Below are 41,600 nucleotides of genomic sequence, written 5' to 3'. Positions count from 1 at the left end.
GCCGACCATGCGGAGGCCAACCTGGATACGGTCCCGACGGCGCGCCATAGGGTCGGCCCTGGGGCAACCGCCCGGGCGGCGGCGGTGGCTGGCCGGGCCCCGGCGGCCCCGATTGCCATGGGCCCTGCGGGGGCGGGGGCACACTCAAGACACACCTCCAGGTCAACGTCAACTCACGCCTCACAATCGAGGCGGCCTCAACTGCAGCTTTTACTGCGTTGAACTTAATTGCGGCAAGCGCAAACAGCTATGAATTAACCCCGACTGCGGTTAGAGGTCAATCTCCGAGCCTGGCGTCACAGGCCGGCTCGGTGGCGGCGTGACCGGGACAGTCGGACTTCCCGGCTGGCCACCTGCTGCACTGCCGCCAAGCGAGTCGGGAATGGGCTCTAGCCGCTCGCGCTGCGGTCCGGCAGCCTGGTGTTTCGGCTCGGCCGGTTCGCTGGGTTTGTCCTCGGCCTTGTCGTCCTTGTCTTCCGGCTTGTCGGGTTGGAGCTGATCCGGGGGCACGTCGCCCGGCTGCCCATCCTGGCCGTGCTGGCCCATCTGGCCAGAGTGGCCCATCAGGCCCTGCAGGCCTTGCATGCTCTGCATAACGGTCTGCGGAAGCGCTCCGACCATTCCCACCATCTGCATCGGCATCTGCACGGCTTGGCCGGCCATCTCCATCGGCATGCCGAGCATCTGGCCCATCTGACCCATCATTTGGCCCATCGAGTCGCCGCCCGACGCCGGCGCGCCGCCTGCGCAACCGGGCTGGCCCTGGTCGAACTGCTGCTGGTTGATTTTGTTGCCCAGCGCTTCATCGGTCTGCGAGTAGTGCTGGGCGGCTTTGGCGACGTTGGCAGCGTCGCGCTGCGCGTCCGCCTTGAGCTGCTCCAGGGTCATGGGCCGACGACCGGCGCTTCCAGCTTGGGCACGTGCGCGGCAATGGCGGCTGATAGCGGGTCACTTCCCGACACGGTGAAGCCCGGCGGAATCACCGGAATTTCGTCGGCATGGGCGCCCAAATTCGCCGCGGCCTGCGCCAACCGCTCCGGATCTACTTTCAGCGTCTCTTGTGCCATCGCTAAAACCCCCACGCTGTGTGCTCGTAAGAACAAATCATAACCGGTCCGCTAACGCGTCGGGTGCACGAAGTTTGCCGCTGGAGACGATCGATGGCCGGCCGAACCAGCAGTCACCCCCCGACCAGTTCATTGGTGATGCGTTGGAAGCCGTTGTCGGTGTGGTGATCTTGCATGTTGCGGCACTCGCCGAAAAGTCGAATGGAGCCGTGATGGCCCACGGTGCCGCTCTCTCCGATAATGACCATGACCCCGCCCTTCTGAACGGCTGCGCCGAATGGACGCTTACCCGGCGGCGGGCCGGCTGACCAACCGGACTGTTCGGCCATCGTCGTGGCGATCTGCTGGAAATAGGCTTGCCGGTCGACACCGCCGGGCACGGTGAACAACATGTCCACCCGACCGCGGTAGGGCGGATCCCCTTGGTCGTTGCACGATTCCCACTGGAAAGTCCCGGAAAGGTCGGGCAAGTCGTTGACCTTGGCGATCTGTTTGGCCGGGTCGATCACCTGGGCCTTGGCCTGCTCATCGGTCAGCGGCTCGGGAGGTTGGGCCGCGCGGTCGTGCGACGGAAACATCAGCGAACATCCTCCTAGGACAAGAACCACGACCGCGATAAGCGGGGCGACGGCCAGTAACGCCGGTCGTCGCCGAATGCGGCTATCTCTACGATTACTAATAACCATGGTCATCAGTGACAGACGCCCCCGGTCGGTTCCATTCTGGGTCGGTCCACGGCAGATCGATATGCGGCACAGGAACATTGCCGATGCCTGGAACGTGCACCTGGGTCGGTGTGACGGGGTAGGGGGCATCGGCTCGTTGCCCGGCCACCAGTCCCTCGCGTTCCAGGCTATCGCCATGGCCGCTGACGATGTCGGTCATGCTGCGCAGTGATTCGCTGCCCACGTGGTAGTAGTAGGAATGGTCTTCTCTGCGAATGAATTCCGAACCCGGAACTTCAGCGCGAAATCGCGTCGCACCAAACCCCTCATGGGCCGGGTCAGTCTCCAAACCCGCTGCTGCCCCAACAGGATTGCCTAACGCATCGTTGAGCGCATTGGGCACTCCGCCTGCTTCGCCGAGCCAACCGACGAAGTCCGTGGAAGCGTCACCCACGTACACGTGTCCACCATTGAGGTGGAAATCACCAGCGGTGCTCGCAGCATCGGTCCCCGGACAACCCAGTAGCACGGCGTCATTGGCGTGCATGTCGCTTCGGGCGAACGCATCTGCCACGGTGGTCGATCCGTAGGAGTGCCCGATGACGGTGAGGTGCTGCGGCACGCCGCCTTCGTGGGTGACGCCGAGACTGTTGACGTCCCACGCAAGCAAATCTCCGCCGGTTCGGGCGAGGCCTGGGTTCCCTACATTGAGGTCGTTGAAGCTCGATGGGGTGTCGTAGCCCATCCACGCGATGACTGCGGTCGGATGGTTTGGATCGGCCAATGCTGATTGGTCGTAGAGATTGATCGCGTCATTGTGGCCTTCGGAGAGCCAGCCCGACTTAACACTGGCGCCGGTGCCCGGCACGATGACCGCCGTGTTCGGCGACTTGTCCGGGTTTCCAATCGCGATGGCTGCCTTGCCTTTACCGTTGAACGCCAACGGGTCATAGGCCCAGAGCATTGCCGGCCGCAGCTTGGACGTGTCCAGGTGGTTGTCCTTGGCATACTGGCCGATGCCTCTGTAGTCACCGTGATAGTCGTCGAGCCCCATGTCGTGGTAGAGACCGCGCTGCGTATTCTTGGCGTTCTGATACCGGGTAACGTCGTCACCCGAAAGCCCGTAGGCGCCCGGGTTTTTGAGCACTTCATCAGCCGAGACGTGGCGGCTGTTGGCGATGTCCTCGACGCGGTGGATGTCGTCATCCATCACCTGCACATTGACCTGGTCGCGGACTTCGGCGGGAACGCCACCGAGATTGCCCAGCAGTGGCGGATGTTGCGCGATGAGCGCTTGTCGCTGTTCGTCGCTGAGCGAATCCCACCACTTCTTGACGTCCTCGGGGCTGGTGTCCGGCGACGGAATCTGGATGTCTTTGCCCGCCACGTTGACCGGAGGATTAGGGATTGACGAACCACACGCCTGGGCAATCGCTGCCGCGGTGGCTTGATCGACTTCATCGAAGGTCTTCAATAGTTGTTGGAGGACAGTCGTCAGCTTCTCCGCTACCCCGTCCAGGAAACGGCCGACCAGCCACTGATGCGGCGTGACCACCCCATCGTCGCTGACCGAGAAGCCCAACTTCGCCAACGTGTGGACCATCTCCACGATCGCCTTGCGCAGGGCGCTTAATTGCTCTCCACCATTGTTCAGGGCGGATTGCAACTCCTGCAATCTGAGATGAAACCGCTCCTGTTTGCCCAGTTTGCGCAAACCCTCAGCCAGCGCGGCGGTGGCGGCCTCGCCCTGCCAGGACTGCTGCAGGTACGCCAAGTCCTCGCGCTCGCCGGCCATGATGGTTTCCAAGGTGGTGATCTTGCCCGAAATCTGTTCGGCGGCGTCGACGAGCTTCTCGGGGTGCGACCCCTCCACCGTCGAGACCGAAACACCCATGCAGCCAAGCCTTTCGAATGGCAGATTTCAAAACGGTACCACCGGAATAAGTGATGTCAGTGCATTAACTTTGCGGCAGCAGAGAATTACGCGACGAGCCCAAGCAGGGCGACTTACTTGCCGAATTTGACGTTGTGAATCGCTTCGCCCGCCATATGGTCCGTGTTGCGGTATTCGGCCGCGGCGGTTTTCAGGCTCCCCCCGTATTGCTCGGTTTCCGTCGCCAACGCCGCGGTCTGAGCGGCGATGGCCGTCTGCGCTTTTTGACAGGCACCCGCGGTAGCCAATTCAGATCCAACCCCCGCCGCATCGCCAAGGGGAGCGCCAGCGTCGAGTCCGGCCACTTCGCCGCCCGCGTGGCTGAAAGTGCTGCCGACTTTCCCGACCGCGTCCGCGTCGACGGTCAGTTCTTGCCCACCGCTCACTGGTCGAATCCCGCTGTGGGAGGCTCTGTTTGAGTCGCGACCTTCACCATCAGTGTCAGCCCCGAATATTGCGGATCAGGTCGTAGACGCTAGCGATCCACAGCAGTAACGGGATGAGGGTGGCGATAGCCGCGCCATCGGCCAATTCGAGAAGCCGCTTGGTCACCGGCGAGACACGACGGCCACTCCCGGTCGCGCCGATCGCGATCACGGCGACGACGGCGCCGGCGAGGTAGATGCTCAACGCCAGCCACGCGCTAGCCGGATACCACAGGCTCACCTTGACCATCACACCCGTCGGGATGGCGACGACGGCGGACAGCAGCGCCCAGGCACACCAGCGTTCGGCGTACAGCCGCGACCGGAACCCGCAGATCACCGTAACCAACGCGGCGGCAACGATGCTGTGGATGAAGAAGTGTCCGCGAACCACCACTGCGATGGCGCCGACGGCTAGCACCAGGGTGCCGGCAGAAAGAAAACCGATCAGCAACTGCCGGGCCAGCCGGCTGCGTTCGGTCAACCGCGCCGCCGAATCGGGCACCGAGGCCAGGATCGCCTGCCAGGTCGCCGACTCTTCGTCGACGTCTTCGGGAGCCTCGACGGCGTCGAGCAGCTCCTCGTTGCCGACGGTCTCACCGGGCGCAGGAATCGGCGGCAACGCGATCCGCGCGACCGCGACCGTCAGCTTGGCCGCATTGGTCACGACAAACAGCCCGACACCAATCGCACCGGCAGGTACCCAGTACTGCCAGCCATAGCCGTAGGCAATCGCCGCCGCCATGACCGCGATCGCCGAAACGGTAATAAATGAAGCCAATTCGGCGCGCCGTCGCGGGCCGCCCCGCGTCGCCAGTGTCAGCAGCAGGATGGCCACCGCGCTGGCCGCCAGTTGCGGCGCGCCCAACGAGTCGCTACCGCGCGGCAACGGGATCGCGAGCGCAACGGCTGCCGCCACTATCGGGTAGGCCGCGACCAGCAGGCTCTCCGACATCTTCACATTCCGGTACCGGCTTCTGGCCACGACACTGCCGCCCAGCAGACCGATCGCCAGAACACCCAGCGCCGGTGCCCACCACAGGAGATGCCCGGTGTTACTCCAGGCCATCGCCGTCGCCACGGCCAGCACCAGTGCCACGACCGGAATAGCAACCACCACAAAGCGATTCAGCGCCCGTCGATCGAACTGTGGTGATTCGTCGAGCACCGCGATGGCGTCGATGACATCTTCGACCAGCGGTCGATACCGCTCCGTGCGGCTGACCGAAACCAGCGTCAACAACGACCCGTCGACGACTCCGGCGTCGTCGAGTGACTTGTCGAGTTTCAGCGGCGGAGCACCCGGACGCGCGAACGCCCAGACGCCGCCGGCGGAGAAATCGAAGCCGGCCAGGACATCAGCCGGCGTGTCTTCCAGCAGATCGGTCAGCACCGAAACGGTCTCGTCGATATAGGCCTCTATCGGTGTCGACGAGGGCAGCACCAAGTCGGTCATCCGCTTGCCGGTAAGAATCGTCACGCGGGTGGTCGCCGGTCTGCTCGGCGTCGTTCCCGAGGTTGCCGATGCTGCGGCGGCGGGGGCGCTCAATGCCGTTCGAGTCGGTCGAAGTCGTCGGACAGTGCTGCGGCCAACTCGAGGATCCTGCGCTGGAAAGTAGAACCCAGCAGATCGAGTTGGATCTCGGTTCCGGCCGCGACGTGCTTATCCCAGGGCAGTACGAGGACTCGGCCGGGCTGCAGATGGCGTTCGAACTGCTGCACCAGATCATCGACATCCAGGTTCGGCTTGCCCGGCACCACATGGTTGATCACCACACACGCGCGGGATAGCAGGTCCTGATAGCCGTTTTGGCGCAGCCAGTCCATGGCGATCGCCGCCTGCCGCGCGCCGTCGATTGATGCGCTCGCCACGATCACGATGCCGGAAACCGACGACAGCACAGCTTTGGCCGACGAATCGAACAATCCGGGCCCGCAGTCGGCCAGTACCAGGTTGTAGTACCTCGACACGATGTCGGTGGCGCCCTGCCAGTCGTCGTCGTTGAACGCGCGGCGGGCCACGCTGTACTCCTCGGAAGAGAGCACTTCGAGGTTCGCGGCATTCATGCTGGTGTGCGCGCGGATGTCGTTGTATCGCGACAGCGACTTGTCGGCCAGCAGATCCGCGATGCTGGCCGCCGATTGACGCCCGGCACGATCGGCGAGGTTCCCGGCACCCGGATCGGCATCGATGGCCAGAATTCGGTCGCCTCGCACCTTGGCCAACGCCGAGCCCAAAGCGACTGTCACGGCGGTCTTTCCGACGCCGCCCTTCAAGCCCAAGATTCCGATCTGGTACGAGTCGCGGGCGTTGCGCCGGACCCGCATCTGCAGGTCCAATTCGTAAAGTTCGTCGGGAGACAGTCCGAGGTTCATCCTCGTCAGCAGATACAGCCAATGACGCCAGCCGTGTTGGGAAGGCATCTTGACCGCAGACTTGACGCCGACGTGCGACAACGCGTCGATAGCGCGGTGATTGCCGATTGTCGCCGCGGAAGTCTGCGGCTGGCTCGGCGGCGGTGGGGCGGCGCGCCAGCCACCTGCCTCTTGTTGTGACTCGGCGAAATGTTGGCTCGGCGCCGGGGCTGGTTGCATCGGCGGCGGCTGGGGCGGTGGCGTTCGCGGTCGTTCGTACTGCGCGCCGGTAGTGCCGGTGTTCGGCGTGGGCGCCGCGGTGCTGCCATTCGGTGCTGGCGGCGCGGGCATATCTGAGCGCGGCGGCGCCGGTTGCTGCGCGGCCTGTGCTTGCCACGACGGCGGCGGCTGCGGCGGCTGCGGCCCGCCGATAGGCATCGGCGGGGTGGGAGCATCGTGGGATGCTGATGGGCTCGCCGGCATCGGAGGCGGCTGGAACCGTCGAACGGCCTCCAGATCTACCTGCGCCGTTGTGTCCCCGGGCTCGTCCTCGGGGGCGTTGAAGAGCCGGTCATAGTCGGCCGACATGAGCACCTCTCAAGACTTCGTCGGTTGCGGCGGGACACGAGGTGGGCGAGCTCAACAACTCATACTCGCCCCCTCGTGCGCGCCGGGCTAGAAAAATCTAGCCGTGTTGGCGGCCTCGGTTTGACCCATTGTCGCACCGGCCTCGTGAATCGCCTGCGCCAGGTTCTGCAAGGCCAGGTTCAGTTCGTTCGCCGTTTGGTCCCACCGCATCATGAGCGTGTTGTAGGCGCCTTGGGCGTCGCCTTGCCACGCTCCGGCCAGCCTCGCAAGCGAGCCCTTGCCCTCGTCGAGCAGACCGGCCTGGATACCAACCGCGCCGTGAATAGCGGTCGCGTGGCCCTCGATGCCGGCGAAGTTGTAAGTGATTGGTTGTCCCATGTGATACTCCGTTTCTCTCGAGTCGGGGTCAGAAGTTCATGGCAGCGGCAACGCCGGCGGCCTGATCCTCGTCCGTGCTGGTGTAGTGGATGTTCGACTGGTGCAGGTTCTCAGTGACGTCGTCGAGTTCTTTCACCTGCGCGAGGGCAGCCTCGTTGTAACGGGCGAGTGCCGCCTGAGCAGCAGTGCCGGCACTACCCTGCAACTGCGGCATCAATTCTTGTGCTGTCCCCTCGACCCGGGCCATCACACCCTTGATCTCTCCTGCGATCCGCTCGAAGTTGCCGGCCTCTGTGGCGAGGACAGCCGGATCGGCTTCCATTGGTGCACCCATGCTGATCTCTTTCTTTTCCTGTTGTCCTCGCCACAGGGCGAGTCTTCCGGCCCCAATAGCCGGGAAGTCTTTGGTGGACGACTACCAGTCGTCGCCGTCGTCTTCGCCCAGGTCCTGGGTGAGCGGCGAGGGCGCCTTCAGCCCGCCCTTGGTGCCGCCGGATTTTCCGCGCTGCCCGGTCGGGCCCATCGCGCCCGCGCCGCCGCTGCCGGCACCGACCGGCGCCGTTCCGCCAGTGGCCGATGTTCCCGCGGCCGCACCGACGGGTTCGACGGCGGCCGGCGACACCGGGCCGGCCTTGTCGATCAGACTGGCCATCAGGGGCGTGCGCGGCGCCGAGCCTCCCATGCCGGGCAGTGATGCCGCCCGCACCAGACCCGCGCCGGTGCTGGCCCCCGACCCGCCGGCCAGCGGATGGTTCGAAAACGGACTGGTCCCCATCAGGCCAAGTTGCTGCATACCGTGGTCGCCGGATCCCATGCCGCTGCCGAATTGGCTGACCATCGACGTCACCTGCTGCAGTGGTTGGGTCAGCTGCTGCATCGGACTCTGGAGCATCTGCGGTATTTGGCCGGCCTGCGACCCGATCTGGGTGACCATCTGCATGCCCGACTGCATGAACTGCTGCGGACCATGGGTCAGCTCGTTCTGCTCGGACGGGCGCGCGTTCTGCGCGTGACTGGCCTGGCCCTCCCCCAGTGTCGCGGCTTGGCTGCCCGCGCCCACTGCCTCGCCCGCCTTCAAACCGACCGATTCGGCCAGGCCCTGCGCGGTCGCCCGGGCGAACACCGCGTCGCGGTAGACGGCGCCCGGCGCATTCGCGGCCAACTGGCCCAGAGCCGCGCCCGCCGCTACCTCGGCGACACCCGGGATGACAACCGGCTTCGCCGGCAAAACCGGCTCGAACATCACATTCGTGGTGGTCTCCGCCAGGTACGCGTACATCGTAGCGGCAGCCAGATCCCACATTCGGACGTAGTCCGCCTCGTTGAACGCAATCGGCACGGTGTTGACGCCGAGGAAGTTGGTGGCGTTCAGAACAAAGTTGGTGATGTGGTTTTCCGCGATCTCGGGCAGCTGCGGGGTGGTTGTCGCCGCGGCGGTGTACGACGCAGCCTGTGCCGCTGCCTGCATGGCACGCTTCTGTGCCTGCAACGCCAGCGTCTGAAGCCAAGCCACCATCGGCATCGTCGCGGCCACCGCGCGTTCGCTGGCCATGCCGGACCACGCCCCACTGAGCGCAGACATGCTCGCGGCCAGCTCCAGAGCTTGAGTCTCCAGAGAGATCGCCCATGCCTCCCAGCCTGCGGCGGCCTGCAGCATCGGCTCTGCGCCGGCTCCGGCCTGCAGCCGGAAGGTATTGATCTCCGGCAGCAGCGCGGCAAAATCGATGCCTAACGGCGGCAACCCAACCATGGCGTACTAACTCTGGTCTCGAAGTGACTGCTTCGGCCGACGCTCTAAATCAGCGTGCCCGCGGCACCCTCGTCGACCGCGGCATAGATTGCGGCGGCCTCCGCGTAGGCTGCGCCGGCGCGCGCGAGCTCTTCCTGCGCGAAGCTGTTCAGAGCGCATGTCTGCACGCCCTCTGACGCGAATGCCAGCGCGGCCTGTGCCGAGACTTCGTCGATTCCGGCCGGCATCAGACTCGTCACCGCCGCCGAAGCTGTGGTGCCAGCGGCCAGTCCGCGGGTGCCATTCGCGACAACCTGCGTACCGATCGCGGCGATGGCCGGGTCGACTGCTAAGGGTTGCATTTCAAATCTCTCCTCACCTTGTAGCGGACATCCACATTCACCGTTATGGACGACCGCGCACCATTTCAGGCTGGGATTTGACACCCCTCGCGCATCAGCACGTCCTACGGCGTTGAAGTTGTCGAATCGATCCTAACCGCCGTTAGAGGGTGGTGCAGACACTTCTTCTGGAGGGTCGATATAGACCGCTTGGATGACTTCTTTAGCGTCCGGCGCCACCAGAAACGCCTGGCCAGGAGGTCTTTTTTTGACTTTAATCTCGCTGGACGGGAACTCTTGTTTGTCACCGGAGAGAAATAGGGTGGGCGATCCCGACCCGTATGCAACACCGACAAACCTGTCCATGGTCGCTCGGGCAGCCTGGCTCATTTGACACGTGACAATTACGTGCAGCCCAATATCCGCCGCCGCAGGTAATAGCGGTCCCAGCGGCGTCATCGGCGGGACTCCACCGGCAGCTGCCACGATCATGTGCCAATCGTCGACCAACAGCACGATGTCAGGTCCGCTCCACCACGACCGCGCACGCAACTGTGCGGCAGTCAAGTCGACGGGCGGCAATCGCTTTCGCAGATTGATCGCCATCGCTTTGATGTTCTCGTCCAGTGATGCGGCGTTGCGGTTGATGGCCCCCGCGTCGAGCAGATGGGAATCCGGTACCGCGTCCAGCAGTCCGGAGCGGTAGTCGGCCACCATGAAACGCACCTGATCAGGACTGTTGCGGGCACAGATGGCCTGCGCAACGGCGTGAGCGATACGCGTCTTACCCGACTTCGCAGCGCCAAAGATCAGCAAGTGCGGGGTGACCTGCATGTTGTTGTAGGCCACCGAAAGGTCTGCCTCGCGCAAGCCGAGCGGAATCATCCACCGGGCGCGGTAATCCGCCTCTGGCCCCGGCGGGTTCGGATCCAGTTGGTGCAGATGGATACGTTCGGGCAGCACCCTGACCTCGGGCGCCTGTTCGGTGTGAAGGGGAGCGATTTGCTGCACTGCCGCCGACATCGCTTCGACCAGGTTGTCGGCGCTGTGCACACCGTCGATCCGGGGAACGCCGATCATCAGGTGGTGCTTTTCCATCGAGATCGCCCGGCCGGGACGGTTGGCCGGGATCTCGCGGGTTATGCGGTCGATCTGGGTTTCGTTGGTGTCGCCGAGTCGGAACTCCACCTTGGTGCCGAGATAGTCGCGCACCCGGGCCTTCAGTTCAGTCCAACGTGGCGTGGAGATCACGGTGTGGATGCCGAAGGCCAACCCCTGACCGGCCAGGTCTTGCACTATTGGTTCGAGGTCGGGAAATTCCCCGACGAACGCCGGCCACCCGTCGATGACCAGAAACACGTCGCCGAAGGGATCGGATGCGGCGGGATGATTCGGGTCGTCGCGCATCTGCCGATACGCCGCGATCGAGCCCACCCGATACTGCTTGAAGATGTTTTCCCGTTGGCGCAGCACGGCTTTCATTTCGGCAACCATGCGGTTGACCCGGTCCGGCTCGGATCGGGTCGCCACCCCGCCGACATGCGGCAAGTCTTCGAGGTAAATCAGCCCACCGCCACCGAGATCGATGCAATAGAACTGCACGTGGCGCGGCGAGTGGGTGGCCGCAGCCGACAAGATCATTGTTTGCAGAAATGTCGACTTGCCTGTCTGCGGGGCGCCGCCAACGGCGATGTTGCCGCTCGCTGCGGAAACGTCGATGCCCCACACTTCCTGACGATGCCGGCGCGGCTCGTCCATGACCCCCAGGCCGAATCGCAGCGGTTGCCGGATGTCACGCTCGACGAGCTCATTGACCGGGGTCGGATCCATCAACGGCGGCAACCACATTCGATACGCGATAGCTTCACCGGTGCCAAGCTGATCCAGCACCACCTCACGCAGTACCCGCGGTTCTTGTTCGATGCTCATGACGTCACCCCCGGGTCGAAGATCGGCGCCGCGGTGAACCGGTGGATGCGCACATCTCGCCTGCGCTGCGGGACGCCAGGCGCTTCACCGTTTACTTCCCCGTCAACGTCCATGGCGGGAACGTAGGGCGTACCGGTGTAGACGCTCTTGAATTTGACCGGGTCTTCCATACCGACCCGCAGGAACCCGACACCGCTTTCCTTGTTGGTAATGTATTGCGCTTCGGGCGTTCCGATCACCTGCTTGGATTCCGCCGAACTAGTGGTGCGCAACGCGATGCGGTAAGTCAGGTTGGGCTCCAGTTTGTCGATGCGCGCGCCACCGGTGTTCAGCGACTGGGTCGCCAACAACAAGTGCACCCGCAACGAGCGGCCGACACGACAGATCCGGTCGAACAAAGCGATGAAGTCCGGGTGGTTGGCCAGCAGCTCGGCGAACTCGTCGACCACGACGAAAAGTGTTGGCAGGGGTCGTAAGTCAGCTCCGCGCTCCCGGTGTTTCTCGTACTCAGCCACACCGGATAACGCGCCGGCAGCGCCCACCTGCATACCGGCCTGGCGCAGTATCGACTGCCGCCGGTCGAGTTCGCCGGTCAACACCTCACCCATGCGGCTGACAAGCTCAGCCTCTTCCTCCATGTTGGTGACAACCGCGGCAGTGTGCGGCAGTCGTTCCATACCCAGGAAGGTGGAACCACCCTTGAAGTCGGTGAGCAGCAGGTTGACCTGGTCCGGATGATGCGTAGCGGCCAGCGACAGGATGAGGGTGCGCAAGAACTCCGACTTGCCCGATCCGGTAGTGCCGATGAGCATGCCATGCGGTCCAGCCCCGAATTCCGCACCCTCTTTGATGTCCAGGCACATGACGTCGCCGGTCCTGAGCTCATGACCGAACGGGATTCGCAGTCGGTCCTGGTCGGTGTCGGCGAACATCCGCCAACGGTTCGGCAGCACCTCTTCGACGCCCTGGGCACCGACCAACTGGTGCCACTCGGTCGACACCTTCTTCTGGACTCGAGTGGTCTTGTCGATGATGGTCCCGGTGATGGACCACCCGGCCAGCTTTCGGGCGAGACGAGTGGCTTGTGCCGGGGACATCCGGTCGGTCACCGACGTCACCTGCCGGAATGTCTGGTTAGGAAGGCGGTCGTCCGCGGTGCCATCCTTGTCGACCCGAATTCGGTACGCCGACCGGTGATTACCCAACGTGATGACCGTGACGCCGGCACGGCCGTCCATCGGGAAGCCCGCCGTGCCTCCAGTCAAATCGATGACCACGACGTAGGGTCCGCCGGGACCCGCATCCGGTGTGTGCGGGCCGCGGGCGGTCAAATCGCTGAGACCGTCTGGCCGGGTGAAGATCAGCCGAGTCGTCCCGGCGGCGTCGGTGTCGGTCTGGTGCTGGAGATGCGGGAGCCATTTCACCCAGGACCACTCTGGGTCCTCAGGGTCCTCGGTGAGCACCCGCATCTGCAACAGGTCCGGTGGATGGAATACGGCCAAGTGGCAGATCATCGCTCTCAGCAACCCGGCCGCGCCCTCGGGATCACCGCCGATCGCGATGGTGGGAAAGGTGCGCAGCTGAACCAGTTTCGGGCAATCGTGGACAAGTCCGTGAGTGCGCAGGAACTTCAACACCCACATGTGGCTTACGGGTTCGAGGTGCGGCTGGGGCGCCGCGTCGGGCCCCGCCAGCTCACCGCCGAGTGCAGGTTTCAGCAGCCGGTCCACCGCCGGCTCGGAACCGAGTCCGATGCGGGTCGCCGCGTAGAAGTCGGCATTAGCCGGCCGAGACCACTGCCGGTGCGTGCCGACAAGCGACAGTAGATCGTCGGGATGTGGTGCGTGGTAACCGAAGAACGTGACCTGTGCGCTGGCCGATGAGGTCACGCGGGTTCGTAGACCGGCCAGGTAGCGCAGATATTCCCTCCGGTCGGCGTTGATTTCAGGAACCTTCTTGCCGCCCGGACCACCGCCGGCCATGAACCCCACCGTCGTCATGATCATCATCAACGGCATCATCAACATGTACGGTGAAAGCTGCCGGACGCCGGTGAAGACCATGATCGCGATCATGCCCAGCATGCCGCCGCCCATCACGTACGGCAGCATCTTCTGGATGCCCGAGGCCGGAATCTCAATGCCGAGGTCTTCCGGTGGCGTGACAGTGATTTCGCCGGGCGTCAGGCGTGGTCCTCGCTTGACGGTCGGGGTGAACTTCTTGGTCGTCATCAGCCGCCTCGGGTTTCGATTTTCCGGGGTTTCGGATCCGGGGGCAGGGTGTCGTGCTCCAGGAGTGCGGCCTGCTTGGACAGCACCGGCCCGTCTACCAGCAACCGCACGACAGCCCACGGCGCGTTCTTGGGCGACGTCAAGCCCAGATACTTGGCCGTTTCTTCGTCCGGCAACCCATACCGCACACCCTGTGGATCGATGTAGTACAACGCCTCACCGTGCTTCGGGTCGGGAGACTGGAGACGCACATACTTTCCGCCGTCTGTGAAAACTGTTGTGGTTCCCTCGATCTGCTTGATGCCGGTGCGCATCGCCGTGGGTGAAATCGGCAAGTGGCGGCCGGTGAGCACAGCAGTTTTGGCGGACTGGTCGCCGGGCTCACGCTCCCACGACCAGCACAGCACGGGCGCCTCCTGCCGAGGCAGAATCTTCAACGGTTCATCCGGCAGAGGCGAGCCGTACACCCGCTCTGGAATCCTCGCGACCAGGCTCGACTCGATCGACGGGGGCGCGATCAGCCCATAGGAATTGGTTGCGCGTAAGGCCGCTGACGTGGTCGCGTTCACGCGGGCGACACCGTCGGGCAGCACCACGAACTTCTGCGGACCCGTCTCGCTCTGGGTTTGAAACACTGACCCGATCACTAGATTCTCCGGCAGCCCAAGAGAATTCGGCGCGCCCGCGGCGGGGATCGGTGGCACCTGCCAGGGTCCGGCGTCGGGAATCGCGTTGTACACACCTTCCGACATCGGGGTCGCCCTCGCGGTGACGGGTATCCCTACCGCCGAGGCGACCGCGCGGTCGGTCAGATCGATGACGTGGCGACCGGCTTTGCTCACCACCCATTCCCTGCCTTGATAGGAGGCGATCAGCGCCTGATTGGGCCGCACCGGACCTATCGACGCATCGGTAACCAAAGGCATGGCTATCACTGAAGTCTGGACGGCGGGAGCAACACTCTCCGGGTTGGCGACGGTGTCACACAGCGTCCAGTCCGACGAAGCATCTGACGTCACCGGGGTGGCGTACGGGGCGCCCGGGATGCCGATGCGCTGGCCCTTGGGCATCTTGTCCAGCTCGCTGGACTTCACCGCGTGCGGGTTGCCCGAGCTTCCCAGCACCAGGCGCGCCGAGGTCAGGTTGTAGACGGGGTGCAGCTCTCCGGTTCCCGACATCACCACATAGAGCTGGTTGGTGGTGCGGTCAACGAGCAGACTGTCCCCGCTTTGCCGGCCAAGCGGCTTGAAATACGCCAGCAGTCCGGCACCGACCCCGATCAACACCGCGATCACGATGCCGAGCCCCACCGCCCGGCTGTAGAACTGCAGCGGATCGTCGAACATGCGGGTGTCTCGCCGCACGATGGCGTGCTCTACGCGCCGCAGCAAGAACCGCCAACCGCTGACCTGAACCTTGGTGGTGAGCCGAAATCCCGCCATCTGTCACTCGCCGATGTTGAGCCGTCGGTGCACCGAGCTGATCGCCTCCGCCATATCCTGGCCGTTGACTTCACGCAGCCGGTCCACGTCCAGGGTTTCGAAGTCGACTGCCTGCGTCAGGCGCATATCCCGGTACTGCTCACCGGACTCCACGAGTTGGCGCGCGTAGCGACCGTTGCCGGCGACGTCGAGCGCCGGCTTGTCGCCGACTGTGCGCTGACTGAGCAGTTTCGCCGCCTCCAGCAGATGGTCGGCGGCATCGGTGCTCAACGCCGAATCATTTGCGCTGGCAATCACTTTCGCGATGTCGAGGATCTCTTCGGGCGAATAAGAGTCGAACTCGATCCGGGTCGCAAAGCGCGACCGCAACCCATCGTTGGCTTCCAGCAGCCGGTCGATGTCGGAACTGTAGCCCGCGATGATCACCACGAGCCGGTCGCGGTCATTTTCCATCCGGGCCAGCAGGGTGTCCAAAGCCTCGGTTCCGAATGGATCAGCGCGCCCGTCGCGTTCCTGAACCAGGGTGTAGGCCTCGTCGATGAACAGCACACCGCCGACGGCACGGTCGATGGTCCTGGCGGTCTTGACTGCGGACTGTCCCTCGTATTCGGCGACGAAATCCTTGCGGGAGGCCTCGACGAGTTTTGGTTCAGTGATGACACCCAGCCCGGCCAGGATGTTGGCCACCACGCGGGCGATGGTCGTCTTGCCGGTGCCGGGGGGTCCAGCGAAGATCATGTGCTTGCTGGCCTGCGCGACCTTCATGCCGCGAGCCGCGCGCACCTTAGCCATCTGGGTGGCGGCGCGGTACCTCTCGATCTGCTCTTTGACCCGGCCCAGTCCGATCTGGCGGTCCAGTTCGGCTTGGGCTTCGGAGAGCAGCTTCTCCTGGCCCGACGTGTCGGCGACAACGCTGGAGGGATCCCAGGGGTCTTTGCGAGCCGCGATCTTTTCGGTGCTGGTCGGCACCAACCGGTAGGACGGATCTTTCAGCGCCGCAGCGACTTTGGGCTCGGGGTAGTTTGCCTGCAGCCACTCCAGCAGTGGCGTCGCCGATTCTTCATTGCCTTGTCCGCGCCGAATCATCGCCAGATGCCAGGCGATCACTCGCCCGCATGCTTGCCCCGCCGGCGAGTCGTGCATCTCGGTCAGCCGACGCTCAGCTTCGCTGAACAGCCCCAGGTTCGCGGAGGCGACTCCGTGGGCGACCCCGGCGGCAGCAGCCAAGAACTTGTCCGTCCAATGCGGAGCGCCCCTGACCTCGTCGATCACATCGGTCCAGCGTTCGGCCGCGCCATAGACGACTGCCTTGGCCCACGACACCAGGTACTCGGCACCGCTGGACGGCGTGGCTTCCAATGCCTCCATGGCATCCGCATAGTTGCCGGCTGCGGCTTCACTCGCGGCGAAGCCCAGCGTGATCGCCAGCGGCGAATTGATCGGATAGGTGATGTCGCCGTACAGGCCGCCGATCGGGATCCTGGCGTTGAGGGTGGTCATCGAAGTCTCACCTGCGCCCGCCAACCGGCCAAAGTTCATGCGCGAGTACCACGCCCGGAACAACGTCACCCGATCCGTATCGCCGCACCGGATGCGACCGATCCACGCATCGCAGGCCGACTCGTCATAGCTGGTGATCTCAGTGAACAGTTCCAGGGACCGCGCCGGCGACATGGGCAGCATGTTGACAGCGCTGGCGAACAGGTTGGCCAACTGCTCAGTCATGATCGCTCGCGTATCGAGTCGCAAAAACCTGTGCTGCGGCTGCGGTCGCCTCTTCCGGCGAGGGCAGCCGCAATTCGCGTGCCAGGAAATCGCGCGTAGTCGCGTTGTCTTGCCCGAGTTCACGCATGGCCTCAGAGATGGACTCGTACTGGGCGGACCGGGCCTTCTGCCGGGCCAGATCTGCGATGACGAGTATCTCGTCAGCCAGATGTGCTTCGGTCATGTTGGTCACTTTCGCCGTCAGTTCAATCCCCTGGATGTGTCCATCCATAAACGCCGACACTGTCACCGTCCCCGCTGGGTTGGTCACTGTGAACAGCGGCGATTGAAGCTCTTCCTCTTCCACGCCAGGGGCAGCGATCGCATCCCAATCCCCGCCCGCATCCGTCGTCTCATCACTCGGCAGATAATCGTCGAACACGCCGAGCACGGACTCCTCACCGTCGTCATAACCAACGGAGAAGTCCAATGCGGCTAGATCGTCGCGATCGTCGTCGCCGTCTAGTGGGTATGGCGGAGTGCCATCCACCGTGTGTCCTTCCTGATTCTTACTACGAGTACTCGGCCGGGGTGGGCTCGAACCAGCTTCCCGACGGCAGGAATTCGACCAAACCGTCGAGGGCCCGCTGCAGATTTTCCGGTGTTCCGGGAAGAAAGCTGCCGTACAGCTCGCCGTTGACCCGCCGAGGAAGCGATACCACCCTGCCCTGCCGTGAGTCCGCGACTCCGGCGGCCAAGTCGGTTTGCGTCGACGTGCCGCCGGGGTGGCGTTCGCCGGCCGTAATCTCCACCCAGCTGGTCGGGTTGGCGATGATCTCTGCATAGACGCGCGCCGAAGCGGGCGCGACGCCGTACTGCGCGATCTGGCTTGCGGTCGTGCACTCGGCCAACTTGCTTGCGACTCCGGTGAGCGGTTCGACATCGGCGGCCGACGCGGGTCCCAACACGGTGGTCACCATCCCGGCCAAGCCGATCTGCGGAGCCACCAGCTGCAATACCAGCATGTCGCCGTCACGGGCTGCGACGACATGGCGTTCTCCCTTGCGGCACAGGACGAAACGCACCATCGTGCCGTCGTTGACGTCGCGGCGCCACCACCGCGCTTCCAGTGTGCGGTCCGCCCTGCTAAGGGTGTCGACCATGGCCGCGACACTGGGATGCGGCGCACCATAGATGTCCAGCACCCCTTGATCGGTGAGGTCGCGCCGCACTTGATCCCAGACGAGCTCGCGCAGTTCCAGTTGGGGGATGTTGGGTCGGATGGCGAGCGACACCGGAAAGTCCACGAGGCCGAGCCGGTCGGCAATCACCAACATGCCGTCGATGGTCACCTCGACGCCGACGACGTCGCCGACGTCGCCGGAGGTGCGGTCCGTGGCATAGGGACTGGTCATCGTCTTCCTCGTTTACATCTGCCGGTCGACATCGACTGAGAACAACGCGCCACGATTCGCTGCCGTCACGCGCTGTTCGCCGCCCATCGGCAACTCCTATCTGGCTGGCAACGTCGTTCTAAACCTACTGCGTTGTGGCTGCGTCCACGCGCTGGATGGTAGAGATGCAGCTGCGCGGCCACACTTCCGCCCGTAGCGCCCGCCGGCGCGCTCACCCGGTCTGAAATCACCGATGTCGCAGGTCGACCAGCGCTACATATCGACCCACAGCCGAAATTTTAGTGCCACCGTGACAGGCTGCCGCGCACAATTTCCGGCGACCGATCAGCACTCCCAGCGACGGTCAGCGCCAACTGATCTGGTCGACCAGCGATGCGATCGCAGCTGCAGTCGCGTTGGGCAGCGCTTCTTCCCGCTCCGCGGCGACGATCATGTCCTCCGCCACCCCCGCCGCCTGCGCGGTCTCTGTTATCGACAGGTTGGCGCGGCGCCGCGCGGCATACAACCGTTGCCCCAGCGTGGCGGCGGGCGCCGTCGCGCCCAGCATCATCAGCTGGTCGTAGTGATGGCGCACTGTGCTGAGCGCTTTGATCAACGGCGGCGTAACCCGGCCGATCTGAGTGGCGCGGACGGCGACCGCCTCAACGCGACGCAGGTCCGCCAGGATCGGCGCCGCTGCGCGGGTGAAGTCTGGATGCTCGACCGGTGGGAGGGCGGCGATAGCGAGGTTGCAGCTGTCCACGGCCGCAATCACCGCATGTGCGATCAACGGCACCTGGTCGTCGCCAGAGAGGACTTCGGTGACTTCTTCACCGGGAACCGACCCGCCCTCTCGGATCCGGGCGATAGCACCGGGCGGCCAGCGCAATACCTCTTCGAGCTTGGCCCTGGTCCGCTCGCGCGGCCAGCTACGGCCCTTTTCGAAAGCGATGAGCGCTCCGGCATTAATGACCCCGTCGGCGGCGAGGCTGCGCTGACTGATGTCGAGTTCGCGGCGGCGAGCCGCGGCCGCCGCGCCCGCACGGACCACCCCTGGGTCAAGGTCGTCGATCCGCCAGGTACCGGTGACGTCGAGGTCCTCGCCCTCATTCGACCGCTGCTGGTCGATGCCCTTTGACGGCACCACAACTTCGAATACCAGCGCCTTGCCATCGCTGGCGCCGCCCAGACGGACTGTCGTCCGATCCGCGATCGTTACCGACCTTGTCGGCAGTCCGTCAACGAACATCCCGCTGGAGCCGTTGTCGACTACCCGCCACTGGCCGTCGGTTGACTCCACTTTCAAGGAGACCCGCCGGTCATCGATCTGCACACTGTCCTGAGGACTACTCCCAATCGTCACGACGCCGCGCCCGGGTCCGATCGCATGAGACTTGTCGCCGTCGTGAACGATCAACAGAGCTGGCTCGACAGTCGACTCGACGTTGGTCATCTCCGGCGATTCCTTGGATTGAGTTGGCAGTGGCGTTGGCTCGACCGCCAGCCTGATCTTAACCGTTGCGGGCTAGCGTCCGCTATGGCTTAGCTACGTTTCTTGGTCACATCGGAACGTTAGCGCCAGTCGGCCCTGGCCCTTTAACTGTGTCGGTGCTACAGCCCGGCGGATGGGAAAGCGTCGCAAACAGCAGCGCTTCCGCTGCACCCAGACCACTGGTTGCCCGGCGTATCCAGCGCGGCAATCGACCCCGCCTGCGTCCCTCGGGCCAGCGCTGTGACCTGGGCTGATCGCACGTCGGCCCGCGACCGAGCTGCTAGCTGGCCAACCCTCACTCGGTGGTGCTGGACCCGCGCATGCCTGCGTGACGGTCCTGGTCGGTTCTGTAAAGCAGAGCACCAGCTGCAGCATCCGATGTAGCGCTTTCTGTTGCATCGCTACGGTTTATGCTATACGCTTCCGAATCAGCAGCCGCGAGACTGCGGCACTTACCGGAGGAACCAGACACATGACCGCAACCGCTCTCTACGAGCTTCCGCTGGGCGCATGCACACAGGACCCCGAGCGTTGGACAACGGCTGCCGATGATGAGGCCAAGACAATTTGCCGCGGCTGCCCGCGTCGGTGGCAGTGCGCCCGAGAAGCCTGCGAACTGCCTGGCATAGAAGGACTCTGGGCAGGAGTCGTAGTTCCGGAAACCGGCCGCGCGCGGACCTTCGCGCTGCGCCAACTGCGCTCCCTTGCCGAGCGCAACGGTTACCCCGTGCGAGAGCGGCGAGTCGCGCCGGTTCCCGCGTAACCCAGGCTGGCGCCGCCGCTGCAGGTTCGAGGGGTGGCTGCGGGGCGCCCAACATAACCGACCCCTGCGGATCGTCGTATCCGCAGGGGTCGGGCTATTTATCGAGTCGGTTGGAAAAAGGGCGTGCCCTTAGCCCGCGCCCTGGCCGGCAGTTCCAGAAGTTCCCTGGCTACCGGCCGGTGTCGCCTGGCTGGCGCCAGGAGTTGGGTTCGCCGGGGCTCCACCGGTCGCGTCTGGGTTACCGCCGGTGGCAGGTGCCTCGGGGGCGCCTCCCGTAGCAGGTGTTCCCTGGCTACCCGGGGCCTGACCGGCCGCCGGCGCTTCAGGACTACCGGCCGGCGCGGGCGCCTCAGGGCTGCCGGCTGTGCCGGGCGCCGCCGGGGTGCCTGCCGTACCAGGCGCCGCCGGGGTACCTGCCGTACCCGGAGCCGCTGGGGTACCTGCCGTACCAGGCGCCGCCGGACTGCCTGCCGGTGTCGCCGCGCCACCAGTGGCCGGGGGCGTCCCTTGACTTCCGGTAGGGATCGGTGTGCCTTGACTACCGCTGGCGGGGGGCGTCGACGGGTTGCCGGCGGGGGCCGCTCCGGTATTGCCAGACTGAGCAGGCGAGGTCGAACTACCGGCAGCCGAAGTGGTGCCGCCACCCATCCGGCCCTGCGGTTGCGACTGCACCCACGAAGCTAACTCCCGGCCACCACCGTCTGTGTACACCACCGAATTCGGGCTGTCCCCGGTGACGTCGAAATAGATTTTGCCGCTGGTCTTCTGCCCCTGTGCAAGCCCGGCGGGATTGACGCCCTGCGGCGTCGCAGCCTGATACAAGACTCGGTAGGTCTGACCACTTGCCGAATGGGCGTTGAAGTTCGAGACGACGGGCGTCGCTCCGCCCTGAATGGCTTCATCCGTGGCCGTGGCTTCCCACAACGTACCGTTCACCGGAAAAGAAATGGCATCCGAGCTTGGCTTAAGGTCGCTGACGGTCCAGCCCTGAATGTTCGTGCCATTCACGACTTTTGCCTGGCTACCCAGGCTTTGGGTGTTTGCGACATCCGCGGCTTCATCTGCAGAGGCAATCGATGCGCCGGCGATGCCGAAGGCACCTGCGGCGGCAATGGCTGCTGCTGCAATTGCGGTGGTGGTAATGATCTTCAAGGCGGTTCACTCCCCTATCGTCTTCGTCGTCTTTAGCGGCAGTGCTGCGACGGATTGCTAGACAAGCACTGGCACATTATGCCCATTCTCTGGAGCCTAGGTGTCGCCCGCGCAAATTAACACCCCTGTGTTCTACCACCCGGTCCGTAGTACTGCACCGCGATTGCATTCGCCTACCGCATTCGGCCAAGGGCCGTGACAAGTGTCAGGAATGGGATGTCCACCACGAATACAGCTGTTCGAGAGTCGGCCCCTGTGGCTCCGTCTGCACGACGCTGACGAGCAACGCATCGTCATTGGTCCACACCACCGAAGGTAAGCCTTGGTGCGTCCCACACAACAACATGCCGCTGGGTTGGTCGGGGGTGGCGTTCCGGTGCCAGGGCCCCGGGGATTGGATTCGCCCGGGGCAGTCCACGGGGGCGGACGTCCGGACGATTCTGTCAAAAGCGGCGCGGACCGCTGCTTTATTGGGAAACAGTGCGTACGTTGCCGACGGTGGCCCGTCGGGGTCGGCGTTCGGGCCACACGCAGCCTTGGCAAAGGCGCCCTTCGGCGGAGGGATCGGGTTACAGCTACCGGGTGCGTAGCCCGGGGGCAACAGGCTGAATAGCTGGGCTTGGGTCTCGGCCGCAGGCGGTGTGGACACCGGCGGCGTCGACGCGGTCGGCGGCGAGGACGTCCGTTCGGCGGCGGGTGGCGGGGGCGGAGCAGCCCCTGACGGCAGCAGCAGCCAGATGACCAGGCCGGCGATGGCCACGACGACCGCCACGGCCATGACACCGACGCGCCGCCTGGGCTTCCGTTTACGGGGCATGGGCCGGCGCGGGGACACGCCCGGCGGTGGTGCGCCGAAGTGTCCGGGCCAGCCGCCGCTTCCATGCGGTGGGAAAGGGGGTGCGTTCCGCGGGCCGTCGCCGGCAGGATGCGCGGGACCTGCATGGCCCCCGCCGCCACCCCAGCCGGGACCACCGGATGGCGGTGGTGGTGTGTGTCGCAGCGGCTCAGAGCCGCCGGGGTGGTGATACGGCGGGCCGGCCGAAGGCGGCGGCGTCGGAGACGGTGTGCGTCCGGGCGGTGGGGTTGGAGAAGGTACCGGTCCAGGCGCTGGCGTGGGAGTAGGAGCACTGGCGGGCGGGTGCAAGCGCTGCGTGGGCAGGGTGGCTTGCTCAGTTTGCTGTGTCGGCAACGTGGCTTCTTCGCTGCGCTCGACGATGTCACCGGCACGGTCTTGATCCCGTGCACTCAGTGCGTCATTGGCTGCCTGCGCCAACTCGCCGGCACTCGTGTAGCGGTCCTTGGGGTCTTTGGCCATTCCACGCGCAATCACCTCGTCAAAGGCGTTCGGAATCCCTGGCCGCAGTTGGCTGGGGTGCGGGATCGGTTCCATCAAATGCGCGGTGATGAGCATTCCGGCACTGTCGGCGCGATACGGCGGCGAGCCGGTCAGGCACTCGTGCAGCACACAGGCCAACGCATACACGTCGACGCTGTGGGTCACCTCGGCGTTGGTAAAGCGTTCCGGCGCAGCGTATTTCCAAGTTCCCACCGCGCTGCCCGCCTGGGTCAATTTTTCGTCGGTGGTGGCGCTGGCAATTCCGAAGTCGACGAGGTACGCGAAATCGTCGCGGGTGATCAAGATGTTTTCCGGCTTAATATCGCGGTGTATCACCCCGGCCGCATGGGCCGCGTCCAATGCAGAAGCGGCCTGGCGCACAATGGCGACCGCCCGTGGCGGCGTCAATGCGCCCGACTCGTGCAACACTGCGGACAAGTCGGTGCCTTGTATCAGGCGCATGTCTAAATAGAGGAGTCCGTCGATTTCGCCATAGTCGTGTACCGGCACCACATGTGGCTCCTGCAAGCGGCCCGCGGTGCGTGCTTCTCGCTGCAAGCGCTCACGGAACACGGGGTCCTGGCACAGTGCCGGCGACAGCAGCTTCAACGCCACTACCCGCTCTTTTACCGTGTCCTCGGCCTCGTAGACCTCGCCCATGCCGCCGCGGCCCAGCAGCCGCTTGAGGTAATAGCGCCCAAACTGTGACCCCACGCGCGAACCGTGCGCGGCGTCGCTCATCGCCGACTCCTTAAGCCAACCCGCGACCCCGCCGGCAGCGGCGAGGCAATCATCCGGCAAACCCACCGACTGCGCCGCCAGGGTGCGTCAACTATGACGGTAATTCCTCGCCACTTTGGTCACACGGTAACCGTAGCAGCCGTTCTTAGGTGGCCAGTCATGCTTGGTTAGCACGATAAGTGCAGGCGAGTCGGAGCGGAAATCGGTGCGTGCGACGACCCGATCTTGGCGTTACGTCAGCTCGTTGCGGTGGCGGCCCAACTCTAGGTCGGGTTCCCCGTCACGGCTCGCCTGACGCCCGGCGTCGACTCGGCGCAGTCTGACGTCCGTGGGTTCCTCGAGCTGTCTGCTGCGCCACCGATTCCGGATTTCCTGCGTCGCGTGCTTGATCCGGTCGATCTCGCTGCGGACATCGTCGGGCCTGGTCTCCTGACTCGCTACCTGGAAGTAGGTCAGCACGCAGCGCAGCAACTCGAGCTTCTGCTTTTCGCGCTTGGCCAGGTCGTGCGTCGTCATCAGATCGATCCGCTGCACCGGGGGTAGCGTGCCCCAATCCAGGACAATCTTCGTTTCGATCGGCTTGCGTCGCCGCGCTTTGAATTTGCGCCACCGCCCGCTCGGCGCCGGACTGTCGTAGTAGGTGGCAGTACCGGCGAAGCGCGAAGCTATCGCGCCGCCCAATTGATGCCGGTCGAGTGCGGAATCCCAGACGGTGCGCCATTCCTGGCCTGGCGCCAGCTCAGGCAGTTCCTCTGGCAGGTGGAGTTCGGTGATGTCGACCATGCCCTCGTATGCGTTTTCATACTCGGCCACGGTGGGCGGGTTGCCGAATTGGAACTGGACGTCGTATGCCGTTCGCTGACCGAAATTTCGGACTACCAACTCCACCAGATGCCAGTCAGCCGCATGGGGCTCCATGAACATGGTGACTTGCGGGCGGTTGTCCTCGAAGCTCAACCTCCGCAGACGAGACAAGTGGTATCGCACATAGATCAGCGCAACGAGCGCGATAGCGGCCATCACCCAGAGAGCCAGGCCCAGCCACGCGGTGGCCCCGAAGTCAGTCAGGTCATGCCATCGGTCGTTAACCCACCCCACCGAAACCACCTTCCGCCGACATGCCCGCTCGGCCCCAGCCCTGCTCGCTGGACGTATCGCCACAAGTACGGTGCCGGCTGCCGACACGCTGCATCATAAGTGACTTCTGCGCACGAGTTAAATTCGCATCTGCGCCGCAGATTTGGCGGTTTTAGCAAAAGAACTGCAGCTGGCACCACCCTTTCGGTTTCAACGTTTGTCGTACCCCTTGTCGGGTGCACGCAATTGCCAATTGATGCCCTGCCGGCCTGACTCGCCACACCTGGATTCGGGCGGCGAATTCTTCGATGGTGTCCCTGGGGAATGAGGCAGGCTAAGCGTGATGAGCAGACACGACGAGCCCGGCGAGGGCGAGGAGACGGTGCCCCGACCCGCAGGCCCGCGCCCACCGCAACCCGCTGGCGACGAGGGCGAATCAACGGCGTTCATCTCGCGGCATCCAGGTGGCGCAGGCCTCCAGGCGCCGGGTGGCTGGCCCGTACCGCCGTCGCCGATGCCCCCACCTTCTCCCCCAGGACCGCCGATGGCGGCCGGCTGGCAGGGCGGCGCCCCGGTGCCGCCCCCGCCTGCACATTGGGGCAGTCTCCAAATGCCGCCGGGCGGCCCCCCGCCCTGGTATCCGCCCCCCATGCCGTCAGTGGGCGCAGCTGGGTCGGCGCGACGACGAACGGATGTGCGGTGGTGGATCGTCGGGGCCGCGGCTGCTGTCGCGGCTGTCCTCGTTACCGCGGTGGTGGTGACCCGTAACGGCGATGGTTCCAGGTCTCCGGCTACTCACGCACCGTCTTCCTCGCGACCGAGCGCCGCGGGGACGGCGCCGCCGAGGCTGCCGGCCCGGCCCTCGCCTTCGAAGCCCCCGCCGCCGCCCGCCGCTCCGGTTGACGTGGCGGCGTTGCCGGGTCTGCTGTCCTCGCCGGAGGAGATCGGCCAATTGGTCGACAACGTCACGATGGAGCCCAGCGCGGTCGATAAGGCACCGGCCTCGGGACTGTCAGTGACACCGGCCCACTGCGCCGGCGCGGTGGCGCCGGTGACCGAGGCGACCTACTCAGGGTCGGGGTACTCGGGGTTAGCGGGGCAAGCGCTAAATGCGACGACAGCCCGCGTGATCCAGGGCGTCGTCTCATTCGTCGATGCGGATTTCGCGAAGTTCTTCTACGACACCCAACTCACGCAGTGGCGGGGCTGCCAGGACACCGACGTCACGGTGGCCTACTCCGGTGGTGACAAGACCGATCAGGTGCATCTTGGCGCGGTCACCGAATCAGCGGGCATGGCCAACGTCTTGATTGTTCCGTCGGTAGCAACCACGAATCGCCAGTGTCAGCGCGCTTTGACCGTCCGCAACAATGTGATCGTCGACGTTCGGGTCTGCTCACCGAATCTTGACGACGCCGGAGTGGCGCTGGCCCGCAGCATCGCCCAGCGCGTCCCGGGATAGCGCCGATAGATTCCTTAACTGCTGCTGAGGGTGGGGACGAACTTGGCGTCGAGGTACTGGGTCGCCAGATAACCGCCGGGGTCGGCCAGGGCCGCGACCGTGTCGGGGTCGTCGGCAATGACCATTCTTCCTCGGTAGGCAGCCAATTCGCGGGGTAGTCCGGCGGCTCCCCCGCCGCCGGCAGCGCTGTCCGTGCGCACCACGACCAAGTAGTCGGTGTTGATCAGGTAGAGCTTGGTGGGGTCGGTTACGGGCCGCTCCGAATTGGTGTCATTGGATTGGCGGCGCAGTGTGTCGCTGTAACGCAATCCCAGTGAGTCCAGGTAGTCGGCGGCATTGGACGGAGTGATCGTTTGGGTGACGCCGAAGTTTGAAATATTCACGATTGACACGGTTTTCCCGACCAGATTCGCATGCTGGTTTTTCAAATCGGTCTGTTGGGCGCTGACACTATTGATGAGCTTTGTCGCCTGCTCGTCGTGGCCGAGGATGCGGCCTACCCATTGCAGTTGGGTCTGCCAGTTCCACAGTTGATCATCTTGCGGTCGCGTGATCGTCGGAGCTATGGCGCTCAATCGTTGATAGGTGGCATCGTCAATGTTGCCGGTGGCGATGACGACATCGGGTTTGGCGGACTTGATCGCGTTGGTGTCGACGAAGCCCAGCACCGGCGGTGAACCGGTGATCTTGTCCTGTTCCCAGGATGGCAGCGACCCATTGGGTGTGACGATAGCTACGGGTTGCTCCCCCAACGCCAGTACGGCATCGGCATCGCCAAACCCAACGGCGGCAACGGCTTTGGGTTGCTTACTGATTTCGGTGGTGCCGTGCGCGTGGGTGAAGGTCTGTGCCTGGTAGGCGGGTTTGGAGGCGGCGCGCGGCCACAGCATCACCGCGGCCACCGCGATAACGGCAATCAACGCAGTCAGCGCCGCCGGGAAAGCGAGCCGGCGCAGCCCGTCTCGGCCTTTGCCTCGTCGGGGTGGATGGCCGATCGAGGGGCCGCCAGGTGGCAGCGGGGGGCCAGGAGGCAGGTGGGCGGGCCCACGGGCGGCCGGACCTTGGGGACCGCTGAAGAAGCCGGTGGGGTAACTCGCCTCGTGATGAAATGCCGGTGGCGGCGGCGATGCGGGACGTGGCTGCGGCTGAGTCGGGCCGGTTCGCGAGGTGGTCGGCCAAGGCTGGGTGGATCGCGGGATAACGGCGGTGCTGTCTTCAAGTGCCCGGGCCGCCGCCTCGGCAACCTCGCTGGCTTTTTGGTACCGAGCCGCGGGCTCTTTGGCCATCGCTTTGGCGATGACATCATCGAGGGCAGCGGGCAACTCTGGGATGAGATCAGTGACCTTCGGCGGCGGCTCGGAAAGGTGCGCGGCTGCCATTGCGGCTAGCCCCCCGGAGCGGCCCGCGTAAGGGTTTTTGTTGGTGAGTAGTCGGAACAGGCTGCAGCCCAACGAGTAGATGTCAGCGCGGTGGTCAATGTCCATGCCGGTCAATGCTTCTGGCGAGGCGTAGGCGATCGACGCCATCACCATTCCGGTGGCGGTGAGGTGGGCTGACTCGTCGAAGGCCCGCGCGATGCCGAAGTCGGCGAGGAAGATGCGTTCATCGTCGGGGGCGAGTAGGAAGTTGGCCGGTTTGACGTCGCGGTGGATGATGCCGCGGCGGTGCGCGTAGTCGAGGGCCTTCGCGACTTCCGCGATGATGTGGATTGCCCGCCTGGGTGTCATGGCGCCGGCACGTAATTCCCGGTCGGCGTCGGTACCCGCCACGTATTGCATGGAGATCCACAACTGGCCGGCGTCGGTTTCACCGCGGGAGTAGACCGTGACGATGTTGGGATGATCGAGGGTGGCGGCCAAATCTGCTTCGCGGAGAAATCGTGCGCGAAATTGCGGGTCGCGAGAGTACTCAAGGCTAAGAACTTTTAGGGCATCGCTGCGCGGCAGGACCAAGTTAGCGGCCTTGTAGACCGTACCCATCCCACCGGACCCTAGTTCCGTCTCGATCGTGTAGCCGGCGATAGCCAAACCCTCGCTGAATACCATTGGCCGCCTCTACTTTCCGACCAGGAGGATGTATTGGGCGGCCATCTGTTGGTGCGCGTCACGAAGTTGAGCGGAGGTGACTTCGACCGCGTAACGGCCGGCGGCCGCCGCGCAGTAGTAGGACTGGTTACCGCCGAATTGCAGGCAGTGGCTGGCTTTCAGGTTGGGCACCGGGTCGGCGGCTTTGCCCATGGGCTGAGCTTCGGTGTAGAGCGCATTGGCCAGCGCGGTGGCGGCTGCGGGGTCACGGGCTTGATAAACCCAATCCAGGGGGCTGACGGCGGCGTCCATACCGGTGTCGGCGAATGCTTTGGCCGAACCCAGGGGGTCGTACTGCAGGTGCGCGGCCCCGCGCGGGCCCCACGTACCGTTGGACAGCACGGTGGCGTCTTTGTCGGCTATAGGGAGCGCCTTCGCCAAAACGCCGCTGGGATCTCTTGGCAGCTCGGCGAATTGGGCTGGATCAGTCGGCTCGAATCTGTCGATCAGCGGCCCTTGTAAGTCCAGCGCAGTGCCTACTAGCGCCGCGGCGGCTTCGGCGGCGTCCGTGGTTTCGACCCGCTGGTAGAGGACGTAGGGGCCGCGCGCGGTGAAAGATTTCACCGTGCTCCATTGCTGGCCATCGGAGCGAGGCGCGGTGTAGCTGCTGGCGGCGGCGTCAGGATGGTCGGGGATGGGTAGCACCGCCGCTGGGGTTGGTGTCGGCAGGGCAAGCGCTGCAGCATTCATGTCGTTGGCCGCGGCGCCGGCCGAGTCGGGGTCGGCCAGGCGGATGACCGCGTTGTAGAGGACGGTGTGGTTGGTGTCCTCACGGGCCACGACGAAACCGTTGACGTAGTTGTGTCGGCCGCAGGCCTGAGCGATCTCGTCCGGCATGATCTCGGCGAGCGCGCCGGGATCGGACTTGAGCACCATGGCCCCGGGGGAGAACCCGAATGCGTGGCCAGTGACGATGGCCGCGTCGACGTCGGAGGGGTCGATCACAAATTCAGCCATCCGCTGCGCTTCAAGGATCGACCCGGATGACGGGCTGCCGGCCACACCTAATGGCGGGCGCGGGGTGGTGGGGTAGTTGCCGGGGTCGAGCAGAGAAATGTCGATCGCTCCGGGAGGCGGGCCGCCGGGAGCGCGTACGGCCGCCCCGTTCACGACAGTGGTACAGCCCCCGACCGACAGGCACACAGCCACCGCGGCCAAGGCGCCGGCCCGGCGGATGATGTCGTTCAGCATTGGGCAGACCTCACGTCCTACCGCAACCCGGCTAAGAGTCGCTGCAGGCCGGCGGCGTGGGCCTCAGGTAGCGCAGCGCCGGTTTCGGCTGTGCGAATGTCATCGCAAATAAGGTCGACGAGGTCGGCGGCATCCTCGACCGTCAATTCCGTCGGCTGTCATCGCCACATCCTAAACCGTGGTGGCGCTACAACTGGCGGCTAGATCGACCGTCAGCGCGTGCCATGGCCGGACCGCAGCTACTGGCGCAATTCACAGAAGACCCCGGCCGATGGCCGGGGAAACCTGTACGCGATGACTCGACTCATCACAACGGTGGGCGAAGGGGGACTTGAACCCCCACGTCCCGAAGGACACTGGCACCTGAAGCCAGCGCGTCTGCCATTCCGCCACTCGCCCTGAACGACCGGTGGAGCCTACCACTCTAATAGTCAGCCGCCCCAACCGTCCTGATGCTCAGACAAGGCCGGCTGCAGGCGGACAGCGGCACACAAGTACCGGCTGACCAGCGTCGACGCAATTCTCAGAGATCTGGCGGTGCCGCAACGTTGCGGTGGACCGATAGCATGATGAGACGAAGGCGATGATGCAGCGCGCGGGACGGTCATCGTCTCCTGCGGCAGCGACATATAAGGACAAGCAAGGCAGGCGCTGGACTATGAACAGCCAAAAGGGGCTAGTTCAACGTATCGAGCGCAAACTCGAATCCACCGTCGGTGATGCGTTTGCCCGGGTATTCGGCGGGTCGATCGTCCCGCAAGAGGTTGAAGCCATGTTGCGCCGTGAAGCAGCCGACGGTATTCGGTCGCTTCAGGGCAATCGCCTTTTGGCTCCGAACGAATACATCATTACCCTCGGTATGCACGACTACGAGAAAGTGGGCGCCGACCCGGATCTCACGTCGGACACCTTCGCTAAGCATTTGGCGGGATACATCGGCGAACAGGGATGGCAAACGTATGGTGATGTGGTTGTCCGGTTCGAGAAATCAGCGAACCTCCACACCGGACAGTTCCGCGCCCGCGGCGCTGTCAACCCCGATGTGGAACCCCGCCCGACTGCTAGTGATTTCGCCCCGCCACAATCAGATCATGCGTTTAGCGCAGAACCAGGAGTACCAATGACTGAGAATTCGAGCTATCGCGGCGGCCAGGGGCAGGGGCGGCCCGGTGACGATTACTACGACGACCGCTACGGCCAGCAGCAGGATGACCCTCGCGGCGGCCAGGATTCCCGGGGCCCTTACCCACCGGAGTCTGGCGGCTACCCGGACCAGCGCGGTTATCCGCCTAGGCAACCCGATCAGGGCGGTTACCCCGATCAGGGCGGTTACCCCGATCAGGGCGGTCCCCAAGACCAAGGCGGCTACCAAGAGCAGCGCGGCTACCCGGACCAAGGGGGCTACCAAGGCCAGGGCGGCTACCAGGACCAGGGCGGCTACCAAGATCAGGGCGGCTACCCGGACCAAGGCGGCTACCAGGGCCAAGGCGGCTATCAGGGCCAGGGCTACCAAGGCCAGGGTGGTTATCAAGAGCAGCGCGGCTACCCGGACCAAGGCGGCTACCACGACCAGGGCGGCTACCAAGGCCAGGGCGGCTATCCACCTTCTTATGAACAGCGTCCGTCCGGCGGCTATGGCGGCGGGCAAGGCTACGACGCCGGTTACCGCCAGGGCGGCGGTGGCTACGGGCAGCCTGGCGGCCAAGATTACGGCGACTACGGCGATTACGGACGCGGGCCGGCTCGTCACGACGAAGGCGGCTATGGCCAGCCTGACCAGCGGGCGGCCTACCCCGATCAGGGTGGCGGCTACGAGCAGGGCTACCAGGGCGGCCCTGGATATGGCCGGCAGGACTACGGCCAGCCCGATTACGGCCGCTATGGCGACGCCGGTTCCGCCGGCGGAGGCTACGCGCCATCGGCGGGCGGATACGGCGAGCCCGCAGGCCGCGACTATGACTACGGCCAGGCGGGTGGTTACGGCGGCTACGGGCAAGGTGGCTACGCGTCCTCCGGCACCGCAGTCACACTGCAGCTCGACGACGGTAGCGGCCGCACCTACCAGCTCCGCGAAGGCGCCAACATCGTAGGCCGCGGCCAGGACGCGCAGTTCCGCCTACCCGACACCGGCGTGTCACGTCGGCATCTGGAAATCCGCTGGGACGGCCAGGTCGCGTTGCTTTCCGATCTCAACTCCACCAACGGCACCACCGTCAACAACGCGCCGGTGCAAGAGTGGCAGTTGGCCGATGGCGATGTCATCCGGCTGGGCCATTCCGAGATCGTCGTCCATATCCACTGAGCGCATAGGCAGGTGAAGCTATCCAGCTTCACCCCGCGTCAAGCGCGGTCCAAGTATCGTGACGTTGCTGATGTGCTCGGCATCGCGGCGCGAAGAGCGCGGCGCCAGGACGGAGAGGACGCCAGATGCAGGGTCTAGTACTGCAGCTGACGCGCGCCGGGTTTTTGATGCTGCTCTGGCTGTTCATCTGGTCGGTGCTGCGGATCCTGCGGACGGATATTTACGCACCGACCGGCGCCGTCATGGTGCGACGGGGCTTGGCGCTACGCGGCACCCTGTTGCCCTCGCGACAGCGTGGGCACGCCGCCCGCTACCTGGTGGTGACCGAAGGGGCGCTGGTGGGTGCGCGTATCACGTTGAGCGGACAGCCGGTGTTGATCGGACGCGCAGACGACTCCACCCTGGTGCTCACCGATGACTACGCTTCGACGCGGCACGCGCGGCTATCGCAGCGAGGCGCGGAATGGTACGTCGAGGATTTAGGATCGACCAATGGTACTTACCTTGACAGGGTGAAGGTGACGACGGCGGTACGGGTTCCCATTGGCACGCCGGTTCGAATCGGCAAAACGGTGATCGAGTTGCGCCCGTGACCCTGTTCTTCCGCTATGCGGCTCGCAGCGATGTCGGCCTGGTGCGCTCCAACAACGAAGATTCGGTCTATGCCGGCGCGCGGCTGCTGGCACTGGCCGACGGCATGGGCGGTCATGCCGCCGGTGAAGTGGCGTCCCAGTTGGTGATCGCTGCACTGGCCCACCTGGACGACGACGAGCCCGGCGGCGATCTGCTGGCCAAGCTCGACGCAGCAGTGCGGTCCGGTAACTCGGCCATCGCCGCCCAAGTCGAAATGGAGCCCGATCTCGAGGGGATGGGCACCACGCTGACGGCAATCCTGTTCGCGGGCAACCGTCTTGGGTTAGTACACATCGGCGATTCACGCGGTTACATGCTGCGCGACGGCGAGCTGACCCAGATCACCAAAGACGACACCTTTGTCCAGACCTTGGTCGACGAGGGGCGCATCACCCGCGAAGAGGCGCACAGCCACCCGCAGCGGTCGCTGATCATGCGCGCATTGACCGGTCACGAGGTCGAGCCCACACTGACCATGCGCGAGGCGCGCGCAGGCGACCGCTACCTACTGTGCTCGGACGGACTCTCCGACCCAGTCAGCGAGGAGACCATTCTCGAGGCGCTGAAGATCTCCGACGTCACCGACAGCGCTGACCGCCTCATCGAACTCGCCCTGCGCGGCGGCGGCCCGGACAACGTGACTGTGGTGGTCGCCGACGTCGTCGACTCCGACTACGGTCCGACCCAGCCGATTATCGCCGGTGCGGTATCGGGAGAAGAAGACCAGCTGACGCGGCCCAACACCGCAGCAGGTCGGGCATCGGCCATCAACCCGCGCAAGAGCGTCGTCAAACGCGTTCTGCCACAAGCAGATGCATTCATTCGTCCGCGTCGGTCGCGGCGACGGATGGCGATCGGCGTCACGTTGGTGGTACTGCTGATCCTTTCGGCGTTGGCCATCGGCCGCCAGGTCGTCTACAGCAACTACTACGTCGCCGCCTACAACGACGACGTGTCGATCATGCGCGGCGTCCAGGGTTCGATACTTGGCTTTCCGCTGCATGAGCCGTATCTCGTCGGTTGCCTCAACAGCCGTAATGAACTGTCGCAAATCAACTATGGCCAAGCCAAAAGCAACCTCAACTGCCGTCCGATAAAGCTGTCCGACCTGCGCCCGTCAGAGCGCGCGCAAGTCGCGGCGGGGTTGCCGGCCGGGACACTGGATGACGCCATCGCGCAGCTGCACCAGTTGGCCGCGGGCTCGTTGCTGCCGCCGTGCCCCCCGACGCGCGCCACGTCGCCATCCTCGCCGACGCCGCACACCCCGCCGACCACCAGCCGGACAACAGCACCGAGCACGCCACAGCACGGCGCGCCGAGCCCCGAAGAACCTACGGAGGGTTCGTCGCCGACCACGTCGGCATCCACGTTGACCGCGCTTCCCCCACCTCCCCTCGAGCCAGGCAGCGATTGCCGGGCGGCGGCATGACCCAGGTCGACGACGATGCAGAGCGCCCGGGGCACCCCAGCTTGCAAGGGGACGATGAGGAGGAGCGGCGCAAATTGAGCACCGCGCCGCAGCCGGCGGTTGCAGTGACTCCACCGCTGCCGACTCGGCGCAATGCCGAATTGGCGTTGCTGTGCTTCGCCACCGTCATCACCGCGGCGGCGCTGGCCATCGTGGAAGCCAACCAGGACCGCGGATTGCGTTGGGACCTCATCACTTACGCCGCGGCTTTCCTGGCGCTCTTCGTAGGCGCGCACGCCGCCATCCGGCGCTATGCCCCCTACGCGGATCCGCTGCTCCTGCCGGTGGTGGCACTGCTTAACGGGTTGGGTCTGGTAATGATTCATCGACTGGACCTCTCCCACGCGGGCCGCGGCGCCAGTCCCAGCGCCAACCAGCAGATGTTGTGGACGCTGGTCGGCGTCGTCGCGTTCGCGGTGGTGATCAGCTGGCTGAAAGATCATCGACAGCTCGCGCGATACGGCTATATCTGCGGGCTGAGTGGCCTGGTGCTGTTAGCAATTCCCGCCCTGCTGCCACGGTCGTTCTCCGAACAGAACGGCGCCAAAATTTGGATTCGGTTGCCGGGCTTCTCGATTCAGCCGGCTGAATTCTCGAAGATCTTGCTACTCGTCTTCTTCTCAGCGGTGCTGGTCGCCAAGCGCGGTCTGTTCACCAGCGCCGGCAAGCACGTTGCGGGTCTGGACCTGCCGCGGCCGCGCGACCTGGCCCCGCTTTTGGCGGCGTGGGTGATCTCGGTCGGCGTGATGATCTTCGAAAAAGACTTGGGCACTTCGCTGCTGCTATATGCGTCGTTTCTGGTGGTGGTTTACCTCGCCACCCAGCGGTTCAGTTGGGTGGTCATCGGCCTGGCTTTGTTTGCGCTCGGAAGCGTTGCCGCGTACTTCGTTTTCGATCACGTCCGGGTCCGCGTCCAGACGTGGCTGGACCCGTTCGCCGATCCCGAAGGCAGCGGCTACCAGATGGTGCAGTCGCTGTTCAGTTTTGCCACCGGTGGCATCTTCGGCACGGGGCTGGGTAACGGGCAGCCCGACACCGTGCCGGCCGCGTCGACCGATTTCATCGTCGCCGCTTTCGGCGAAGAGCTCGGATTGGTGGGGCTGGCAGGCATTTTGATGCTCTACACCATCGTCATCATCCGCGGAATGCGCACGGCGATCGCCGTGCGTGACAGCTTCGGAAAGCTTCTCGCCGCGGGTCTGTCCTCGACATTGGCCATCCAGCTGTTCATCGTCGTCGGCGGCGTCACCAAACTCATTCCGCTGACCGGGCTGACCACACCCTGGATGTCCTACGGCGGCTCGTCACTGCTGGCCAACTACATGCTGTTGGCCATCCTGGCCCGCACGTCGCATGCGGCGCGGCGTCCGTTCCGCACCAGCGCGCGCAACACGTCGCCGATCGCGGCGGCCAGCACCGAGGTGATCGAGCGGGTATGAACGCCTCCCTACGGCGAATCTCGGTAACCGTGATGGCGTTGATCGTGTTGCTGCTGTTCAACGCCACGCTCACCCAGGTGTTCACTGCCGACGGGCTGCGCGCGGACCCCCGCAACCAGCGCGTGCTGTTGGACGAGTACTCCCGCCAGCGCGGCCAGATCACCGCTGGAGGTCAACTGCTGGCCTATTCGGTGGCCACCGACAACCGCTTCCGTTTCCTGCGCGTGTATCCCGATCCCGCGGTGTACGCGCCGGTGACCGGCTTCTACTCGCTGCGCTATTCCAGCACCGGACTGGAACGAGCCGAAGACCCACTGCTCAACGGGTCGGACCAGCGGCTGTTCGGTCGTCGGCTAGCCGATTTCTTCACCGGCCGCGACCCCCGCGGCGGCAACGTCGACACCACCATCAACCCGCGCGTCCAACAGGCGGCGTGGGACGCCATGCAGCAGGGCTGCAGCGGGCCGTGTAAGGGCGCGGTCGTCGCGCTCGAACCCACCACCGGCAAGATCCTGGCGCTGGTGTCGTCGCCGTCCTACGATCCCAACCTGCTGGCGTCGCACAACGCCGAGGAGCAATTGCGCGCCTGGCAGCGGTTGCGCGACAACCCCGACTCCCCGCTGACCAACCGCGCCATCGCCGAGACGTATCCGCCGGGCTCCACGTTCAAAGTGATCACCACCGCGGCCGCGCTGCAGGCCGGCACTACCGAGGACGACCAGCTGACCGCAGCACCCAAGATTCCGCTACCCGACAGCACCGCCACGCTGGAGAATTACGGCGGTGCTCCGTGCGGAGACGAACCCACGGTCTCGCTGCGCGAAGCTTTCGCCCGGTCCTGCAACACCGCGTTCGTCCAGCTGGGCATGCTCACAGGCGCCGACGCCCTGCGCAGCACCGCCCAGTCGTTCGGCCTGGACACTGTCCCCGATCCCATCCCGTTGCAGGTCGCACAATCCACCGTCGGCCCGATTCCGGATACCGCCGCGCTGGGGATGTCGAGCATCGGTCAGAAGGACGTTGCGCTGACCCCGCTGGAGAACGCGCTGGTGGCCGCGACCATCGCGAACGCCGGGGTCACGATGGCGCCTTACCTTGTCGACAGCCTCAAGGGGCCCGATCTGGCTAATATCAGCAGCACCGCTCCCCGCGAGCAGCGCCGTGCGGTGTCGCCGCAGGTCGCGGCTAAGCTAACAGAGTTGATGGTCGGCGCCGAGAAATTCACACAGCAGAAAGGGGCCATCCCCGGCGTGCAGATCGCATCCAAGACCGGTACCGCAGAGCACGGCACCGACCCGCGCAACACTCCGCCGCACGCGTGGTACATCGCTTTCGCGCCCGCGCAGACACCGAAGGTGGCTGTTGCGGTGCTGGTGGAGGACAGCGCCGACCGGTTGTCCGCGACCGGCGGTGCGCTTGCTGCACCGATCGGGCGGGCCGTGATCGAGGCCGCGCTGCAGGGAGGACCATGAGCCCGCGAGTAGGTGTGACGCTGTCTGGCCGCTATCGGCTGCAGCGCCTCATCGCCACTGGCGGTATGGGCCAGGTGTGGGAGGCGGTGGACAGTCGGCTGGGTCGGCGCGTCGCGGTCAAGGTCCTCAAGAGCGAGTTCTCGTCCGACCCGGAGTTCATCGAGCGGTTCCGGGCCGAGGCGCGCACGACGGCGATGCTCAATCACCCCGGAATCGCCAGCGTGCACGATTACGGCGAAACCCAGATGAACGGCGAAGGCCGCACCGCGTATCTGGTGATGGAGCTGGTCAACGGTGAGCCGCTGAACTCAGTCCTCAAACGGATGGGCAAACTGTCGTTGCGCCACGCGCTGGATCTGCTCGAGCAGACCGGTCGCGCGCTTCAGGTGGCGCACGCCGCCGGTCTGGTGCACCGCGACGTCAAGCCCGGAAACATTCTGATCACCCCGACCGGTCAGGTGAAGATCACCGACTTCGGTATCGCCAAGGCCGTCGACGCGGCGCCGGTGACCCAAACCGGCATGGTGATGGGCACCGCCCAATACATCGCCCCCGAGCAGGCCCTCGGCCACGATGCCACCCCGGCCAGCGACGTCTATTCGCTGGGAGTTGTTGGCTACGAATCTGTTTCGGGTAAGCGGCCATTCACCGGCGACGGCGCGCTGACGGTGGCGATGAAGCACATCAAAGAGCCGCCGCCGCCGCTGCCCACCGATGTTCCGCCCAATGTGCGCGAGCTCATCGAGATCACGCTGGTCAAAAATCCCGGGATGCGCTACCGCAGCGGGGGACCGTTCGCCGACGCGGTCGCCGCGGTGCGCGCCGGCCGTCGGCCGCCGCGGCCCAACCAGAGTTCGTCCTCCGGCCGGGCCACCCCCTCCGCCATACCGTCGGGAGCACAGGCCAGGGCCGCGGCGAATCCGACCGGTCGGGCGCCAGCGGCTCGCCGGTCGCGGCCCGCCACCGGGGGTCATCGCCCGCCGCCGCAGCGACGCACGTTCTCGTCCGGCCAGCGCGCGCTGTTGTGGGCGGCCGGAGTATTAGGGGCGTTGGCGATCATCATTGCGGTACTGATCGTCATCAACTCGCACGACGACACCCAGCCGCAACCGTCAGCCCCGACCGTGACCGACACCGGCACGCCAAGCAACACCTCGACGAACGCGGGCATGGCTGCTGTACAGCTGTCCAATTGGACGGATCATAGGGGAGCGGGTCATGCTGGACGTCAGAACAAGCAGCCCTGGGCTGTCGTGCTGACGCATCTCCAGCAGGCGTCGCCGGCCCGACACGAGACAACGGTATGACCACTCCGCAGCATTTGTCCGACCGCTACGAGCTTGGAGAAATCCTAGGCTTCGGCGGCATGTCCGAGGTGCACCATGCGCATGACACCCGGTTGCACCGTGACGTGGCGGTCAAAGTGCTGCGCGCCGACCTTGCCCGCGACCCCAGCTTCTATCTGCGTTTCCGGCGCGAAGCGCAGAACGCCGCCGCGCTGAACCACCCCGCCATCGTGGCGGTGTACGACACCGGTGAGGCCGAGACGCCCGCCGGGCCGCTGCCCTACATCGTGATGGAGTACGTCAACGGAGTCACCCTGCGCGACATCGTGCATACCGACGGGCCGATGCCGCCCAAGCGGGCCATCGAGGTCATCGCCGACGCTTGCCAGGCGCTGAACTTTTCTCACCAGCACGGCATCATCCACCGGGACGTCAAGCCGGCGAACATCATGATCAGCACCACGAACGCGGTCAAGGTGATGGATTTCGGCATCGCCCGGGCGATCGCCGACAGCGGCAACAGCGTCACCCAGACGGCGGCGGTGATCGGCACCGCACAGTACTTGTCGCCGGAACAGGCCCGGGGCGATTCGGTCGACGCTCGGTCCGACGTCTATTCGCTGGGTTGTGTGCTCTACGAAATCCTCACCGGCGAGCCGCCTTTCGTCGGTGACTCACCGGTCGCGGTCGCCTACCAGCATGTCCGCGAGGACCCTGTTCCGCCGTCGCAACGGCATGCGGGTGTCTCCGCCGAGTTGGACGCCGTCGTGCTCAAGGCGCTGGCCAAAAACCCCGACAACCGCTACCAGACCGCCGCGGAGATGCGCGCCGATCTGGTTCGGGTGCACAACGGTGAGCAGCCCGAGGCGCCGAAGGTGCTCACCGACGCCGAGCGAAATTCGCTGCTGGCATCGCCGCATTCCAGTGACCCGGTGGGCCCCCACACCGATCCGCTGCCGCGCCAGCCGCTCGACTTCGGCCGCGACCGCGGTGGCGGGTCGGTGGGCCGCTGGCTCATAGCGGTCGCGGTATTGGCGGTGTTGACCGTCCTCGTCACCATCGCCATCAACACGTTCGGCAACAGCACGCGCAACGTGCAGGTGCCCGACGTGCGTGGGCAGGCGTCGGCCGATGCGATCGCCGCCTTGCAAAACAAGGGCTTCAAAACGCGCACGCAGCAGAAACCCGACTCGACCGTGCCACCTGACCACGTGATCGGCACCGACCCGGGGGCCGACTCCTCGGTGGGCGCCGGTGACGAGATCACTCTTAGTGTCTCCACCGGACCCGAACAGCGTGAGGTGCCCGACGTTTCGTCGCTGAGCTACGCGTCGGCGGTCAAGAAGCTGAAAGCCGCCGGGTTCGGCCGCTTCAAGCAGGTTCAGTCGGCCTCGCCGCCGGACATGAAGGACCGCGTCATCGGCACGATTCCGTCGGCCAACCAGACCTCGGCGATCACCAACGAGATCTCCATCATCGTCGGGTCCGGTCCGGCCACCAAGCAGATCCCCGCTGTGTCCGGCCAGACCGTCGAGCTTGCCCAGAAGAACCTCGGTGTCTACGGCTTCACCAAGTTCACCGAGGCCTCGGTGGACAGCCCCCGCCCGGCCGGTGAGGTAGTCGGGACCAATCCGCCCGCGGATGCGACCGTGCCGGTGGACTCGGTGATCGAACTGCAAGTGTCCAAGGGCAACCAGTTCGTGATGCCCGACGTGTCCGGGATGTTTTGGACGGACGCCGAACCGCAGTTGCGGGCATTGGGATGGACCGGCGTGCTCGTCAAAGGCGCCGACGTCGACGCCGGCGGCTCCTCGCACAACCGGGTGGTCTCCCAGAGCCCGTCACCGGGTCAGGGCGTCAACAAGGACGGCAACATCACGCTGAAGTTCGGGCAGTAGCCGCACCGCGACCGAAACTGCCCAAGACCTCGCTCTCCAACCGGCGCACCAGTGCGTCGTCGCGGGTGTGCCCGCAGAAGGCCAGCCAGTTGGCCAGCATCCGGTGCCCGCCCTCGGTGAGGATCGACTCCGGATGGAACTGCACCCCGTGGATGGGTAAGGCCGTGTGCCGCACCCCCATGATCACACCGCTGCGGGTGCGCGCGGTCACCTCCAGCTCGGTTGGCAAGGTTTCCGGCAGGATCGTCAACGAGTGATACCGGGTCGCCGTGAATGGGTCCGGAAGACCCTGCAGCACACCGGTGTTCGTGTGAAAGACGCTGCTGGTCTTGCCGTGCAGCAATTCGGGTGCCCGGTCGACGGTGCCGCCGAACGCCACGCCGATCGCCTGGTGGCCCAGACATACCCCCAGCAGCGCGGTGCGCGCCGTGGCGCACGCGCGGACCAGGTCGATCGACGCCCCGGCGCGTTCGGGCGTGCCCGGACCAGGGCTTAGCAGTACGCCGTCGAACTGGTCGGCGATTGCGCTCGGGTCGGACAGCCGCGCATCATCGTTGCGCCACACCGCCGCCTCGACGCCGAGTTGTCCGAGGTACTGCACGAGGTTGAACACGAAGCTGTCGTAGTTGTCGACGACCAAGATCCGCATCGCATCAGGCTACCGCCCGCCCGATTGCCCAGCTCAGTAGCTCACCGGACCGGTCGGTTGGGCGACGCGCATGCGGACCGGCTCACTGTGTCCGGCGATCCGCACATCGGGCATGACCGCTTCGGTATAGCCGAGACCGAACCGCACCACATACTGCTTGTAGAGCGTCACCAGGGGAGCGGCCGCCAGCGCGGCTTGCATGGCCGCGGCATCGCCGATGGCAGTGACCGTGTACGGCGGGCTGTAGGTACGTCCGTTGAGCAGCAAGGTGTTCCCGACACAACGTGGCGCCGACGTCGCGATGATGCGCTGGTCTTGCATCTGGATTGCCTCTGCGCCCGCGCTCCACAACGCGTTGAGCACGGCCTGGATGTCCTGTTGATGTACGACGAGGTCGTCGGGGGAGGCGTCGCGGGGGAACCGGCCATTGGCGTCGCGCTGCGCATCGGTGAGCGTCACCACCAGTCCTGGCCCGTGCACCGGGTCGAGACCGGCGTCACCAGCCAACTCGGCAGAGCGTCGCAGCATCGCCGCCAGCGCGCTATCGGAAGACCGCCCGTGGGTGGAGTCGACGGTAGTGGCCAGTCGGTCGCGTTCGTTGCTGAGGGCGTCGACTCCAGCCTGCGCGTCGCGGACCATGTCGACCAGCCGCGGTGCGTCGCTGCGCCGGATCTCACTGCCGTTGGACACACCGTGGGTGGCGCCGAGCAGCAATCCGGCGAGCAGGCACACCAGCGGGACGCCGACACGCCACGGCGAGCGGCGGGCGGTCTTGTTGACCATCGGCTCTCCGTTCACTGTGCTGACGTGGGTTAGTCTCGTAGCCGAACAATGCTTGCAGCGGCCCGCCCTTATCGTTGCACCGCCCCTACTGTCCTGAGGTACCGATGCCCAAGTCCAAGGTCCGCAAGAAGAACGACTTCGCGGTCAGCGCAGTAAGCCGTACACCGGTCAAGGTCAAGGCTGGGCCATCC

36 protein-coding genes and 1 tRNA gene (1 of these 37 running past the window's edge) are annotated in these 41,600 nt (G+C 65.1%); 11 read left to right on the top strand and 26 right to left on the bottom strand.

The annotated features are described in order from the left end of the window. Nucleotides 1-270: 270 nt before the first annotated feature. From AC5Y49_RS19440 to espM, 18 genes are all read right to left on the bottom strand, one after another. Nucleotides 271-888 carry a hypothetical protein gene (locus AC5Y49_RS19440; protein WP_499889940.1) on the bottom strand — a complete coding sequence of 206 codons (618 nt, stop codon included), beginning with the start codon at nucleotides 886-888 and terminating at the stop codon, nucleotides 271-273. Then, nucleotides 885-1,067: a hypothetical protein gene (locus AC5Y49_RS19435; protein WP_499889938.1), complete on the bottom strand. Its 183-nt coding sequence runs from the start codon at nucleotides 1,065-1,067 to the stop codon at nucleotides 885-887. The genes AC5Y49_RS19440 and AC5Y49_RS19435 overlap by 4 nt, the downstream gene beginning before the upstream one ends. 113 nt (nucleotides 1,068-1,180) lie before the next feature. Beyond that, the gene (locus AC5Y49_RS19430) at nucleotides 1,181-1,759 is read right to left on the bottom strand and encodes a lipoprotein LppJ family protein (RefSeq protein WP_499889936.1); all 579 of its coding nucleotides are present in this window, start codon (nucleotides 1,757-1,759) and stop codon (nucleotides 1,181-1,183) included. Further along, on the bottom strand, nucleotides 1,743-3,626 hold the full coding sequence (locus AC5Y49_RS19425) for an alpha/beta hydrolase (RefSeq protein ID WP_499889934.1): 1,884 nt from the start codon (nucleotides 3,624-3,626) through the stop codon (nucleotides 1,743-1,745). Before AC5Y49_RS19425 ends, AC5Y49_RS19430 begins: the two co-directional genes overlap by 17 nt. Nucleotides 3,627-3,739: 113 nt before the next feature. Further along, nucleotides 3,740-4,051: a hypothetical protein gene (locus AC5Y49_RS19420; protein WP_499889932.1), complete on the bottom strand. Its 312-nt coding sequence runs from the start codon at nucleotides 4,049-4,051 to the stop codon at nucleotides 3,740-3,742. Between the two features lie 55 nt (nucleotides 4,052-4,106). Further along, a complete protein-coding gene (gene eccD / locus AC5Y49_RS19415) occupies nucleotides 4,107-5,639 on the bottom strand; it encodes a type VII secretion integral membrane protein EccD (protein ID WP_499889930.1) in 1,533 nt (510 codons plus the stop codon). Next, nucleotides 5,636-7,033, bottom strand: a complete 1,398-nt coding sequence (locus tag AC5Y49_RS19410) for a MinD/ParA family ATP-binding protein (protein WP_499889928.1) — start codon at nucleotides 7,031-7,033, stop codon at nucleotides 5,636-5,638. Before AC5Y49_RS19410 ends, eccD begins: the two co-directional genes overlap by 4 nt. 87 nt (nucleotides 7,034-7,120) lie before the next feature. Next, entirely contained in the window at nucleotides 7,121-7,411 is a 291-nt protein-coding gene (locus tag AC5Y49_RS19405; RefSeq protein WP_499889927.1) for a WXG100 family type VII secretion target, read from the bottom strand. Between the two features lie 28 nt (nucleotides 7,412-7,439). After that, complete coding sequence (locus AC5Y49_RS19400; protein WP_499889925.1) at nucleotides 7,440-7,733, bottom strand: WXG100 family type VII secretion target; 294 nt, start codon at nucleotides 7,731-7,733, stop codon at nucleotides 7,440-7,442. 93 nt (nucleotides 7,734-7,826) lie between these two features. Further along, nucleotides 7,827-9,161: a PPE family protein gene (locus tag AC5Y49_RS19395; protein ID WP_499889923.1), complete on the bottom strand. Its 1,335-nt coding sequence runs from the start codon at nucleotides 9,159-9,161 to the stop codon at nucleotides 7,827-7,829. A gap of 44 nt (nucleotides 9,162-9,205) precedes the next feature. Beyond that, the gene (locus AC5Y49_RS19390; protein WP_499889922.1) at nucleotides 9,206-9,502 is read right to left on the bottom strand and encodes a PE domain-containing protein; all 297 of its coding nucleotides are present in this window, start codon (nucleotides 9,500-9,502) and stop codon (nucleotides 9,206-9,208) included. A 132-nt stretch (nucleotides 9,503-9,634) separates the two neighbouring features. After that, nucleotides 9,635-11,410: a type VII secretion protein EccCb gene (eccCb, locus tag AC5Y49_RS19385; protein ID WP_499889921.1), complete on the bottom strand. Its 1,776-nt coding sequence runs from the start codon at nucleotides 11,408-11,410 to the stop codon at nucleotides 9,635-9,637. After that, nucleotides 11,407-13,641 carry a type VII secretion protein EccCa gene (gene eccCa, locus AC5Y49_RS19380; RefSeq protein WP_499889919.1) on the bottom strand — a complete coding sequence of 745 codons (2,235 nt, stop codon included), beginning with the start codon at nucleotides 13,639-13,641 and terminating at the stop codon, nucleotides 11,407-11,409. The genes eccCb and eccCa overlap by 4 nt, the downstream gene beginning before the upstream one ends. Next, a complete protein-coding gene (gene eccB, locus AC5Y49_RS19375) occupies nucleotides 13,641-15,083 on the bottom strand; it encodes a type VII secretion protein EccB (RefSeq protein ID WP_499889917.1) in 1,443 nt (480 codons plus the stop codon). Before eccB ends, eccCa begins: the two co-directional genes overlap by 1 nt. A 3-nt stretch (nucleotides 15,084-15,086) precedes the next feature. Further along, a complete protein-coding gene (gene eccA / locus AC5Y49_RS19370; RefSeq protein ID WP_499889915.1) occupies nucleotides 15,087-16,808 on the bottom strand; it encodes a type VII secretion AAA-ATPase EccA in 1,722 nt (573 codons plus the stop codon). Further along, nucleotides 16,801-17,337 carry a YbaB/EbfC family DNA-binding protein gene (locus AC5Y49_RS19365; protein WP_499889913.1) on the bottom strand — a complete coding sequence of 179 codons (537 nt, stop codon included), beginning with the start codon at nucleotides 17,335-17,337 and terminating at the stop codon, nucleotides 16,801-16,803. Before AC5Y49_RS19365 ends, eccA begins: the two co-directional genes overlap by 8 nt. A 22-nt stretch (nucleotides 17,338-17,359) precedes the next feature. Further along, nucleotides 17,360-18,202, bottom strand: coding sequence for an ESX secretion-associated protein EspG (locus tag AC5Y49_RS19360; protein ID WP_499889911.1), 843 nt, complete (start codon nucleotides 18,200-18,202; stop codon nucleotides 17,360-17,362). Between the two features lie 343 nt (nucleotides 18,203-18,545). Beyond that, complete coding sequence (espM, locus tag AC5Y49_RS19355) at nucleotides 18,546-19,634, bottom strand: ESX-1 type VII secretion system transcriptional regulator EspM (RefSeq protein WP_499889909.1); 1,089 nt, start codon at nucleotides 19,632-19,634, stop codon at nucleotides 18,546-18,548. A gap of 511 nt (nucleotides 19,635-20,145) precedes the next feature. Here espM and AC5Y49_RS19350 point away from each other — a divergent pair. Continuing rightward, entirely contained in the window at nucleotides 20,146-20,436 is a 291-nt protein-coding gene (locus tag AC5Y49_RS19350) for a WhiB family transcriptional regulator (RefSeq protein ID WP_499889907.1), read from the top strand. 129 nt (nucleotides 20,437-20,565) lie between these two features. On the opposite strand, the gene AC5Y49_RS19345 is transcribed toward AC5Y49_RS19350, so the two are convergent. Then, nucleotides 20,566-21,444 (bottom strand): MPT63 family protein, encoded by an 879-nt coding sequence (locus AC5Y49_RS19345; protein ID WP_499889960.1) that lies wholly within the window; start codon nucleotides 21,442-21,444, stop codon nucleotides 20,566-20,568. Here AC5Y49_RS19345 and AC5Y49_RS19340 point away from each other — a divergent pair. Beyond that, on the top strand, nucleotides 21,428-21,649 hold the full coding sequence (locus tag AC5Y49_RS19340) for a hypothetical protein (RefSeq protein WP_499889961.1): 222 nt from the start codon (nucleotides 21,428-21,430) through the stop codon (nucleotides 21,647-21,649). The two genes, AC5Y49_RS19345 and AC5Y49_RS19340, sit on opposite strands and share 17 nt — an antisense overlap. Before the next feature lie 144 nt (nucleotides 21,650-21,793). On the opposite strand, the gene AC5Y49_RS19335 is transcribed toward AC5Y49_RS19340, so the two are convergent. Further along, nucleotides 21,794-23,665: a serine/threonine-protein kinase gene (locus tag AC5Y49_RS19335; RefSeq protein ID WP_499889905.1), complete on the bottom strand. Its 1,872-nt coding sequence runs from the start codon at nucleotides 23,663-23,665 to the stop codon at nucleotides 21,794-21,796. Nucleotides 23,666-23,896: 231 nt separating this feature from the next. Further along, on the bottom strand, nucleotides 23,897-24,763 hold the full coding sequence (locus AC5Y49_RS19330) for a DUF8453 domain-containing protein (protein ID WP_499889903.1): 867 nt from the start codon (nucleotides 24,761-24,763) through the stop codon (nucleotides 23,897-23,899). Nucleotides 24,764-25,085: 322 nt separating this feature from the next. Between AC5Y49_RS19330 and AC5Y49_RS19325 the strand changes: the two genes are divergently transcribed. Further along, the gene (locus tag AC5Y49_RS19325; protein WP_499889901.1) at nucleotides 25,086-26,204 is read left to right on the top strand and encodes a sensor domain-containing protein; all 1,119 of its coding nucleotides are present in this window, start codon (nucleotides 25,086-25,088) and stop codon (nucleotides 26,202-26,204) included. Nucleotides 26,205-26,218: 14 nt separating this feature from the next. Here the strand turns inward: AC5Y49_RS19325 and AC5Y49_RS19320 are convergent, their stop codons facing one another. The 3 genes from AC5Y49_RS19320 to AC5Y49_RS19310 all read right to left on the bottom strand — a co-directional run bounded on the left by AC5Y49_RS19320 (nucleotide 26,219) and on the right by AC5Y49_RS19310 (nucleotide 29,878). Continuing rightward, entirely contained in the window at nucleotides 26,219-28,249 is a 2,031-nt protein-coding gene (locus tag AC5Y49_RS19320; RefSeq protein ID WP_499889899.1) for a serine/threonine-protein kinase, read from the bottom strand. A 9-nt stretch (nucleotides 28,250-28,258) separates the two neighbouring features. Continuing rightward, nucleotides 28,259-29,479 carry a DUF7373 family lipoprotein gene (locus AC5Y49_RS19315; protein ID WP_499889898.1) on the bottom strand — a complete coding sequence of 407 codons (1,221 nt, stop codon included), beginning with the start codon at nucleotides 29,477-29,479 and terminating at the stop codon, nucleotides 28,259-28,261. Nucleotides 29,480-29,795: 316 nt separating this feature from the next. Further along, nucleotides 29,796-29,878 (bottom strand) — tRNA-Leu (locus AC5Y49_RS19310). A gap of 259 nt (nucleotides 29,879-30,137) precedes the next feature. Between AC5Y49_RS19310 and AC5Y49_RS19305 the strand changes: the two genes are divergently transcribed. The 7 genes from AC5Y49_RS19305 to pknB all read left to right on the top strand — a co-directional run bounded on the left by AC5Y49_RS19305 (nucleotide 30,138) and on the right by pknB (nucleotide 39,977). Beyond that, nucleotides 30,138-31,781: an FHA domain-containing protein gene (locus tag AC5Y49_RS19305; RefSeq protein WP_499889896.1), complete on the top strand. Its 1,644-nt coding sequence runs from the start codon at nucleotides 30,138-30,140 to the stop codon at nucleotides 31,779-31,781. Nucleotides 31,782-31,906: 125 nt separating this feature from the next. Continuing rightward, complete coding sequence (locus AC5Y49_RS19300) at nucleotides 31,907-32,374, top strand: FHA domain-containing protein FhaB/FipA (RefSeq protein WP_499889894.1); 468 nt, start codon at nucleotides 31,907-31,909, stop codon at nucleotides 32,372-32,374. Further along, on the top strand, nucleotides 32,371-33,843 hold the full coding sequence (locus AC5Y49_RS19295; RefSeq protein WP_499889892.1) for a PP2C family protein-serine/threonine phosphatase: 1,473 nt from the start codon (nucleotides 32,371-32,373) through the stop codon (nucleotides 33,841-33,843). The genes AC5Y49_RS19300 and AC5Y49_RS19295 overlap by 4 nt, the downstream gene beginning before the upstream one ends. A 74-nt stretch (nucleotides 33,844-33,917) precedes the next feature. Then, nucleotides 33,918-35,321, top strand: coding sequence for an FtsW/RodA/SpoVE family cell cycle protein (locus tag AC5Y49_RS19290; protein ID WP_499889958.1), 1,404 nt, complete (start codon nucleotides 33,918-33,920; stop codon nucleotides 35,319-35,321). Next, on the top strand, nucleotides 35,318-36,793 hold the full coding sequence (gene pbpA, locus AC5Y49_RS19285; protein WP_499889890.1) for a D,D-transpeptidase PbpA: 1,476 nt from the start codon (nucleotides 35,318-35,320) through the stop codon (nucleotides 36,791-36,793). The genes AC5Y49_RS19290 and pbpA overlap by 4 nt, the downstream gene beginning before the upstream one ends. Then, a complete protein-coding gene (locus AC5Y49_RS19280; RefSeq protein WP_499889888.1) occupies nucleotides 36,790-38,100 on the top strand; it encodes a serine/threonine-protein kinase in 1,311 nt (436 codons plus the stop codon). Before pbpA ends, AC5Y49_RS19280 begins: the two co-directional genes overlap by 4 nt. Further along, nucleotides 38,097-39,977, top strand: coding sequence for a Stk1 family PASTA domain-containing Ser/Thr kinase (pknB, locus tag AC5Y49_RS19275; protein WP_499889886.1), 1,881 nt, complete (start codon nucleotides 38,097-38,099; stop codon nucleotides 39,975-39,977). The genes AC5Y49_RS19280 and pknB overlap by 4 nt, the downstream gene beginning before the upstream one ends. Here pknB and AC5Y49_RS19270 read toward each other — a convergent pair. Together AC5Y49_RS19270 and AC5Y49_RS19265 are read right to left on the bottom strand one after the other, a co-directional pair. After that, on the bottom strand, nucleotides 39,955-40,626 hold the full coding sequence (locus AC5Y49_RS19270) for an aminodeoxychorismate/anthranilate synthase component II (protein WP_499889885.1): 672 nt from the start codon (nucleotides 40,624-40,626) through the stop codon (nucleotides 39,955-39,957). The genes pknB and AC5Y49_RS19270 overlap by 23 nt on opposite strands. A 33-nt stretch (nucleotides 40,627-40,659) precedes the next feature. Further along, nucleotides 40,660-41,409 (bottom strand): DUF881 domain-containing protein, encoded by a 750-nt coding sequence (locus AC5Y49_RS19265; RefSeq protein ID WP_499889883.1) that lies wholly within the window; start codon nucleotides 41,407-41,409, stop codon nucleotides 40,660-40,662. 104 nt (nucleotides 41,410-41,513) lie between these two features. Between AC5Y49_RS19265 and crgA the strand changes: the two genes are divergently transcribed. Next, nucleotides 41,514-41,600, top strand: the beginning of a protein-coding gene (gene crgA / locus AC5Y49_RS19260) for a cell division protein CrgA (RefSeq protein ID WP_065014546.1). The gene runs 195 nt beyond the window's last position; the window shows 87 of its 282 coding nt (coding positions 1-87); it begins with the start codon at nucleotides 41,514-41,516; the stop codon falls past the right edge of the window.

The organism is Mycobacterium sp. NGS62, from assembly GCF_059812285.1.
The sequence above is the reverse complement of the archived record's forward strand: the minus strand, read 5'-3'. Positions and strand labels throughout refer to the sequence as shown.

Coding starts and splice junctions, on each gene's coding strand:
- AC5Y49_RS19440 (WP_499889940.1), bottom strand. CDS start 888: ATGACCCTGGAGCAGCTCAAGGCGGACGCGCAGCGCGACGCTGCCAAC.
- AC5Y49_RS19435 (WP_499889938.1), bottom strand. CDS start 1,067: ATGGCACAAGAGACGCTGAAAGTAGATCCGGAGCGGTTGGCGCAGGCC.
- AC5Y49_RS19430 (WP_499889936.1), bottom strand. CDS start 1,759: ATGACCATGGTTATTAGTAATCGTAGAGATAGCCGCATTCGGCGACGA.
- AC5Y49_RS19425 (WP_499889934.1), bottom strand. CDS start 3,626: ATGGGTGTTTCGGTCTCGACGGTGGAGGGGTCGCACCCCGAGAAGCTC.
- AC5Y49_RS19410 (WP_499889928.1), bottom strand. CDS start 7,033: ATGTCGGCCGACTATGACCGGCTCTTCAACGCCCCCGAGGACGAGCCC.
- AC5Y49_RS19405 (WP_499889927.1), bottom strand. CDS start 7,411: ATGGGACAACCAATCACTTACAACTTCGCCGGCATCGAGGGCCACGCG.
- AC5Y49_RS19400 (WP_499889925.1), bottom strand. CDS start 7,733: ATGGAAGCCGATCCGGCTGTCCTCGCCACAGAGGCCGGCAACTTCGAG.
- AC5Y49_RS19395 (WP_499889923.1), bottom strand. CDS start 9,161: ATGGTTGGGTTGCCGCCGTTAGGCATCGATTTTGCCGCGCTGCTGCCG.
- AC5Y49_RS19390 (WP_499889922.1), bottom strand. CDS start 9,502: ATGCAACCCTTAGCAGTCGACCCGGCCATCGCCGCGATCGGTACGCAG.
- eccCb (WP_499889921.1), bottom strand. CDS start 11,410: ATGAGCATCGAACAAGAACCGCGGGTACTGCGTGAGGTGGTGCTGGAT.
- eccCa (WP_499889919.1), bottom strand. CDS start 13,641: ATGACGACCAAGAAGTTCACCCCGACCGTCAAGCGAGGACCACGCCTG.
- eccB (WP_499889917.1), bottom strand. CDS start 15,083: ATGGCGGGATTTCGGCTCACCACCAAGGTTCAGGTCAGCGGTTGGCGG.
- eccA (WP_499889915.1), bottom strand. CDS start 16,808: ATGACTGAGCAGTTGGCCAACCTGTTCGCCAGCGCTGTCAACATGCTG.
- AC5Y49_RS19360 (WP_499889911.1), bottom strand. CDS start 18,202: ATGACCAGTCCCTATGCCACGGACCGCACCTCCGGCGACGTCGGCGAC.
- espM (WP_499889909.1), bottom strand. CDS start 19,634: ATGACCAACGTCGAGTCGACTGTCGAGCCAGCTCTGTTGATCGTTCAC.
- AC5Y49_RS19350 (WP_499889907.1), top strand. CDS start 20,146: ATGACCGCAACCGCTCTCTACGAGCTTCCGCTGGGCGCATGCACACAG.
- AC5Y49_RS19340 (WP_499889961.1), top strand. CDS start 21,428: ATGTTCGTGCCATTCACGACTTTTGCCTGGCTACCCAGGCTTTGGGTG.
- AC5Y49_RS19335 (WP_499889905.1), bottom strand. CDS start 23,665: ATGAGCGACGCCGCGCACGGTTCGCGCGTGGGGTCACAGTTTGGGCGC.
- AC5Y49_RS19325 (WP_499889901.1), top strand. CDS start 25,086: ATGAGCAGACACGACGAGCCCGGCGAGGGCGAGGAGACGGTGCCCCGA.
- AC5Y49_RS19320 (WP_499889899.1), bottom strand. CDS start 28,249: ATGGTATTCAGCGAGGGTTTGGCTATCGCCGGCTACACGATCGAGACG.
- AC5Y49_RS19315 (WP_499889898.1), bottom strand. CDS start 29,479: ATGCTGAACGACATCATCCGCCGGGCCGGCGCCTTGGCCGCGGTGGCT.
- AC5Y49_RS19305 (WP_499889896.1), top strand. CDS start 30,138: ATGAACAGCCAAAAGGGGCTAGTTCAACGTATCGAGCGCAAACTCGAA.
- AC5Y49_RS19300 (WP_499889894.1), top strand. CDS start 31,907: ATGCAGGGTCTAGTACTGCAGCTGACGCGCGCCGGGTTTTTGATGCTG.
- pbpA (WP_499889890.1), top strand. CDS start 35,318: ATGAACGCCTCCCTACGGCGAATCTCGGTAACCGTGATGGCGTTGATC.
- AC5Y49_RS19280 (WP_499889888.1), top strand. CDS start 36,790: ATGAGCCCGCGAGTAGGTGTGACGCTGTCTGGCCGCTATCGGCTGCAG.
- pknB (WP_499889886.1), top strand. CDS start 38,097: ATGACCACTCCGCAGCATTTGTCCGACCGCTACGAGCTTGGAGAAATC.
- AC5Y49_RS19270 (WP_499889885.1), bottom strand. CDS start 40,626: ATGCGGATCTTGGTCGTCGACAACTACGACAGCTTCGTGTTCAACCTC.
- AC5Y49_RS19265 (WP_499889883.1), bottom strand. CDS start 41,409: ATGGTCAACAAGACCGCCCGCCGCTCGCCGTGGCGTGTCGGCGTCCCG.